Genomic DNA, 57671 nt, shown 5'->3' with positions numbered 1-57671 from the left:
AGCATAAAATAGCGTAGATTTTCAACACCGTAAGCATCTGCAACTTCTTTAGGTGAAACAACATTTCCTTTTGATTTTGACATCTTTTCACCATCACGTGTCCACCAGCCGTGTGCACCAATGTGCTTTGGAAGTGGCAGATCAAGACTCATCAAAAATGCAGGCCAGTAAATCGCATGAAAACGTAAGATATCTTTTCCTACAAAATGTACATCTGCAGGCCAGTAGTCCATTTGTGCTTCATCTGTACCATATCCAAGTGCTGTAACATAGTTCAGAAGGGCATCAAGCCAAACATACATAACATGCTTGTCATCGCCAATACTTTTTGGCATTTTTACACCCCAGCTAAAAGATGTACGAGTAACAGAAAGGTCTCTCAAACCGCCTTTTACAAAGTTTACTACTTCACTAGCACGTGATTTTGGCATGATAAACTCTGGATTGGCCTCATAATGTTCTAGGAGTCTGTCTTCATATTTTGAAAGTTTAAAAAAGTAACTCTCCTCTTTTACAACACTTGTCGTACGACCACAGTCAGGACAGAACTCTCCATCTACCAGTTGTGTTTCAGGAAAGAAAGTCTCACAGCTCACGCAGTAGTGACCTTCATAAAAATCTTTATAGATGTCACCTTTTGCAACCATTACTTCAAAAGCTTTTTGCACGCCTTTCATATGTGCTTCATCCGTTGTACGGATAAATTTGTCATAGCTGATTCCAAATTCATCCCAAAGATTTTTAAATTTTGCGCTTATCTCATCTGCAAACTCTTGCGTTTGTTTACCTGCTTTTACAGCTGACTCTTCAATCTTTTGACCATGTTCGTCAGTCCCTGTTAAAAAGAAAGTATCTTCGCCTTTTAATCTCTCATATCGTGCCATCGTATCTGCAATGAAAGTAGTGTACGCATGACCGATGTGAGCCTCGCCATTTACATAATAGATAGGTGTAGTAATATATTTACTCAATTTTATTGTCCTGTAAAGTATTTATAGTTGCTATTTTATCCAAATAGACTTAGATTTTTCAATTAATATCAAAAAAATATGCATAGCTTCTCTTAATATAAATAATGTTATAAGTTATATTATAAGAAAAATGGAGTTCAACATGTTAAGCGAAGAAAAAAATAATACTTCTTTAAAAAGAGTTATATCTCTTCCTTTACTCATTTTTTATGGACTTGGGAATATCCTCGGAGCTGGTATTTATGTTGTAATAGGCAAGATAGCCGGAATAAGCGGAATATATATGCCTCTATCTTTTTTAATTGCATGTGTTATTGTACTTTTTACAGCATTTTCTTATGCAGAATTGTCCGCAAGATACCCTGTCAGTGCTGGTGAAGCAGTATATCTGTATGAGGGGTTTGGGATCAAAGAGCTCTCTATTGCAATAGGAATTATAATTGCATTGAGTGGAGTGCTATCATCTGCAACAATCATACATGGTTTTTACGGTTATTTAAGTACCTTTGTAGATATTCCTGAGTTTTTGGTCTCTATCTCTTTAATTTTTCTATTAACTCTTATCGCTACTTGGGGAATAGGCAAGTCCGTAAAAGTTACTGTACTTTTTACATTTTTAGAGATTTTTGGACTCTTTCTTGTTATATATGTTGCTCTTCCTTATCTCTCTTTTGATTTGGAGAACTTTGCAAAGATGATACCTCCTGCAGATTTTATTATTTTAAATAACATTATTTTAGGTGCGTTTTTAGCTTTTTATGCTTTTATCGGATTTGAAGATATGGTTAATATTGCTCAGGAAGTTAAAGATCCGACTTCTACAATGCCTAAGGCCATTATTATTACACTTTTTATTGCTACTATACTTTATTTTGCGATTTCTTTTGTTTCTATATCACTCTTATCACCGGATATACTCTCGTCAACTTCTGCACCATTAGCAGCAGTATATGAAAAAGCCACTTCACAAAAGGCTGTAGTACTTAGCTTTATTGGTATGTTTGCTGTAATTAATGGCGTTTTAGTTCAGATTATAATGGTTTCTCGTATTTTTTACGGTATGAGTGCCAAAGGGTGGATGCCTAAGTTTTTAGGCATTGTGAATCCTAAAACTTCTACTCCGGTTTATGCAACGATTATAACATCGTTGATTATACTTGTTTTGTCACTTTTATTACCACTTATAACATTGGCTCAGTCAACAAGTTTTGTGATTTTTATTGTATTTACTCTCGTTAATATGGCATTGATAAAGATAAAGTTGAAAGCTCCACATCCAAAAGGAATTACAATTTTTCCTATCCGGATACCCATAATAGCTATAATTCTCAATTTATTTATGCTTGGAGTTCAAATACTTTCATTTTAGAACTCAAAGCCGCCTGTATCGCCTTTTGACATACTGTTGTAAACGGCTTTGACATATTCGTCTCGAAGCTCGCAACCTATGTAGAGTTCACAGGCAGAGCAGCTTTTGTGTCCTCTGTTGTGTTGACACTCTTGAACTTTTTTTATCATCTCATCGAGATGCAGTTCAAATCTATCCTTTGGTTCATTATGCATTTTTTGCATAAACCTCTTTGACACGTGCTACTTCACTTTTTGAACCAAAAAAGCATGGAGAAGTATCATGAATATGTGCACAGCATAAGTCTAATACTCTCTCTTTACCATCTATTGCTTCACCACCGGCTTTCTCATAAACAAAAGCAAAAGGAAATACTTCAAAAAGACGACGCAGTTTGCCTTCAGGCTTGTCGCTTGTAGCAGGATAAGAAAAAAGACCGCCACCTTTAAGAAGAATCTGATGCAAATCAGGTACCATACCACCAGAATAGCGTAGTCTGTAGCCTTCCGCAAAAAAACCATCTATCATAGCTTTATGATATTTTGGCCAGTTTTGCTGTGTTCCGCCCGGAGCCATAAGTTTACCTTTTTCATTTAAACGAATCTCTTTAACAAATTCGAACTCTCCAGCTTGAAGCAGGTAAAGTTTTACTTTATTTTCTGCAAAAACCATCTCAACACGAGGACCATAAACAACATAACATGCTGCAACCATTTTATCGGATGAGAATCCACCTTCATAGATTCCAAAGATAGAACCGACACTAAGATTTACATCTACTAAAGAGGAACCATCAAGCGGATCATAAGCGATAAAGTATTTTCCATCACTGTGCAGTAGTTCTTCATGCTCTTTTTCTTCACTTGCTACTGTATGGACAGATGCAATACGTGAGAACTCCTCTTCAATAATCATATCACATTGAATATCAAGCTCAAGTTGTGTCTCTCCTGAAGAGTTTTCTTGCTGTGAATAGCCTATGTCTTTTGTATCGATGGCAATTTTAATTCTTTTTGCACTTTTTTGTATTGCGTCAAATATATCTCTCAAATTTTATCCTTTTTTATACTTCTTTAGCATTGTTTTGAATCCATGTAATAACTTCATTGGCATCATTTAGATCTAAAATATCAACATCTGTTGGTAAATTATATTTTGAAACGTCGATACTGTCATCTATTGCCAAAGCATTCATGTATGGAAAATAATCTTTATCTATGGAGTCTCTAAAAACACTGATACGTGGAAGAGGGAGGTTTTTTAGTCCCTCAACAAGTAAAATATCAAACTTATCGAAGAGCCTTATCATATCTTCAAGTTCAGAATGTCGGTTAGAAAAGTATGTCGTACGGTTTGGAGAAGTAACGATTACCTCTGCACCAGTATCACTGAATTTATAACTGTCTTTTCCCTCGACATCAAAACGGGCTTTATCTTTTGGGTCGTGTTTTATAATCGCAACTTCCAACTTATGCTCATGAATGAGTTTACGTGCTACTTTTAATATCAAAGTAGTTTTACCACTGTTGGATGGCCCTGTAAATGCAACTGCTAATCTTTTACTCAATGTTCAACTTTGCTTTAAATTTTAAGTTATTATACAAAAGAAGAGTTTAATAAGATATAATTTCATCTAAAATTTAAGGTATATAATGAGAACTTTTTTAGCAACTGTACTATTTATTCTACTATTTATTGGATGTGCTCAAAAAAATGCATTTGAAAAATTTCACTTTACTTCAGTAAAAGAGCTGAGTGAAGACAGTATTCAAACGCTTAAAATTAAAAAGGGCACAAAAGTAGAGGGTGTCATCAATGTTATCCATCTTAATAAAGTACTGCCTGAGATGTATAATCAAAACGAGTATTTTTATGTTTATTATTACATAAAAGATAAAAACGATACCGTTACATTCACGCTTAATGGCAAACCATCTCTGTTACAAGAAGAGCTTGAATCAGAGAATGAATTCTCTTATCTAACATCATTTACTGCACCATGGAGCAAGTACTGTCTGCTTGGATTTCAAAAAGAGGGAAATGTGTTAAATCTGAAAATAGAAACGTCTAAGGCAGTAAATGCTACCTTGCAGTTTGTTAAAGATAAATAATCTAGAGACTTCTTAAAATAGAAGAGAGAATAACAATAAGCACCTGCAGTGCTATGATTATAATAAGTGGTGCAAAATCAAGCCCATTCAAATTTGTTGGAATAAACCTTCTGACAAATGCATAGGCAGGATTAGTCACTCTGTATAAAAACTGGACAATAGGATTAAAAGGGTCCGGATTTACAAAGCTTAGCAGTGCAGCAATAATTATAACCCAAATATATACATTAATCAGTGAGATCACAATCCCACCAATTCCTTGAATAATATCTACTATCATTTTATAATCTCCCTTATATAATTTTTAAGATACTTATAGATATCTGCGATATCTGGACCATCTTCTGCATTAGTAAGTAATATACGAAGTGGTGTAACGAAATTTTTACCTGTAAGTCCGGTCTTTTTTGTGATGTGTTCTTTAAAATCATCATATTCCTCAAAATGAGGTGCTTTTATAATTGCTTCTTTCATAATAGCACCCTGCTTACTAAAAGCTTCTGGTACATCTCTTGGTGTGAATATAGGTGCGATTTTCTCTTTGAGCTCACGTGTCGTTCCCGCTTCTTCCAGGTAGATACGAGCAAGCTCACCAATATCTGCATCAGCAAAACCGACATAGCGTGAAAGCTCTGTAGCATCCATGATCTTCATATGTTCTTTGTTTATATGCTTCAACATATCCATATCAAAGCGAGCAGGGAAGTTTGAAATAGTATCAAGCGTGAACCACTTTTTCGCTTCTTCAAGTGTAAATATCTCACGTGGAGGCTTATTGCCTGTTAATATTAAATAATTTAAAATGGCTTCCGGTAGATATCCTTGTTCTAGTAGCTCTTTCACACTAACTGTATCTTCATCTATTATGGCAGGTAGGTGTGCATACTCTATCTCTTTCTCATAGCCAAGCTGATTTCTAATATGTACCTGTTTTGGAGTATTGTTCATATGGTCTTCACTGCGAATAACCATAGAGACATCACTGAGCATATCATCCACTGCACAGGCAAAGTTATATGTAGGTGTTTTATCTTGATTCATAATGATAAAACTGTCAACTGCATCCGGATCAAAACTTATATCACCTTTTATCTTGTCATGAATGACAATAGGCTCATCCGGACGGGCAATTCTTACAGTAAAAGGGGCAGTATTGTCTATTACAAGCTCAGCAGGAAGATTGCGACAAGCATCATCATATCTATATGCCTGTTTTGCTTTCTTTGCCTCTTCACGTTTTTTCTCAAGCCACTCATCAGAACAGAAACATGAGAAAGCTTTTTTTTCATGAAGAAGCTGCAGAGCCATAGCAGAGTGAAAACGAAAATTTTGGCTTTGGTATATTACCTGTGAATACTCAATACCAAAAAGTCCAAGAAGATCTAAAATTTCCTGATCTTTTCCTTCGATATTACTCTTTTTATCAGTATCTTCAATACGGATAACTAAATCTTCTTGACGTTGTTTTGCAATAAGGTAGTTAAATAGGGCAACACGTAAGTCACCAATGTGCATATCAGCAGTAGGACTGGATGCAAATCTAAGCATAAAAATTCCTAAATATTTTTTTGTGATTTTAGCGTATTTTTGATTAATCTAAAGTGTTTGTTTGGATTGTTTTTTAAGAAAAAGTGGTGACCCCTAGGAGACTCGAACTCCTGTAACATGGATGAAAACCATGGATCCTAACCGCTAGACGAAGGGGCCACTTTTATGTGAAAGCTCAACAGTTTTGTTGAGCCGAAATTATATAGATTTTACTCTTAAATAAAGCTAAAATCTATATAAAAATGTGATTATTCGTAAAAACTACGAAGTGCTCTGATGATTACAGCATTTTTAGAGATACTTTCAGCTTTTGCATTGTCGTTTACAGTTTCGTAAAGGTCCAATGGTAAAGAGATAGAGAAAGTTTTTGTCTCTACTTTTTTCTTTTTAGCAATCATTGAAACAACATTATTTAAAAGTTCAATGATTTTCTTTGTGTCGATAGGTTTTTGGATGAAGCTGTTTACACCAACTTCGATTGATTCAGAAATTTTCTCCATATCGTTACTTGCTGAAATTACAATAATAATCTGTGCAGGATTGATCTCACGAATTTTACGTGCTAATTCGATACCATCCATACCGCTCATGATAATATCAACAAAAACAACATCAGGTTTTTTCTCTTCATATATTTTTAAAGCAGTTTCACCGTCAAAGCATGAATCTACATCTGAAAAGAAGTTTTTAAATGTAGAGCTTAAAAGTTCATTTGTCACTTTTTCATCTTCTACAACCATTGCTGTAAGTTTTTTCGTTTGTTCAGTAAGCTGGATTAAATCTACATTGCTACTCATTGTGTTATCCTCTTATTTTAATTTGTGAAATTATACATTATTAATAGTAAATAACGATAACAAAATGAAACAATGATTTATTTTGTTTTAAATTTTTCTAACCATTCTGTATCAGCTTCTCTGTTTTCCTCTTTTTGATTCAATAGAGAGTCTATTATATTTATAAGCGTCTCTTCATCCATGAACTCCAATAAGTTTGGATTTATTGAGGTAGGGCGTACACCATTATAACTGTTAAGAAGGTCTTGGATATCTTTAATTAATTGCTGCTTTCTTTCCATATTGATTTATTCCTTATTCTAAAGTATAGGGTAAGATACATTAAGAGTGGATACGCTTTTTCGTATAGTACATTCATGTTATAAATTCTTATTGGTTAACATAATGTAAATTCTCTTGAAAAAATTATCTTGCTCCTCTGCCAATAATAATAAGTTGCGGACTCCATTTAGTTCTTATATATTTAGAGAGCTCTTTTTGATTACTATTGTTTTGTTTGTGAGTATTTTCAAGAACTTTTATAATTTGATTTACAGGCATAGGATAAGCCGAGTTTTGTATTGATAGCATTAATCTACTGCATATTTTACAATATGCCTCTAGCAAAGCAATAGCACTGTAAGACGCTAACCATCTGCTTCTTGCTGCCATGTTGGGTTTACAAGCTCTCTGTGTTGCCACAAAGACTGGTGGTCTCTTACACCACCGTTTCACCTTTACTACTTTTTTCCTGAAAAGTCAGAGAAAAAGCAGAAGTCTCGTTTCTGTTGCACTTTCCCTCGTATTGCTACGGCCATTCGTTAAATGGAACATTGTCTTACGGCAGCTCGGACTTTCCTCTTGAGAAGTTACCCTCAAGTCACTATCTCCTATACCTAAATGAAATTATACAGAATAAATCATTTAATTAAAAACAGAATACAGAACAGTCGTTCATATAGAGAAATAAGAAAAAGAACAACTGTTCATTTTTGCTTAAGAAAGTATTAACAAGTGTTCATATATAATATTCTGCAAATTAACAAATGTTCATACAAAAAGGAGCGAGAAATGCCACAAAATAGGGAACAAGGAAAGGGTAATAAGACAAAAGAGAAGATCTTGAAAGTAGCAACTACCCTCTTTTCGCAGCTAGGCTATCGAGGTGCAAGTGTAAGAAAGATAGCAAAGGAAGTTGGTATAAGAGAGAGTGCTTTATATAACCATTTCACAAATAAAGAGGAGATATTTTTAGAGGTAGCAAAAGGGATTTTTTCTTCGCCCTTCTCTCTTTCATCGCAAGAGATTACAGAATTGGCTCTTCGTGGAAAGCCTTTTTTACAAAAATTTACAATGCAGTATAAGATGCTTACTTTTGATAAGAGTAACGAGAACATGTTTCGCTTACTAATGATAGAGCTTATGCAAAACAGAGAGCTTAGAGAGCAGTTTATGAGTGAATTTCATGATAAAAACATAAAAGTTCTTTCTGAAGGCTTTTTTACAATGATGCAAAACGGTCTTATTCGTTCTGGTGATCCGATGTTGAGCTCATATGAGTTTATTAGCACCCTATTCTACATTAGATTACAAGTTACACTGCTGCGGTTTGATTCACAGTCAACAAATGCTTTGTCTACACAGTTTGAAAAGCATGTGGATTTCTTCTGGGAAAGTATAAAAGTATAGATATTATTTAATATTAACTATGTTTTAAAAAAGAGGGTGGCTATTAGTTTTTTAGCCACCCTTTTTCTTTTATTTAAAGCAAAAAAATAAAGATTAATCCATTGCTTTGAGAGCATATGCTTTACCAAGTGCATAAGCTTTTTTATTTGCTTCATGAACTTTTGCTGGAACCTTTGAAAGCATTGTCTCAACTAAAGATTGTTCAGGAAGAACACCAGTCATTGTGTTTGTAATTGCAAGAGCAACAACAGATTGAGTAATAACATTACCAACCTCTTCTTTTGCAATAGTAATAATTGGAATCTCATGGATAGTCCATTTTTTTCTATCTTCATCAGTTGGATGAACAAGATTTGGATCAACTACGATGATTCCACCTAGTTTTACACCATTTTTAAATTGTTGATATGAAACATCAGCAACTGAAAGCATAAAGTCAATTTCACCTTCATTTGCATATGGGTAACGAATCTCATCATCATCAAGAGTGATATCAACAACTGTTGCACCACCACGAACTTGAGAAGTATAAGTAGCAGTTTTTAGACCAAAGCCACCATTTTTAATCTTACAAGCAGCCATAATCTCACCAGCGAGTAGAACACCCTGTCCACCAACACCAGTAAATCTTAAAGTATGTCTCATTTATAACTCCTTACTTATATTTTTTTCTCAAAGTCATCTTGAGAAATTTTAGCACGTTGTCCCTGTGCAGCTTTTTGAATTTCAGCATACATTTCACAGTACTCTTCTTGTTCAACTTCTCTTAGTACACCAGTTGGGAAAATATTAAGTCTCTCTTCTTCAGAAAGTGCTTCCCATTTTTTAAGAGGTAAAGTAATATTGTCAATCCACGCAAGGTTTTCCATTGCATTAGCCATTTTGTTTTTACGACCAAGGTTGATATGGCAGTTAGAGAAAATATCTAAGAACGAGAAACCTTTGTGAGAAAAGCCTTTAACAAGGATTTTTTCAAGTTTTTTAGGATCTGTCATAGACTCACGAGCAACAAAAGATGCTCCAGCACCGATAGCAAGTTGACAAGCATCAAAAGTTGGGTCAATATTACCGTTCTTTTGAGAAACTGTCCACATACCACGTGGTGTAGTAGGAGAAGTTTGTGAGTTTGTAAGACCATAGATGAAGTTATTGATTAAAATAAAGTTTAAATCAATATTTCTTCTACAACCGTGAATAGTGTGGTTACCACCGATAGCAAGACCATCACCGTCACCTGCAACAACAATTACATGTGCATGTGGTTTTGCAAGTTTGATACCAGTCGCATATGCAACTGTACGACCGTGTGTAGTATGAACAGTGTTACAGTCAATATATGAAGAAAAACGTCCTGAACATCCAATACCAGATACGATACAAACATCTTTCATATCCCATCCCATCTTCTCAATAGCACGGATAGTAGCTTTTAAGATAACTCCATCACCACAACCCCAACACCAAAGTGTCGGCATTTTGTTTACACGTAAATACTTATCATAATTAAATGCCATTACATCATCTCCTTAACTTTTGCTACCATTTCAGCAGGTGCGATTGGGCGACCATTTGCTTTTAATAGCGTTGTAAAATCGTTACGTTTAATTACACGCTCAATCTCTTTTGAGTATTGACCCATATTAAGCTCAGTAACCATAATTCTGTTTTCAAATTTTTTTCCAAGCTCTTCTAATCTTTTAATTGGGCTTGGCCATAACATAATTGGTCTAAATAGACCCGCTTTAATACCTTCACTTCTTAGCTTTTTAACAGCTTCGTAAGCACCAAGTGCAATTGAACCGTATGCAATAATACATACATCTGCATCATCTAAATCAATCTCTTCATAATCTGGAAGATCATCAAGTCCACCATTTTCTAAGTGAACAGTATTGATTTTACCAACTAAACGCTCGATGTTGAATTCACACTGCTCTGCATCTTCAGTTGGGAAACCTTCATCACCATGGTGAAGACCAGTAATATGATACTTGTAACCTTCAAACATTGGGTTAAGTACTGCTGGTTTGTTCATCTCAGCTCTGTATGGTTTATAGTCTGATGGATCTCCATGAAATTTTTCACGATCTACGATAGATGCTTCTATCTCTTCGATATCTGGAAGATCTGCTTTACCATGCATATGGCCGATAGTTTCATCTAAAAGCATGAAAACTGGAGTCATATACTTTTCAGCCAAGTTAAATGCACGTACAGTTTGCGTATAACACTCAGTTAGAGAACCTGCACATAAAGTAATCGAAGCATAGTCACCATGAGTTGGATACTGAGCTTGACCGATATCTGCCTGAGATACACGAGTTGGAAGACCAGTTGAAGGACCACCACGCATAACATTGATAATTACCAATGGAATTTCAGCGATGAACCCAAGTCCGATTTGTTCTGCTTTTAGTGAGATACCAGGACCTGATGTTGCAGTATAAGACTTTACACCTGTCATTGAAGCACCAAGTGCAGCTGAAATACCAGCAATTTCATCTTCCATTTGAATACAAACACCACCTACTTTTGGTAGAAGGTCTGAAGACTCGTGCATTACTTCTGAAGATGGAGTAATTGGATACCCACCAAAGAATCTCGCCCCTGCTTCTACTGCAGCTTTTGCAGCTAATTCATTACCTGTTGAGATTACTTCTCTCATTATTTAGCTCCTTTTTGTTTCAGCGACATATAGTTGTTTGCAATAATTGCAGCTTGACGCTCTTTTGCTTCATCAGTTAATTTTGCAAAGCTTTTTCCAGCTGCTTTTAGCTCTTTTCTATCTGCAACATAGATAGCAAAGTCTGGACATGTAAGCTCACACTCGTTACAACCGATACATGCATCTGGATAATCGATAGAGATCATCGCACCAAGAGTTGATGTTGGATCGTAAATCATTCCAAGTACACCTGAAGGACATACTGATACACAGATATCACATGCTTTACAGTTGTTTGTGTTCACCCATACAGGTTGATCACCTGGGTTTTCAGTTTTAAAAGTTCCCATTTATTCTCCTATTTTTAAGATGTAAATTTAAAATTTACATACTACTCTTTATTTTTAAAGAGTATCTTAGTTTCTATAATTCTATTCTAAAATGTGCTATTAACGCCTCATAAAATAACAAGAATGTTACTTTATGAGGCTCACACAAGCTAAAAAACTATTTTTTAGCCAGAACTTCCGCTACAGCTTTACCGATTTCAGCAGGTGAAACTACAACTTTAACACCTGCAGCTTCTAATGCTTCCATTTTCTCTTTGGCTGTACCAGCGCTTCCAGAAATGATTGCTCCAGCGTGACCCATACGTTTCCCTTTTGGTGCAGTTTGACCTGCAATGAAAGCAACAACAGGTTTAGTGATCTGCTCTTTAATCAATTTTGCCGCTTGAATCTCAAGATCCCCACCGATTTCACCAATCATTACGATTGCCTCAGTCTCTGGATCTGCTTCAAACATTGGTAAGATTTGCTTGTATGAAAGACCGATAATCGGGTCTCCACCAATACCAACAGCAGTAGTAATTCCATAACCCTCTTTTACAACTTGGTTTGCACCTTCATAAGTAAGTGTACCAGATTTAGAGATAAGACCAACATTACCTTTTTTGAAAATCATACCAGGCATAATTCCGATTTTACACTCTTCTGCAGTGATGATACCAGGACAGTTTGGCCCAATTGTTTTCATATTATGTTTTGTAGCATACTGTTTTGCATACATCATATCACGTACAGGAGCACCTTCCGTGATGATTACTGCAAGCTCGATTCCAGCATCTGCAGCTTCCATTACAGCATCCGCAACGAATGCAGGTGGAACGAAAATCATAGAAACAGTTGCACCAGTTGTATCAACAGCTTCTTTAACAGTATTGAAAACCGGCTTACCTAAGTGTTCTTGACCACCCTTATTTGGTGTAACACCACCAACGATATTTGTACCATAATCAAGACATTGCTCAGCGTGGAAAGAACCCTCTTTACCTGTAAAGCCTTGAACGATTACTTTTGTATCTTTATTTACTAAAATAGACATCTCTTATAACTCTCCTTTCGCTGCAGCTACTGCTTTTGCAGCACCATCTGCTAAATCTGTTGCAGGAATAACATTTTTAATATTTGCATTTTTAAGAATCTCTGCTGCCTCTGGTGCATTTGTACCATCAAGACGAACGATAACAGGAACATGAACATCTACAAGTTTTGTAGCTTCTAAAATTCCGTTAGCGATACGATCACAACGAACGATTCCACCAAAGATATTTACAAAGATAGCTTTTACATTTGGATTCTTAAGAATAATCTCAAAACCTTTTGCAACAGTCTCTGCATTTGCACTTCCACCAACATCAAGGAAGTTTGCAGGTGTACCACCCATGTAGTTAATTGTATCCATAGTACCCATTGCAAGCCCTGCACCATTTACCATACAACCGATTTCACCATCAAGTGCAATGTATGAAAGACCATATTTACCAGCTTCTCGCTCATCTGGATCTTCTTCACTTAAGTCTCTCATCGCTTCGATATCCGGGTGACGTCCAAGAGCTGAATCATCAAATCCCATTTTACCGTCAAGTGCGATAAATTCACCCTCACCTGTTCTGATAAGTGGATTGATTTCAATCATCTCTGCATCATTTTCCATATATAGTGTATAAAGTTTTTTAGCAAAGTCAATCATATTCTTTTGTTGTACTTTGTCTGTGATTCCAAGACCAAATACTAATTCGCGACCATGGAAACCTTGAAAACCAATTGACGGATCCACTTGAACTTTGATAATTTTCTCTGGAGTCTTCTCAGCAACAGTCTCAATATCCATACCACCCTCTGTAGAAGCCATGATAATTGGCATCTCAGCAGCACGGTCAAGAACAACTGAAAGATAAAGCTCATCTTGGATGTCCGCACCATCTTCAATGTAAACTTTTTGTACAAGTTTACCTTCTGGTCCTGTTTGGTGTGTGATAAGTGTCATTCCAAGAATCTCATCTGCAAGCTCTCTTACTTCATCTAAAGATTTAGCAAGCTTAACACCACCACCAAGTCCACGACCACCTGCGTGAATCTGTGCTTTAACAACCCAAATAGGACCACCTAACTCTTTTGCGTTCTCTACAGCTTCTTCAACTGTATGAGCAATTTTACCCTTTGGTGTAGGCACACCATACTTAGCAAAAATCTGTTTTGCCTGATACTCATGTATATTCATCTATTCTCCTTATTTTAAGTTGGGTGGTTACGCTTTTGGCGCAATCATCTCTTCTGGTTTAACATACTCATCAAACTGCTCAGCAGTTAAAAGACCAAGCTCAATAGCCGTCTCTTTGAGTGTTGAGTTGTTTGCATGTGCTGTTTTTGCAATTTTTGCAGCATTTTCATATCCAATGTATGGATTCAATGCAGTTACAAGCATTAATGAATTATGTAAGAAATAATCAATTTTTTCTTCAACCGGCTTAATACCAACTGCAGCATGATCATTAAATGAAACAATCGAATCACTTAACAGTCTTACTGATTGTAAAAAGTTATATGCGATAACCGGTTTAAATACATTTAGTTCGAAGTTACCCTGTGATGCTGCAAAACCGATAGTCGCATCATTTCCCATAACTTGACATGCAACCATAGTTACAGCTTCAGATTGTGTAGGGTTTACTTTTCCTGGCATAATTGAAGAACCCGGCTCATTTGCAGGAATCTCAATCTCCCCTATTCCACAACGTGGACCTGATGCCAACCATCTTACATCATTAGCTATTTTCATCATATCTGCTGCAAGTGCTTTGAGTGCTCCGTGAGCATATACAAGAGCATCATGAGAAGTGAGTGCGTGAAATTTATTTGGAGCAGTGATAAAATCATGTCCTGTGAGTTCACTCAATTTTTTCGCAACTCTTTCGCCAAGTTCTGGGTGAGCATTAAGTCCTGTTCCAACAGCTGTACCACCAAGAGCAAGCTCACGCACAGCCTCAAGTGAATCTTTTGCCATCTTCTCAGATTTGTTTAGCATTTCAACCCAACCAGAAATTTCTTGACCAAGTGTAAGAGGTGTTGCATCTTGAAGGTGCGTACGACCAATCTTTACAATGTGTGCGAACTCTTCACTTTTTGCTTGTAGTGTAGCTTTAAGTTTTGCGATTGCAGGAAGAAGTTGTTCTTCAACAGCAATAACAGCTGCAACATGAAGTGCAGTCGGGTATGTGTCATTTGAAGATTGGGATTTGTTTACATCATCATTAGGGTGAACAAGTTTCTCTTTTCTAAAGTCACCACCAAGAATCTCAGTAGCACGGTTTGCAAGAACTTCATTGTTGTTCATATTTGACTGTGTACCTGAACCTGTCTGCCAAACAACAAGTGGGTAGTTGCCGTCAAGTTTGCCAGCTAACATATCATCAGCAGCTTGTGCAATGGCATCTGCTTTTGCAGCATCAAGTTTTCCAAGGTCTTTGTTTACAAGTGCTACTGCTTTTTTTAGGTAAGAAAATGCGCGAGTAATCTCATATGGCATTTTTTCTTCACCGATTTTGAAGTTTTGGATACTTCTTTGCGTTTGCGCAGCCCAGTAAACATCAACAGGAACTTCAATCTCTCCCATAGTATCTTTTTCTATACGAGTTTTCATCAATTACTTTCCTTCAAAAAAATTGTTTTTGTTTAATGTATCAATCAATGTTTGAACAGATCCACATGATTGTGCGAACATTGCTTTTTCTTTTTCATCTAGTGTTACTTCGATGATCTTCTCTGCCCCTTTTGCTCCAAGCATAACCGGAACACCAGAAACAACATCATTGTAACCGTACTCACCTTCTAAACAAACAGCACACGGATGAATCTGTTTTGTATCTTTTAAAATCGCATCTACCATAATTGCAGTTGATTTTGCCGGTGCATAATATGCTGAACCAGTTTTTAGATATCCTACAATCTCAGCACCACCATGACGTGTTCTATCCACTATTTCATCGATTTCATCTTGCGTGAGAACGTCTGAAAGTGGAACACCTGCAACCGTAGAATATCTTGGAAGTGGAACCATGTCATCACCATGACCACCCATAACAGAAGCACGAATTTGACCTCCACCATATCCAAGTTTTTCCTGGATAAATGCAGCCATACGTGAGCTGTCTAATATACCAGCCATTCCAATTACACGACTTCTGTCAAATCCACTCTCTTTTAGCGCTACATATGTCATGGCATCAAGAGGATTTGAAACCATAATTACAATTGCATTTGGAGAATATTTTGCGATTCCTTGAATAACCTCTTTTGTGATTTTTGCATTAATCATTAAAAGATCGTCTCTACTCATACCTGGAAGTCTTGGGCTTCCTGCAGTGACCACAACAACATCACAGTCAACAAGATCACTCATCTCTTCTGCTACACTTACAACAGTATGGCTTCTTACAGCTGATGCAGCCTGACTCATATCAAGTGCTTTTCCTTTTGCTACATCTATTTTGTTATCACGAAGAATAATTTCATGACAAGATCCGAGCATCGCAAGAGAGTAAGCTACTGTTGCACCAACATTACCAGCACCTACTATCCCTACTCTTTTTCCTTGACTCATACACACTCCTTCATATTAAATACTATGATACCTATTTTAGATACACTTAAACAGTATGTGCGAACACATAACACTTAAGTATACTAAGCATCATTTTAAGGTGAGAATACATTTCACCTTTTATATAGTTTACTATATAGTAATCCATATAGAAAGTGAGGCTATGCACCTAAAAAAGGTACATAGGTATTAAAGACTATATAGTGTCAATAATAGCGTTTAGTGTTGCAGATGGACGCATAGCTTTTTCAGCTTTTGCATCATCTGGATGGAAATATCCACCAATATCTTGAGGTTTACCTTCTGCTGCTAAAAGTTCAGAGATGATTTTCTCTTCATTTTTAATAAGTTCTTCTGCAACTGGAGTGAATTTTTCAGAAAGTGCACTGTCTGCAGTTTGTGTACTAAGAGCTTCAGCCCAGTAACGTGCTACCCAGTAATGCGACGCTTTATTATCAGCTTCACCACATTTTCTACTTGGAGCTTTATCGTTATCTAGGTAACCTTCATTTGCTTTATCAAGACCTTCTGTTAATGCACCAATTTTAGAATCTTCAGTTTTTTGATAGATCATTCTCAGTGACTCAGCAAGTGCCAAGAATTCACCAAGTGAATCCCATCTAAGGTGACCACACTCTAAGAATTGATCAACGTGTTTTGGAGCAGAACCGCCGGCACCAGTTTCAAAAAGACCACCACCAGCTAAAAGTGGAACGATTGAAAGCATTTTTGCAGATGTTCCAAGCTCTAAGATTGGGTACATATCAGTTAGGTGATCACGAAGCACGTTACCAGTTACAGAGATAGTGTCTTTACCAGCTCTGACTCTCTCATTAGTATATCTTGTAGCAGATGCAACATCCATGATTTTAATATCAAGACCTGTTGTATCATGATCTTTAAGGTATTTGTTTACTTTTTTAATCATCTCAGCATCGTGTGCACGATTTTCATCTAACCAGAAAACAGCAGGATTACCTGTAAGTTTTGCACGCTCTACTGCTAAACGAACCCAGTCTTTGATTGGGATATCTTTAGCGCGGCTCATTCTCCAGATATCACCTTTTTCACACTCAAAACTCATAAGTACTGTACCGTCTTCAGCAGTAACAGTTACAGTTCCAGCTTCAGCAAGTTCAAAAGTCGTTGGGTGAGAACCATATTCTTCAGCTTTTTGAGCCATAAGACCAACGTTTGAAACGTTACCCATAGTAGTTACATCAAATTGACCGTTTTTAACACAATCAGCCACCATCTCCTGGTGGAACATTCCATAAGTTGAGTCTGGAATAACAGCAACACACTCATCAGCAGCACCAGTTCTATCCCACTGCTTACCACCCTCACGTACAACAACTGGCATTGAAGCATCAATGATAACATCATTTGAAGCGTTAAAGTTTGTTGTACCTTTGTCAGAATCAACCATAGCAATTCTTGGTGCATCAGCATCAACTACTGCTTGGAAAGCTGCTTTGATTTCAGCTTCTTTAGCATGACCAGCGATTTTTTTCTCTAAATCACTCATACCAAGGTTTGGATTTACACCTAACTCAGCAAACAGATCTGCATATTTGTCAAATACTTCTTTGAAAAACACTTCAAATGCATGACCGAACATAATAGGGTCAGAAATTTTCATCATCGTAGCTTTAAGGTGGATCGACCAAATAACACCTTTTTCTTTCGCTTCATCAATAGTTTTTTGAATAAAACTTCTTAATTTGCTTGCAGACATAAATGTACCATCAAGAATTTCGCCTTCAAGTGCATCGATAGTTTTTAATTCTTTACCATTTAAAGCGATTGTAACTTTTTGTGCTTTATCCATAGTAACTGATTTTTCATTACCATAAAAATCACCATCACCAGCCATGTGAGCCACATATGCTTTTGAGTTTTCAGCAAAAGGCTTTAATCTGTGTGGATGATTCTGTGCGTATTTTTTAACAGCATGTGCAGCACGTCTGTCTGAGTTACCTTCACGAAGTACTGGATTAACTGCAGAACCCAAACACACACTATATTTAGCTTGAATCTCTTTTTCTGCATCATTTGCCGGATTCTCAGGATAATTTGGAATATCATAACCTTGAGATTGAAGTTCAGCAATACAGTCTTTTAATTGACCAACAGAAGCTGAAATGTTCGGAAGCTTAATAATGTTAGCTTCAGGTTTTAAAACCAACTCACCTAACTTAGATAATTCATCTTCAGCTAAGCCCATTGCACCTAAAACTCTACCTGCTAGTGAGATATCACTAGTAACTACTTCTACACCTGCTTCTTTAGTAAAAGCGTTTACAATTGGTAAAAGTGAATACGTTGCCAAAGCCGGAGCTTCATCAATTTTTGACCAAATAATTTTTGACATTGTGTGTCCTCGTGAATAATATTTTTTTCATGATACTTTCAAGTTCATGAAATTTACAAAATTAATCATAACACTAAGATAGGTAATATTTGCTAAGCTTGTCAAAAGATTGGCTTATATTTATTATATGTTTCATTTTGTAGCATGCTTTATATTGCGCAAATGTGTAGAATAGTTACATGTGAAATCATGTGTTCCGTTTTTGGACTTCATAAAATAGAGATAATTTGTTTTTGCCGGAAAGATTGCTGCCATTACAGCCTCTTGTGAGACGTTACATATTGCAACAGTAGGAAGACCACTATATATATAGGTATTATAGATTGATTTATCTTGCTTGATTCTTTTTGATGTAACTTTTGTGTGAGAATATTTCCCATAATTAAGTGTACCGTCCATCTGTAATTTCATACCATTTTTAAGTCGGTTATAGATAACAGAGCTAACAAGTGGCATCTCTTTGTTGTTTGCCGACTCTTTTTGAATAATAGAAGCGATAACAATATATCGAAACCATTTTTTTTCATTATAAGAACCAAAAATTTTTATCGATATTGCCTTCATTTTTTTAAGTGATATTTTCAATAAAAGTGAGATCAACTCTTTTTCTGAGATGCCGACAGGTATTTTATAGGTATTGGGAACAAACACCCCTTCTTTTACAGGGGATTGTTTTTCGAACTCTTCTTGAAGCTTTACTCTATCTAAACCTAAGTTTTTAGCTAATTGATCTAAAAAGACATATGTCGTCTCTCCTGGTATAATTGTAATATCATGCAGTGCCGCTTTTGCAGTGGTGAGTTTATATAAAAAATCAGCTTTGGTATTGAGCTCTTTTGTCATATTTATCCAGCCGCTTTGGGGACTTCCGACAAATCGTAAAATAAATGCATCAAGTTTACAAACATCGTAATTTTTATCTTGTAATTGTGATATAATTTGATTTATCGAACCCTTGGGAATATAGAGTACTTTAGGGGTTTTAATAGGTTGAACTAGGTAGTATATGAAAGATAAAAGAGTTATTAGTATAATTTCAACAACATATGTCACAATTGTTAGTTTTTTATCTTTCATTTTCCTATCACTTATTGCAGCTTTTATAATTCTTCAACACGGATTATATCTAGATAATGTTTCTTTTTCCAACATTACAATAAAAAACATCTATATCAAATGGAATGAAAAACTCAATATATCCATTGAAGAGCTTGATATTCAGAAGTCTAAAAACTCAAACAGTAGAGTTGGTATGAAAGATATCAGCAAATACCTGAAGTTAACCTCTCGCTTTTTTCTTCTGACTGAGTCTGTTGTTATTGAAAAATTTCAATATGCTGATTTAAAACTCTCTTTGAAACACAATAATAAGGAAAAGGGGTTTCTTATCGCAAACTCCCCTTCTTTGCATTTTGATTCACACTTTAAATTTCACAAACACTATCTGCTTTTTACCATTGATAAGTTCTCAGCACTTGATAACAAAGTCTCTATGCATGGAGATCTGATTTTAGATACTGAAGCAAAGAAAATCTTCTCTAAACTGCATCTACTAATGAATAATGATGCAGATTTAACACTCTATGCAGTCGCTGATAAAAAACGACTGGACTATACCATTCAATCACATAAGGATATTGAACATATTAAAGAGATAGTCTCGTTGTTTCCTCTTCCAAAAGAGGTAAAATTTTGGGCAATAGATGCAATAGCTGCACCAAGTTTGACTATTCATAAATTTAAAGGCTTTCTAGAGTACAATGACCTTCCTGCAGCATACAAGCATATATATGTTAAAGCAACAGCAAATAAATTAAACTATACCTACAATACAAAACTTGATGCTGTTCATACACAAAGAACAGAGTTGGAGTTTGTAAACGGTACACTTTTTATTCGACCAAAAGAAGCCTATTCTTATGGCATGTATCTTCATAAAAGCTGGCTAAAAATCGACTTTACCAAGCCACAGGAGCTACTGACACTACATCTTCTCTTTGATGGTATGCTCAACAAAGATATGCTTTATATCTTAAGTAGTTATGGTATTGATCTGCCATTTTTACAGCATAGCGGCAAAGTGCAGACAGACTTGACAATAGCTGTCAATCTTAGAACGATAAAAGTCGATGCACAAGGTAGTTTCTTTACCAAAAAAGCAAATTTTGATTACTTAGGGATCAATATTGACATATCTGACACATTTATAAAACTCAATAACTACGATATAGATATAACAAGTATGAAAGCCCACTACAGAGAGATTGCAGATGCAGATGTTACTGTTCGATACAATGCAAAAAAAGCACTCGGTGATATTAATTTCAAATTCACAAAAATTGCTTTGGATAAAAATCAACATCTTGATACAAAACAAAAGCCTCTGTATGCAACCTATAAAATCGCACCTACTGGAGATAAGATAGTTGTAGAAAAGTCCCAATGGTATATCAATGGACTGCATATGACACTAGATCCTCTAGAGCTTCCATTTGATTTAAATACACTGCAGTTGACAATTCCAACCTCTTACTTTACCATAGAAGATATTTCAGATGGTTTCATAACAGGAGAGGCAAACCTCAAAAGAGTCCAGGCAGATTTAAAAGTTGACCTGCTTAAACTAAAATATCAAGGTATTAAACTTAGTCAGTCAAACACGGAATTGAATCTACATTATGATAAGCACCTCTATCTCACTTCACACAATGACATCTTTTTAAGTGTAAATGGTTCTCAATACAAGATTAAAAATTTAGCCTTGCAGATGAATAAAAAAAATATTATGCTCAATCATGCTGTTTTAGATATTGGGAAATACATTAAAACTGATCTCAGTGCAGATTTCGATATAAAAAAGAAACAAGCTACTGTCAAGCTTGACAATTTCATCCTTATAAATCCAAAAAACAAAAAGATTTTATACTATACAAATAAAGCAACACTTGCTTTAGATATTAAAAAAGAAAAAGAAAAAATAAAAATAACCTCTAAGGAGTTAAATGCAGACTTTCTTCTTAAAAAAGACAGATGGGTACTCAACCTAAACTCTATTGATATCATTGCAAAAAATTCACAATTTTTGAAAAAGTACAACATTACAAATGGTAAAATCAGTTTTTACAAACAAAATGAAGACAAATATACAAAGTTTAAAGGAACAATTAACTACCCATACAAACTGCTAACCAATAAAGAAAAAGCTATCAGTAGCTACAAGATAGAAGGCTATCTTACAAAAAAACAAAATCTTTACTTGAAAATAAACAAGAGTGTCAATATTAAAATTTCTAACACCATCAAAATAAATATGAACAACAGTGGTATCAATATAGAGGAGTTACTTAAATTTATTGCATTAATTACTGAGCAAAATAAAACAAAACAGTTGCAAAAACCTTTGGATGTCTTTTTTGAGGCAGAAAACTCTTATTTATATGTTGGCAATAACAGATATGTTATCTCAGACAGAATGAACCTGCAATATTATCAGGGTATATTGACAGCTCAACTGATTCATGCAAATGGAAAAGCCGGATTTAAACTTGATGGAGAAAAGTTTCATCTTTATGGAAATAATTTTAATGATAAGTTTATGGAAAAGCTCCTTTCTCTCTCCAAGTTTAAAGGTGGTAGTCTGGATTTCTCTATGAGTGGAACATTTAATGATTATATAGGGACTTTCTATATAAATAACACTACAATTCAGGACTATGTTATTCTCAATAATATACTAGCCTTCATTAACACAGTACCATCCTTGGCGACCTTCTCCCTTCCGGGATACAGTAAAAAAGGACTTCATATTGACAACGCTTATATGAAGTTCCACTCAAAAAATCATATTTTTGATATATCAGATATCTATATAGGTTCTAAAGAGATTAAAATTTTAGGAAAAGGGACAGCAAGTGTTAAGTATGATAATATTGACTTAACACTCAATCTTAAAACCGATCTTGGCAGCAACCTCTCAAAAGTCCCTGTAGTAGGTTATATTATCTTCGATGGAGAGAGTATCTCAACAACATTGAAGGTTACAGGAAAGTTAACAGATCCAAATGTAAAAACAATGCTCGCACGTGATATTGCCGTTGCACCGTTAAATATCATTTTACGAACATTAACCCTACCATATAAGATTATGAAGGATATCGATGATTATAACAGTTCAAAAGACAAGAGAAAATAGAACTGTTGTTACTCATTTCTAAGAACAGTTAGAATATCTACTTCGCTTGCTTTTTTAGCTGGATAATAGGCAGAGGCTACAACAATTAAAAATGCACCGCTGACTATCATAAAAAAGTCTTGAATACTTAAGTCAAGTGGCAGTGTTGATGTTGGGTAAACATCTTTTGGCAAGTGTATGATATCAAAAGTCCCAAGAACCCAGATACCACCAAGTCCAAATACAATTCCTGCTAAGATACCACTGATACCTATGACAATACCAAGATATAAAAATACTTTTTTGATCTCTTTTGTCGTTGCACCAAGAGAGAGAAGCAGCGCTATTTCCCCTCTTCTGTTCATTACAGTCATAAGTAGTGATGAGATGATGTTAATAGCGGCAATAAGAATAATAAGCATCAGAACAATAAAAAGTGATGCTTTTTCCATCTCTAATGCTGCAAAAAAGTTTACATTATCTTCCCACCAACCACGAACAACAGTAGTCATTGGTAACTCTTTTTGAATGCGTCTGATATCTTTACGAGGATCACTTGAATAGATATGTATTCCATCATATTGATTGCTTGGCATATGTAAAATTCGCTGTAGTGACTCCATCGTTGTATAACTATAGGCTTTATCATAAGCGGAAAGTCCTGAATCAAAAACAGAACGCACTTTAAATCGTTTTATTTTTGGTGTAACCGAAAGACCACCCGGTTCCACACTTGTAAAAATATACATCAGTTTTTCATTAAGAGCCAAATCAAACTCATCTTTAAGACTTTTCCCTACTAAAACATCAAACTTCTTAAACTTTACATCTTTAATGGCCTTAGCCAAAATCTCGTTGACACCGGCTTCATCTTTAAAGTTAACACCAAAAAGATAACCACCTTCAAGATTTGAACCACTCTTTACCATGACGGATGATTGAACATAAGGACTGAATTTAAGATTTGGGAATTTTGATTCTAACTCTATGAGCAGATCCTCGTTAACAGAGCCATAAAATTTTGGAATAATAGTAAGAGGATAGTTCATAACGGTCAGCTTCTTCTTAAACTCATTATCAAAACCGTTCATAAGTGCCATGGCAATAAGAAGAACCGTTACGCCAATAGAAATACCAAGAAATGCTAAAAGTGCTGAGATAAAGATAAAAGGTTGATCTTTATCAAAGCGAAGGAATCTTTTTACAAGATAAGGGACTATATTCTTTTTCAAGAGGCAAAAACACCTTTTTTAGGACCGCTTTTTCCACAGCACTGTTTATATTTTTTACCACTGCCACATGGGCAAGGATCATTTCTTGCCGGCTTTTTCCTTGTTGTTCCTGCAATTCTATCTTCAGAATCTTCATCACTCATATTGAGACGCATTAAAGCCTCTTGAGCACGTTTTTCATCTTCAAGCTGTTTTGCAATTCTAGCAGCTTCTTCTTCTGCTGTCTCCATCTTAAACTGGATAATTTGCAGTGTTCTGATCGTATTGAACTTGATATCATTGATTAGCTCGCTAAAGAGGTTAAAACTCTCTTTTTTATACTCAACAAGTGGGTCTTTTTGATTATATGCACGTAGACGGATACCTGTTTTCATATTGTCCATAGCATAAAGGTGCTCACGCCATGCATCATCAAGCTCTTTAAGGTAGAACTCTTTTTCTATGTCTTGGCGGATTTTCTCATCAAGTACACTCATTTTTTCATCATAAGCTGTTTTTAACAGTTCTACAACTTTCGTATAAAGCTCTTCATACTCTAAGCCTTCTAGATCTGTCGTATCAAGATCGAAATTAAGCTCTTCTTTTAGAAGTTCTGCTAATTTTTTAAGATTATAGTCTTCTGGATCTGCACCTTCAAAAATATCAGAGAGTGCCAAGAGATGCGCAACATACTCTTCTCTAATCTCATCAATTTTAGCATCAATATCATAATCATCGCTAAGCAGTTGATTTCTGAATTTGTAGACGATCTTTCTCTGCTCATTGGCAACATCATCATACTCTACAATCTGTTTACGCCCTTCATAGTGCATGTTCTCAACTTTCTTCTGAGCTTTCTCTACTGCACGAGTAACCATTTTAGACTCGATATATTCGCCATCTTCAACGCCTAAACGTTCCATAATATTTTTAATCTTGTCTGAACCAAAAATACGAAGCAGATTATCTTCAAGTGAGAGATAAAACTGTGTCGTACCCGGATCACCCTGACGACCGGAACGTCCACGAAGCTGATTATCGATACGACGGTTCTCATGACGCTCTGTACCGATAATATAAAGTCCACCCAAAGCTTTTACTTCATCATCAACTTTAATGTCAACACCACGTCCTGCCATATTCGTAGCAATTGTTACAGCGCCTTTAGCACCGGCATGCTTAATGATTTCACCCTCTTGAGCATGATTTTTGGCATTAAGAACTGTATGGGCAATCTTTTCACGCTTGAGTATTTCATGTAGTACTTCTGATTTTTCAATAGAAGCTGTACCAATGAGGACTGGTTGTCCTTTTTTGCTCAGCTCTTTTATAGTATCGATAACTGCATCAAACTTCTCAGCTTCTGTTTTATAGATAAGATCATTAAGATCTTTTCTTGCAATAGGGATATTTGTAGGTATTGAGACAACATCAAGACCGTAAATCTGTGCAAATTCTGTTGCTTCAGTCTCTGCAGTACCTGTCATACCTGCTAGTTTATCATACATTCTAAAGTAGTTCTGGAAAGTAATATCTGCAAGTGTCTGTGTTTCTTCTTTAATTTCTACACCCTCTTTAGCCTCTAATGCCTGGTGCAGTCCTTCTGAAAAACGACGTCCTTCACTGAGACGACCTGTAAACTCATCAACGATAACAACTTCACCGTCATTAACAACATAATCAACATCTTTTTCAAAAAGATAGTTTGCTTTGAGTGCCTGGTCAAGTGCGTGAGGGAGTGAAGAGTTTTCCGCACTGTAGAGGTTTTCTACACCAAAAAGTTTTTCAGCTTTAGTGATTCCCTCTTCTGTAATAAGAATTACTTTGTCTTTTTCATCAACTGTAAAATCTTTCTCTTTTTCAAGCTGCAGGGCAATTGCATTGGCACGCAGATAATCCTGCATATTACGATTTGTAGGACCAGAGATGATAAGTGGTGTTCTTGCCTCATCGATTAAAATAGAGTCAACTTCATCAACAATAACAAAGTTGTGCCCACGTTGGACCATATTCTCTTTTGAGTAGCTCATATTATCACGCAGATAATCAAAACCAAACTCATTATTTGTTCCATAAGTGATATCTGCTGCATAAGCTGCTTTTTTCTCTTCTGGGTCATGCATATCTTCTAAAATTGTTCCAACTGTATAACCTAAGAACTCATATAATGGTCCCATCTCTTTTGCATCACGAGAAGCGAGGTAATCATTTACTGTTACTAAATGAACACCCTTACCTGTCATAGCATTGAGTGTAATTGCCAGTGTTGCTACAAGTGTCTTACCCTCACCTGTTTTCATCTCTGCGATACGTCCATCATGAAGAACCATACCACCGATAAGCTGTACATCAAAGTGACGCATGCCGAGTATACGCTTTGAAGCTTCACGTGTTATTGCAAAAGAGTCAAAAAGTACATCATCAAGAGTTTTTTCACCACTGTTAACACTATCTTTGAGCTCTAAAAATGAAGCTTTAAGTTCATCATCACTGAAAGACTCATATTTACTCTCAAGAGCATTGATTTTTTCTACTTTTTTTAAATATTTTTTTAATTCACGGTCATTTGCTGTACCAAATACCTTACCCATTAATGCTTGTAGCATTTGCAACCTTATTGTTAAAATCGCGCCCATTTTATCACATTAATTCTAATAAAAAGTATAAATCATCTGTTTGTTATAAATTTGCTATAATTTCTCTCATAAGGATAAATATGAAAGAAAAATTATTACTTCTGTTTTTAGCAACAGCCTCTTTTGCAAATATAGAAAATATAAACTCATTTGAAGCTGATTTCATACAGAATATTGTTGATGACAAGAACAAAACCATTCTCTATTATGGCCATATAAAAGCGATAAAACCGCAGTATGCACTTTGGAATTACACAAAACCGATTCAAAAAAGTGTCTATATCCTAGAAGGTCAGGCAATTATAGTTGAACCGGAGCTCGAACAGGCAATCATTAAAAGGATAGGAAATAATTTTGATTTTTTCAAATTAATAAAAAATGCGAAAAAACTCTCAGATGATAAATATCTTGCACGATACAACAACACAACTTTTATTATTCGGACAAAAAACGGCATCATTGCATCCATTGCTTACAAAGATGAATTTGAAAACAGTGTAACAATAACTTTTACAAATCAAGTGGAAAACAGAGAGATAGATAAAAAAGAGTTTATGCCAAATATTCCTGAAGATTATGACATTATAAGAGATTAAAAAAGAGTAGAAATTTAGTTCAGCTTGGCCAAAACGGGTTTAGCCCGTTTTGACCCTGCGCATTTAGTTTAACTTATAATCTTCGATAAGGTTGAAGTTAAGATATTTATAGATATTTTCTTCTTTTCCTTGAATTTTCTTCGTAAGATTTAAATACTCTTCTTTTGTTGGAATACGTCCAAGAAGTGAACATACTGCTGCAAGCTCTGCAGAACCAAGATAAACCTGAGCACCTTTACCAAGACGGTTATCAAAGTTACGTGTTGAAGTTGAGAATACAATCGCATTATCAGCAACACGTGCCTGGTTACCCATACATAAAGAACATCCAGGAATCTCAGTACGAGCACCTGCTGCACCAAATAATGCATAGTAACCCTCTTCAGTAAGCTGCTTTTCATCCATTTTTGTTGGAGGACAAACCCATAAACGAGTTGGAACTGCACCTTCACCTTTAAGAACTTCACCAAGTGCGCGGTAGTGACCAATATTTGTCATACAAGAACCAACAAATACTTCATCAATTTTTGTAGGTCTGTCAGATGCAAGTACCTCTGAAAGTGTTGCAACATCATCCGGATCATTTGGACATGCTAAAATTGGCTCAGTGATTTCATTAAGATCAATCTCAATTACTGCTGCGTACTCTGCATCAGTATCTGGTTCCATTAACTCTGGATTTTTAATCCACTCTTCCATTTTTGTAATACGGCGAGCAAGAGTTCTGTGATCTTCATAACCAGCTTCAATCATAGACTCTAAAAGAACGATATTTGATTTTAGGTACTCAATTACAGGCTCTTTATTAAGTTTTACAGTACACGCTGCAGCTGAACGCTCAGCAGATGCATCAGAAAGCTCAAATGCTTGTTCCGCTTTAAGATCTGGTAAACCTTCAATCTCTAAGATACGACCAGCGAAGATATTTTTCTTACCTTTTTTCTCAACTGTAAGAAGTCCCTCTTTAATCGCTTGGTATGGAATAGCATTTACAAGATCACGAAGTGTGATACCCGGTTGCATTTCACCTTTGAATCTTACAAGAACAGACTCTGGCATAGTAAGTGGCATAGAACCAGTTACTGCAGCAAATGCAACGATTCCAGAACCACCAGGGAAAGAGATACCAATAGGGAAACGTGTATGGCTATCTGCACCTGTACCAACAGTATCTGGAAGAACCATTCTGTTTAACCAAGAGTGAATAACACCGTCCCCTGGACGAAGTGCAACACCAGAACGGTTAGCTATAAAGTCAGGAAGTGTATGGTGCATCTTCACATCACTTGGTTTTGGATATGCAGCAGTGTGACAGAAAGATTGAAGTACAAGGTCAGCATTGAATCCAAGTGCAGCAAGCTCTTTAATCTCATCACGAGTCATTGGACCAGTTGTATCTTGAGAACCAACAGTTGACATTTCTGGTTCACAGTACATACCTGGACGAACACCCTCTAAACCACAAGCCTTACCAACCATTTTTTGAGCTAAAGTATACCCTTTACCTGTATCTGCTGGTTGATCAGCTGTTAAGAAGATATCAGTTGAACCCATACCTAAAACTCCGCGTGCTTTAGAAGTAAGACCACGACCAATGATTAATGGAATACGTCCACCTGCACGAACTTCATCTGTGATAGTGTTAGGACGAAGGCTGAATGTTGCAATACACTCACCGTTTTTATGCGCTTCACCTTTGTATGGATAGATGTCGATTACATCACCCATCTCCATTTTTGTAACATCAAGTTCCAATGGAAGTGCACCTGAATCCTCTGCAGTTGCGAAGAAGATAGGAGCAATGATTCCACCAAGAACAACACCACCAGTACGTTTGTTTGGAACACCAGGAATATCTTCACCCATATGCCATTGTACAGAGTTGATACCAGATTTTCTTGATGAACCAGTACCTACTACATCACCAACATATGCAACAGGATGACCTTTTTCTTTAAGCTTTTTGATAGTACCGATTGGGTCATCCATCTTAGCAGTAAGCATAGAGTTTGCATGAAGTGGAATATCTGAACGAGTAAATGCTTCTGATGCCGGTGAAAGGTCATCAGTATTTGTTTCACCTGGAACCTTAAATACAGTAACAGTGATTTTTTCAGCTAACTCTGGTTTATTTAGGAACCACTCAGCATTTGCCCATGAAGTAAGTACAGCTGTAGCTGCTTTGTTACCAGCTTTGTGTAACTCTTCAACATCATTGAATGCATCATATACTAGCAATGTATCTGAAAGTGCTTTGATTGCAGCTTCTACAACTTTTTCATTTTTAGAACTTAATGCGTTAACAAGTGGCTTAACATTGTAACCACCAAGCATCATTCCAAGCATTCTTACAGCTTCTTCTGGAGAGATAGCAGCTACGTGATGCTCTTCAGAAGCAACTTCGTTTAAAAATGCAGCTTTAACATAAGCAGCGTCATCAACACCCGGAGATACGCGGTTTTCTAGAAGATCTAACATCTCTTCTACAAATTCACCTGTTTTAATAAATTCAATAACTTCTACAGTTTGCTCTGCAGTAAGTGGTAATGGAGGAACACCTAGTGCTTCTCTTTCAGCTACGTGAGCTGCGTATTCTTCTCTAAATCCCATAATTATTCCTGTTTGGTTAAATTTGGGATATTATATCTAAAGAAATGCTATCATTTTTCACTGTGTTACATTAAGAAACAGTAATATTTTATTTTATTTCAAAGATGTGCAAAATAGTAACAATTATAAGTTTCGATTTTTGATTTCTTCTTCTATAAAAGCTTTTTCTCTACCCATATAGTTGTTTTTAAGCCATAATAGATAGGAATCAGGCAGTTCATCATAATAGACCCCTTTATACTGTCCGAACCCTACTCTTGGCTTTATTTCAAGCTCTAGAGACTTGTTTTCAAGACTAACATCTAATCCACTCTGCTCTACTAACTTTTGAAACTCTTCATACTCCAAACGTTTTTGCAGAACAAAGCTATAAGAAGTAAAGTCAAAATATCCTTTACGCTTTGTTACAAAAGCTTCAATAGCTTGAATATCTGGAATACTGAGTTTTTCTAGATTTGGGATATGTACACGAAAAGAATTTTGAAATTTTGTAAAAACAAAGTGAGGCTTTGGCATTAGAGTATCTCTCTAATACCTTTTGCATTTGGAGCTGAGAGGACTCCTTCATGTTCAAGTTGTTCAATAACACGCGCAGAGCGATTGTAGCCGATTTGCAGTTTTCTCTGTAGGTAAGAGATAGATGTTTTTCTATCAGTAAGAACTACGTTTTTAGCCTCTTCATAGAGTGAATCTAATTCTTCATAGGTCTCATTTGAATTAGAACCAGCACTATTTTCACTCTCTTCAACTAAAAAACTTTTGTCATAGTTTGGTTCACGCTGTACCTTAATAAACTCTACAATCTTCTCTATCTCATCTTCTGTAGCCCAAGGAGCATGTAAGCGTACAAGAGCAGGAGCTCCCGGAGGTGTAAAGAGCATATCTCCACGACCAAGAAGTGATTCAGCACCCATTTGGTCTAAGATGATCTTAGAATCAACCTTTTGCCCTACTCTATATGAGATTCGAGATGGTAAGTTTGCTTTAATAAGTCCTGTAACAACATCAACAGAAGGTCTTTGTGTTGCTACAATCAAGTGAATACCGCAGGCACGTGATTTTTGTGCAAGTCTGGCAATGGAAATCTCAACATCTTTTCCACTTGTCATCATGAGGTCTGCTAGTTCATCAATAACCACAACAATGTAAGGAAAATGTTCCCCACCCTCACGTTTGACCTTCTCATTGTAGTTTTCGATATTTTTTGTTCTGCTCTCTGCCATCAACTCATAACGACGTTCCATCTCTGCGACCATGTTATTAAGCGCAACAATAGCCTGCTTTGGTTTTGTAATAACAGGAGTAAGCAGATGCGGAATATCATTATATATAGAGAACTCCAGCATCTTAGGATCAATCATCAACAGGCGTAACTGGTCGGGTGAGTTTTTATAAAGAAGTGAAAGTATCATAGCATTGATACCAACACTCTTTCCACTTCCTGTTGTTCCTGCAATAAGCAGGTGCGGAAGCTTTTTAAGATCGGTCACAAAAGGTTTGCCGACGATATCTTTTCCAAGTGCGATAGTAAGTGGAGAAGCGGCATTTTTAAAAAGTTTATCATCTAAGAGCTCACGCAGATAGATTGTCTCAACACTCTCGTTTGGTATCTCAATTCCTACTACATCTTTTCCGGGAATCGGTGCCTGAATACGGATAGTCTCAGCTGAAAGTGCCATAGCAAGGTCATCTTGAAGGTTTAGAATCTTACTCACCTTAACATTTGCAGCAGGTTTAAATTCAAAAGTAGAAACAACTGGTCCCGCATAGGTACGCACAACATCACCGTCAATTTTAAAGTGAGCAAGTTTTTCTATAAGATACTTTATCTTGTCATCAAGCTCATTTTCATCTATGCTGCGTGAGGTCTTTGGCGGTTTTTGTAAAAAGTCTAAGGGTGGAAGCTTGAAGTTTTTCGGTTTTGCAACTTTACCCTGTTCTAAAGTATCTAACAGTTTTTTATTCTCTTCTAACTCTTCTACAATTACAGTGTTTTTGTGCGCTTTTAGCTCTTTTGCCACATCTAAAATATTTTTTGGTTTTTCTTCTTTGGACTCTTCTTTGCTCTCTTGTATTGCAGGAGCAACTTTTTTAATTGTAAACTCTTCTTGTTTCTCTTCTTTTCGTAAATATGCAGGCTTGTCTATCTCACTGACTATGTCTTCATCATCCGCCTCATCACTACTTTCCTGCTTCGCTTCTTCTAAATCAAGAGAAAGTATTTGATTCTCTGCTTTTTCTACTGTACTTTGTGGAGCAGTTTTTCCCTTTTTTTGAATTTTTTTAATACCTTTAAATAGATGATGAATGATTTCAGCACTGCTTTTATCCAATAAGATAACAGCAGCCACAAGAGTGATAATAGTCCAAAACACCCATAAGCCAAAAAGTCCGATGTATGGTGAGAGAAAATCCACAAAATCAGCACCAAACTTCCCTCTATACTCATTTTCTATAAGCAAACCTTGGGCAAGTAAAAAAGAGAAAAAAAGTAAAAACGATGCAATGAGAACCTCTGCTTCTCGAAACTCAAATTTTGTATATTTGTAGAGATGGTACAAAGGAAATAAAAGTACAAAAAGATAAACAAATGAAATATATCCGAAATATTCTCTATTATAAAGGGCAAAACTAGCCCCATAACTTCCTATAAGTCCCGTTTCGCCAAAAATAGTAGAAAATCCCAAATATATAATTACGCCAATAACAATAATAAAAATTGTCTCTTTCAAATAAAAAGCCTTTAATGATTTCAATCTCAATATAGTTGTGAAAGTGTAGCCAAAAACGTTCCAAAAGAACATTTATATGGCAAAATGAAAGATATATTATATATTATAAGTAGTTAACCAAACTCAACTGAGATACCTTACCTACAGTAGAAAGCATCGCTTCATAATTCACTGTAAGTTGTTGTAAAGTTAAAGAGGCTTCAGCCAAATCTGTATCTAAAACAGATGATCGAAGACTCATTGTACTGATTTTTAGTATCTCTGTTCTCTCAAGCGACATATTCAGTGTATTGGACTGCGCACCAATTTTAGAGTGCATTCTAAAAACATGGTCTTGCAGGTCATCCATCTTTTGTATAGCATTTTCAATCCCAACATTACGTATATTTCCACTACTTGAGTCAGGATAGAGTTTATGATCTTCTACAGCTGTGATCATCTCATCTATTGTTTTAAAAAAATCAGTTTTAGGGTCACTGATTGTTAAGGCATTATTTGTATTGAATGTCATAATCGAAGATGCTGCACCTGCTGCAAAATCATCACTGTTTGGATCATACAAAGAGATGCTTGCAAGAGTACCATTTGCATCTGTACCCTGCAAATCATGAAAACTTAGTTTTCCATCATAGCTAAGATATGTATCACCTTTGAGTTGAGCACTTTTAATAGCATTATCATAATCCGTTGCCGTATTAGCTGCAGGGTATGTATCTGTTACGACCATATTAACAACGTCTAAAAGCTGTTGATATGTCATATCATCTGCATTTACAGCTGTTCTTGCTGGATCCATATTAAAGATATCATAGGTATTTCCACTAATATTATCTGTAAATGTTGAACCACCGTTTGCTGTATTGAAAAAATTTATCGTCACATCATACGCAGTACCATTGACATCTATTCCCACAAGACTGAGTGATGAACCGTCCAGTGTACCTGGATTGCCTTGCGTGAGGTCTGCCACTTCTGAAATCTTTGTTGATGGAGAAGCAAAAGCATTGTTACTTTTTACAACTTGTGCTGTACTTGAAGCGAGATAAAACCCATCTTTTGAAAACTCTGTTCTATCATATAACAAGCCCTGTATATTAGTTGCAGCACCATTTGCAGGAGTTAAACCTGATTGCATAAACTCTTTTACATACAAATCACCTGTAGGAGGATAAACTGTCTCTCCAGCATCTAAATTATCAATATCATTGACATTTGCTGTACCAGCACCACTGTAATCAACGGCACCGACAAGATGAAAGTCAAGTTTTGAAGAGCCTTTTATCTTGTCTTTTACAACAATTTGTCCATTGCTGTTCATGCTTACATCAACAACATCAACAGTACCAGTATTCCCATATGCTGTTCCTATTCTGTTTAGCAATGTATCTATTGTTGCTGTATCATTTAAAACAATCTTTTCTTTGATAGCAGTCCCATCACTTTTAGTACCACGTAGATAAAAATAGTCCGTATTTACAGTTGCCGGGTTATTGTCTTTGTCTCCCATTAGCTCACGCAGGGTACTTGAAGAAGAGAGTGGCTCACCTGAAACAAGTAGATTTCCATGGACTACATTCGAAGTTACTTCTCGGTTTCTTAAAACTTCCTCACCAAGAAACAGATCAGAACCACTAAGATTGTATTGTTGTAAATTGTTCGAGCCGACAAAAGAATTCATAGCATCATCATTTCCTTGATACGTTCCATCATCAGCAATAGGTTTTGTATCTACTGCTGAACCAGAAAAAAGAAATTGACCATTAATAGAAGTATTTGCCAAACCTTTTAAGTTTTTCTCAATTCCTCGTAGTTCATCAGCAATGGAATCCAAAGATGTATCATCATTTGTATCATTGGCTGCTTGTACCAAAAGTGTTCTCATTCTATTGAGTGAAGTATTAAACTCATTCATGATTTCATCTGTTTGATTTGCTACTTTATAACCACTCTCTGTACTTTGTTTTATTTGGTCTAAAACTGTCACTTCATTATCAAGTCGCATCGTTTCCGTAAAAGTTCTTACACCATCTTTTGCATATTGGATTTTAAGACCTGAGGCAATTTGCTTGTTAACATCAAAAAGTTCTTTGTTGAGTTTTGAGTTATTTGATCCATAAATGCTGTCATAGTACATACTCATAGTAACACGCATATCAAGGCCTCCATTTTTAAAATATAAACAGTATATTCTTCTATTGACTAAATTATAGCAATTAAAGTTCCATTTAGAGCCAAATCGGCAAAAAGTTATTTACTTTTAAGTAAGATATGACTATTATTTCAACTCCAACAACTATGCCAGCGTGGTGGAATGGTAGACACGACGGATTCAAAATCCGTTGGCTTCGGCTGTGGGGGTTCAAGTCCCCCCGCTGGTACCACTTAACTCAAAAAATCCTTTTACATATCTTTTGCATCATTTTCTTTAACACTCCAGATAAATATCAATGGAATAAAAAGCAGTGTTAAAAATGTTCCAACAATCAGACCACCGATTGCAACAGTCCCAAGCGGTGCAAGACGCTCGAGTCCAATAGCTGAGCCCATTGCAACAGGGAGCATACCTGCAGATGTTGCAAACGCAGTCATAAGAACAGGTCTTGTTCTGATTTTAATACTCTCAAGCATTGCTTCTGCTTTTGTTTTACCCTCTTGCATCTTCTCTAATGCAAAATGAATAAGCAAGATAGCATTGTTTACAATAATTCCAGAAAGTAATATAAACCCCATCATAGCAGGCATTGAAGTGTGATAATGCATACCAAGCATCATCCAAGAAGCTCCGATTATCGTTAATGGAATGGATACAATAATCATTAATGATATTTTGATTGAGTTAAAAAGTGCAATAAGCGTAAAAAAGATGAGTACAACGGCAAAACCAATAGCACCAACCATACGCCCAGCAGAACTTTTAAACTGTTTGATATCTCCTGTTTGCTCCATTGTAACACCTTCAGGAAGTTGTGTCCCTTTAAATGCTGCATCAAAATTACTCATTATATGTGATATTGCTGCCTTTTCTCTAAAACCATAAACATTGAGTGTGTATTGTAATCCTTCCCGCGTAATGAGTGACGGTTCTGAAATTTGTTTTACATTTGCTACTGCGATCAAAGGTATTTTACCTTTTGGAGTAGTAAGCAAAAAGGAGTTAATATCTTCTAGTGAGTCTCTTTTTGACTCCTCACTCCATACCCGGATTCCAAAATCTACACTGTTTTGCAGATAAAAAGATGCTGCTTTTGCTCCTCTTGTAAATATTTGAAGCTGTTTTGATATCTCAGCATTTGTAAGCCCGTAAAGAGCTGCTTTTTTATCATCTACCTCTATCTCAAAAACCTTTTTATTATTGGCCCATGTTTTTGAAATAGACACTATGCCACCCGTCTTTTTCATAGCTTTTTCTACCATATCTCCAGCAATTTGCAGTTTTTGCAGATCTGCACTGTAGAGTGTCACATCAAGATTTGCACGAATACTTGCAAGTGCTGTTGCACCATAATCAACAACATCAACACTATAGACATTTTTTATCTTATTAAGCTCATTGCGCAGTTTTCTCTCTATCTCCCAGATACTCTCTTTTCTATGATATCTGTCAACATAGGTTGCAGTGATGGCAATATGGTCAATCCCACTTCCACTACCGATGCTAAGTACCCCTGCTTCACTACCGATAGCACTCGAGAGATACAGAAGTTCACCCTGTTTTTTTATAATCTCATTTGCCTGTTTTACAATTTTCTGACTTGCTTCAATCGGTAGATTTGGATCGACCGTAATAGATATCTTAGTCGCACCCGTATCCATTGGAGGCATCAGCTCCTGTCCAACGGTCGGCATAACACCCTTTACACTTGTTATAAATAAGAGAAGTAAAGCAATGATATATCCTGTTGCCACACCTTTGTTATTTATTGCAGCTTTTACAGCCCCAGAGAAGAAAGACGAAATGCCTCTTGAAAAACTTCCTGTAATCTTTTCAAAAAAGGCTTCACTTTTCATAATAAGAGGATGCTTGAGAGTTAAAATCTTCAATGAAAGAAGTGGTACTGCTGTAATGGAGATAGCATAAGAAGCTGCAAGTGCCAAAAGCAGCGTTCCAACAAGCGGTTGAAAAACCGTTTGTGGATAGCCACCAACAAAAAGCATTGGTGAGAGCGCTATCATCGTAGTAATGGTTCCAGAGAGGTCCGCAAACATTATCTCTTTTGTCCCACTGTATACTGCTTCATGTATCTCATCATGGAGCTCTCGGTAATGCCTCTCAATATTCTCCATAACAACAACTGCATCATCAAGTAACAGTCCAAGGGCTAAGATAATAGCTGTCAATGTTACAACATTAAACTCGATTCCAACTATCCACATCAAGGCAATCGTTGTTGCATACACAAGAGGAATCGTTACAAGAACAACAAGAACCTGTCTAAAGCTGGCAAGAAAGAAAAAGACAACTATCGTTGACATCACAATAGCATCACGAAGTGATTCAAACATATTCGTTGTACTTTGCACAATAGTATCTTTTTGTGTATCGGTAACTTCAAAAGAGATATTTTTATACTTGTTTTTCAGTTCTTCTATCTCTTTTTCTACCAATTCAATACTTTTAATTACATCTGCATTTTCTGCACGCTGCACAGCAATAGCAATAGCTTGCTTACCATTACCAAAATACTCAGCAGAGTTTTCATAGTGCCCAAAATAGATTTTTGCAATATCACCAAGTGTAATATCTTTATTGATTCCTATACCCTTAAGAGTATTGATTTTATCCCTTTTACCTTTTGATTTTAAAAGATATCTACTCTTTTGACTTGTAATAAAACCTATCGCAAAATCATCATCATTTGCACGAAGTGCTGCGATAACACGCGTAATATCAAGATTGTATCTGTCGAGTTTGTCTTTATCAACGATAACCTGAATCTCTTTTTCATAACCACCAAAAACATCTACATCTGCGATTCCCTTTAGCTTGATTATATGGTGTTTTATATCGGTTTTTGCAAGCTGTCTGATGTCCTCTAATGGAATTGAGCCATCTTTGGAACGTACTGCATAGGTAATTATTGGAGCAGTCGCTGCTGTTATCTGAATAATTTTAGGAGCTAAAATAGAATCTGGCAGCTCTGACTTTATCTTATCAAGTGCATTACTGACATCACTCGTCGCGGCATCAATTCCTTTTGCATATTCAAACTCGGCACTGATAACACTCACTTCATCAATCGTAGTTGAGTATACACGACGAACCTTATCAAGCGTATAGAGTTCTTCTTCAACAGGAATACTGACATTTGTAGCAATACTTTTTGCAGATGCACCCGGTTCTACAATAACAACAGCAACTGTCGGGTAGTTTGAATCAGGAAAAAGTTTTCTGTCTATCTTTTGATATCCGACAACACCCAAAAAGAGAAAAAGTGTTAAAAAAGAGAATATAAAATAAGGTCGATGTAAGAGTACATCGACAATGGAAGATCTTTTTTTCATTTTTTATCTGTCCTCATTTACAACTACTTGACCATAGCTTGGAAGTAAAGAGAGTTTTGCTTCTGATGCAGTAGCAACCGGCTCTTCAATACACTCGGATATAATTGCTTCACGGTCATTTTGAAGTAACACATCTACTTTTTTTGCAGTGAACTTTTTATCTTTATAGAGCATTGCATACACACCGTCTGTTTTATGAAGGAGAGCATTAAGTGGCAGTGTACAGCCCTCAGCACTGTCAACAACAACTGAAATCGTTTTGAAAGATTTGTTTGCATACGGCAATGCTTTAAAAGGCTTCACTTCTGCGACCAAAAGTGCATTCTTTGCATCATCATATCGTTTTGTAACTTTTCCTATAAGCTTGTTGTTCAAATAAACTTTTTGCCCCTCTAAGATAGGCTTTGTTGTATCTACGAAAGAGAAGAGTAATTTCTGGTCATCAGAATTAAGTGTTAAAAGTGCTTTTCCAGGAAGTGCCAAAGAGCCATCATTTGCAAGTTTTGAACCGACTCTACCGTTAAAAGGAGCTCGAATATTGAGGTATTTGAGTTGTGATTTTGTCTGTTTTATCTTTTCATCGACTGATTTTAAAGCTGAAAGCTTGTTTTTATAAACAACATTGGATGTATCATATGCTTCTTGCGATATTGCAGCAATTGCAAAGAGCTTTTTGTTTCTCTCTAAGATATTTTTAGCATTGTCTAAATCTGCTTCAAGAGCTACTTTTTGCTGACGCAGAGATGCCAATGTCGCTTTTATCTCTGAATCATCAAGTGCGATAAGCAGTGCACCTTTTTTGACTACATCATTCTCATTGACATAGATCTTTTTGATATTTGCGCTGAACTTTGATGCAATGTAGGCACTGTTAGTTGCTACAATCTCTGCTAGAAATACTCTACTCTCTTCTACTCTTTTATTCTGCGCATGCACTACATCTACATTGTGTGTATACATTTTAGGTGTTTGCAAATGCGCAACAGCATCTTTTTGTTTTTTTAGAAAAATCCCTGCACCCACAACAACAACTGCAACAATAACTAATGCTATAATCTTTTTCATCTACTTCTTTTCTCCTCTTTCTAACAGATAATCTATGTAATATTTTGCTTTTTGAAACTCATACTTTGCGTTAATCATTTTGGCATAGGCAAGTTCAGCTTTTGCTCGTGAATCAAGCAGATCTGTCAATGTCACAGCACTGTTTTCATACTTAACTGCTTCAACTTTTGCAATCTCATGCAGGAGTTCATATTGTGAAAGTGCAGCATTGTACTCTGACTTTGCAAGGGTCAGTTTACTACGTGCTACTTTTAGATTTTTATCGATTTCAAGCTTGATATCTTCTTCTTCAAGTCTAGTGCTCATAAGTGCGAGTTTCTCTTTTTGAACCTGAGATGATTTCGAGCCAAAATCATAAAGATTCCATTTCAAGTGCAATCCTACCTGCCAGATTGTCTCATTGTTAAAGTCACCCTTGTTGATATATGTCGTATTGGTTAAGGGAGAGGTGTTTGTCGTTGCATTAGGTCCCATGCTGTACCCATAGTAAGAACTAAAATCAATTTTTGGATAGTAACTTGCATAAGCACTCTCGACCTTTTTTGCTGCTAGATCACTCTTAAGTGCATAGAGTCTGTATCTGCTGAGATTTTCTATACTACTTGGCGCAGCATCTTCTTTATATTCGATATTTATATTGAGAGGCTCCTCATTTGCAAACTCTTCTCCACCGATAAGTGTCGTGAGTGTAGCTCGCAGTATCTCAATATTTGAGCGGATTTTATCTTCATTGGAACGACTTGCTTCATAGGAGTTCTTTGCTTTTAATGTATCAAGTTTTGACTTACTTCCCAGTTTATAGGCTGCTGCAATCTTTTCATAGAGTTGAAACTGTGATGCTGTGTATGACTCTTGCGCTTGAAGTTGTTCATCTAATGCGAGTAAAGAGAGATAAAGTGTTCTCACATTATAAATCAACTCTTCATGTCCAAGCTTTGATTTTATAATAGAATTTTTATATAAAATATCTGATATTTTATAAGAGTTCTGTTGTGCAAAACCATTAAAAAGTACTACATTGTAAGCAATTCCTGCAGTTGTCAAATCATTCGTTGTTGGAATCTTATATGCACCATCCACTCCACTAACAATATCCATAGGTGTAAGTGGTGCAAGTGTTCGTGAATTGTTATAGTGATCATAATTAGCAATCAGATTAATACGACCAAAGTTCTGTGCTTTTTTAGATGCTCTGTTGGCTTTTGACTGTTCAACTTCTAAAGATATTTTCTTTAGAGAGTTGTTATGCTGTAGTGCTTTTTGAATTGTCTCATCCAGACTCATAGCATGCAAAGATGCGTAAACAAAAAGAGGTAAAAAAAGTTTTTTATTCATTCTCTGTTGATCCTTTAAAAGGAAATATAGTTGTGTTATATTACTTGTTTAATATTAGCATATCGTTAAGATTAAGTATTTTCATGCTAAAATCCGCACAAACAAGGGTTGAAATATGCATATTTTCACAAAAGCACTCTTTATTCTTTCACTGCTGTTTTTAACACTGCAAGCAAATCAAGAACTGCAACATGAATACAGTGTAACAGGTAAAGATATAATGCTCTCAGATATTGTAAACAGTCCAAAAGAAGATGCACGCTTATTTCAAATATCTCCATCAAGACACTCCAAACGAGTAAAAAGCAAAGAACTTCTGAGATTACTTAAAGAGTATGGTTACAAAAACTTTCAAGCAAAACATGCCTATGTGCAATTCAGTCAAAAAAGCCCTATAAATACAGATAAAATAAAAAATAGTCTCATTGAGTATTACCAAGAAAAGTACAAAGATATAAAGATAGAAAAAGTGGACCTGCTTCCAAGTAAATATATGACACACCTACCAAAAGAGTATAAAGTAGGCTTTTCAAGAAATGCCTATCTCTCACGCAAAGGCGTTTTATATATCAAAACACCGGACAATAAAAAAATCTTTTTCAACTATAATATGTACGCAAGATTAAATGTTTATGAAACAAAAAAGAAGATAGAAAAAGGCGAAGAGTTATCAGAGTTAAATTGTAAAAAAAAGAGTATAATACTGGAAAAATTTAGAGCTATGCCTCTTATGGATCTACCAAGAGCACGCTATGAAGCAAAACACAGACTTAAAAAGTTCTCACTGCTTACACAAAGAGATGTAGTCGGACTTTTTTTAATCAAAAGAGGCTCGCATGTCAATGTTTATCTTCAAGATGAAGGTGTCTATATCACTTTTGGTGCAAAGGCATTGCAAAGTGGTCGATATGGAGACACTATCACTGTAGTAAATCAAAACAAGAAAAAAATCCATGTGAGAGTCATAGGTAAAAACAGAGCAGAAGTTAGATGAAAAAAAGAAAAATAATTATTGCAACAAGTGGTGCAAGTGGAGTAAACCTTGGGTTAAAGGCTCTCTCTCTACTACCAGAAGAGATTGAAAAGCACTTTATAATGTCTGAGCACTCAGAAGTCGTGCTGCAAAAAGAGATGCAAAATGTTATAACACACAAAAATGAAGATATTTCTGCCTCAATAGCATCTGGATCTTTTGGTGTGGAAGCGATGCTTGTTGCACCCTGTTCTATGAATACTTTGGCAAAAATTGCCTGTGGTATAGCAGATAATCTGGTCACTCGTGCAGCTGCAGTTATGTTAAAAGAGCACAAAAAGCTCATACTTGCTCCACGTGAGATGCCATTTTCAGCTATAGCTTTAGAAAATATGCATAAATTGGCCTCTTTAGGTGTCATCATAGCACCTCCTGTTATGGCTTACTATTCAGAGCAGCAAAAACTTGACGAGATGGAAAACTTCATCATAGGAAAATGGTTTGACTTACTTGATATTGAAAATGATTTATATAAAAGGTGGAACTAAATGAGCGATCGTAAAATTGCCCTCTATCCAGGTACATTTGACCCTATTACAAACGGTCATTTTGACATTATTGAACGTGCCCGTAATCTTTTTGATGAGGTTATCGTCGCTGTTGCAGAGTCAAAAGATAAAAAACCGATGTTTACGCTTGAAGAGCGTATTCATATGGCAAATGTAGCTGTCAAAGAGATAGATGGCGTTCGTGTTGTTGGATTTGACAATCTTACAGTTGAACTTGCACATGAGCACGATGCAGGTGTGCTTATACGCGGGCTTCGAGCAGTCAGTGATTTTGAGTATGAGCTGCAACTTGGTTATCTGAACAACTCTCTTGATGAGAGCATTGAGACAGTATATCTGATGCCAAAGCTCAACCATGCTTTTATCAGCTCTTCCATAGTAAGAAACCTTCTAAAGTTCAATGGCAAAACAGAACATCTTTTGCCACGTGAGGTACAACTAATCATAGGGAGTATGAATTCATGTACATTGCAATAGAAGGAATAGATACTGCCGGCAAGAGTACACAGATAGCAGCGCTTCAAAATGCCTACCCTGATGCTATCATTACAAAAGAGCCAGGTGGAACTGCCATTGGAGCCCAAATCCGTTCTTTGGTTCTCAGTGCAAAAGCACAAAGCAAAAAAGCAGAGTTTTTACTTTTTTTGGCAGACCGTGCTGAGCACATAAAAGAGGTCATAAAACCAAATCTTGACAAGATGATTATCTCTGATCGTTCAGCTGTCAGTGGTGTTGCCTATGCTCTCACGCAAGGTGAAATTGGTGAAACTGCCCTAGTGCATTTTAATAGATTTGCAACAGATGGCATCTATCCGCAAAAAGTATTTCTGCTCAAACTGACAAAAGAAGAGCTAGAGTACCGTCTCTCACAAAAAGAGCTTGATGGAATTGAACTACGTGGCAGTGAGTACCTTTTAGCTATTCAAGATGCTATTATAGAGGCTGCTAAACTCCTTGATATCGAGCTTGTAGAGATTGATGCTACAAAAAAAATAGAAGATATAACAAAAGAGATATTAAATAATATCAACTCCTAAACTCCTTACAAGAGAAAAAATGATATTATTGTACTACTAAGATTACATTACAATTTTCAAAGGAAACAGATGATTAAATCACTCAGAGGGATGAATGATATTCTCAGTAAAGAGGAGTCCCAGAGATTTACATATTTTATAGACACTGCTACAAAAGTAGCCCTTAGATATGGATTTCATTATATTGAAACACCTCTTTTGGAAGAGACTGCCCTCTTTAAGCGTTCAGTCGGAGAGTCGAGTGATATTGTCGGTAAAGAGATGTATCAGTTCGAGGACAAAGGCGGTAATGATGTCTGTCTTCGCCCAGAGGGTACTGCAGGTGTGGTACGTGCCTTTATTCAAAATAAGCTTGACCGTGCAGGCGGAACGCACCGCTTTTTCTATCATGGACCTATGTTTCGTTATGAGCGGCCACAAAAAGGTCGTCTGCGTGAATTTCATCAGTTTGGTGTAGAGAGCTTTGGGGTTGAGAGTGTTTATGAAGATGCTATTATGATTATGATGGTTGCAGATATTTTAGGTGAACTTGGCATTGGATACCGCTTACAGCTTAACTCTCTTGGGTGTAAAGAGTGTATGCCTCCTTATCGTGACAATCTAGTCAGTTTTATAGAGAGTGTTGAGCGTGATATCTGTGAAGATTGTCAAAGAAGAAAGTCAACAAACCCTATCCGCGTGCTTGATTGTAAAAATGAAAAGTGTCAATTTCTATATGAGACTGCTCCAAAACTCATGAGTTCACTCTGTGAGAGCTGTGAAAGTGATTTTAACAAACTCAAAACTATTTTGGATGCAAACAACATCGCGTATGAGATAGATACAAATCTCGTGCGTGGGCTTGACTACTACTCAAAGACTGCTTTTGAGTTTGTCAGTGACAACATCGGAAGTCAGAGTGCAATTGCCGGTGGCGGACGCTACGATCGCCTTGTAGAATTTTTAGATGGACGCCCTACTCCTGCTGTCGGTTTTGCTATGGGAATCGAGCGTCTGTTAGAGCTTATTGAAATGCCTGAGGGCTCACGTGAAGGCTATTTTCTTGGTGCTATGGATGATGAAGCCGTTGAACTTATCATTTCACTCACACAGAAAAAAAGAAAAACAGATAAAGCGAGCTGTGATTATCGTGCAAGAAATCTCAAAAACCATCTTAAATCTGCAGACAAAGTTAATGCCCGATACTGCTGTGTAATCGGTTCAAATGAACTTGAAAATGGCACAATTTGGGTAAAAGACTTAGAAAATAAAACAGAACAAGCTCTAAATATAGAAGATTTATAATGATTGCAGCAGACAACTATGTAGATACTCTTTGGCACCTTTTTCTAGAATTTTTAGAATTTTTCATCTTAGGACTACTAGTTGTTGTCACTGTTTTATACTTTTATGACAAATATGTACAAAGAAAACACGCACTTTTAATTAACTACCCGGTAATTGGGCGTTTTCGCTATTTTTTTGAAGCACTGCGTGAGCCACTGCGCCAGTACTTTGCAGAAGAGACTTTTTATGAATCAAAAGACAAAGTTGACTGGGTCTACAAAGCTGCTAAAGATAGACCAAACTATCAATCTTTTTCAGTAAATCAACCATTTTCCGGTTCACGATTTATTATTAAGCATGCTTCAAGTGTTTTAAATGAAGGTGAAGTAAGTGATGATACAAGTGTTGTATTCGGTCAAAACAGAGAGCATCCTTTCATCTCACCCACCCCTATTATCCGTTCTGCTATGAGTGATGGTGCACTCTCTCCTGAAGCTGTTCGTGCTTTCAGTATTGCAGGGCGAGATTCAAACCTTACTATAAACATCGGCGAAGGCTCTTTGACATCCAACCACCTCTTTACACTCAAGCCCAATCCAGAAAAAGATAAATATCTTGAGATAGTCAAAAGTACACCCTATGCAGAATTTTTTTTTAAAATGGGTGATTTTTTCTTTAACAGAAAAATAGCACTTAAATGGTATCGAAATGCACTTCTGAATAAAAAAACACAAAACACCTACATCTATGATACTACTTCACATGTACTTTTTCGTGTAAACTGGGATGCACCACTGGAAGCATTTCCAAAAGAGGTGCCACAAGAGATACCAAATATGATTTTTCAGATGAGTTCAGATCTTTACGGTGTTCGAGATAAAGATGGTAATTTTGATGACGAAAAATACCAAAAAGTGATGAAGTTCTGCCGTATGACAGAAATAAAGATTGCCCAAGGTGCAAAACAGATCGGTGGAAAACTTGCAGGGAAAAAAGTTACTGCTGACATCGCTTATTATCGGGGAGTACCAGAGGGCAAAGATATCTTCTCACCAAACAGGTTTCCCTATGCAGACACAACAGAACAGCTTTTAGACTTTATTTCAAGATTACAAAAGATCTCAAAAAAACCGGTAGGCTTTAAAATTGTTATCTCTGATGCAGCTTCTGTTGAAGAATTGGCACGTGCAATACAAAAACATAAAGAGGCCGGTAAAACAATTCCTGACTTTATTACCGTAGACAGTGGTGAAGGTGGAAGTGCAACTGCTCCACTAGAACTCATGGAGTCTGTTGGACTAACAACAAACAATGCACTCTACATCTTAGATACTATTTTAAAACAATACAATCTCCGTCAAGAGATTAAAATCATTGCCAGTGGTAAAATTCTTACACCAGATGATGCTATTATTACCCTATGTATGGGGGCAGATGCCATTGGAATAGCTCGTGGATTTATGATGAGTGGTGGTTGTATCAGGGCCCGTATGTGTTCTGGTTTTGGCCCACACGTCTGTCCTGTTGGTATGGCAACGCAAGATGAGAAAAAACGGGCTTCATATCTTGTTGTAAAAGAGGGGCGTGAGATTGGAAACTATCATAAAAATCTTATTAAGAGTATGAAAGTAGTACTGGCTGTTATGGGTATAAAACATTTGAAAGATCTCAATAAAAAACGTCTGACATTCAAAAATAGAAATGGCGAAATCTATTTTGATATTGATCAGTACTTTCATCATAAACTACATGTATAGGTAAAGATTTTGAAGAACTTTGGTTTAGATATATGGGCAAATAAAAACTTTATTATCGAAGAAGGTGAGGTCCGACTCAATTACAAATCAATGCCCTCACTTTTTGAAATAACAAAATCGATCAGAGAAGAAGGTACACGTGGTCCTTTACTGCTTCGATTTCCACATTTGATAAAAAAACAGATACGCAGTCTTTATTCCCACTTTGACAGTGCTATAAAAGAAAACAACTATCAAGGTAGTTTCAATGCTGTTTTTCCTCTAAAAGTAAATCAGTTTCCTCACGCAGTCCATGCTGTTGTCAATGAAGGAAAAGAGTATAACTATGGTCTTGAAGCCGGTAGTAAAGCTGAGCTTATTCTTGCTATGGCAAAGACACCAAAAGGTGCAAATATTACAGTAAACGGTTTTAAAGACAAAGAGATGATTACACTTGGCTTTATTGCAGCACAAAGCGGACATAATATTACCTTGACCATTGAAGGACTTGGAGAGTTAGAAACTATTATCGAAGTAGCTCAAGAATCGAATCTAAAAGTACCACATATAGGTATTCGCGTGAGGCTGCATTCTACAGGAAGCGGTGTCTGGGCAAAAAGTGGTGGAATGGATGCAAAATTTGGACTCACTTCAACAGAAATTTTAGAAGCAATAACACTTTTAAAAGCTGCGAACCTACTTGAAAATTTAAGCATGATTCATTTTCATATCGGTTCACAAATGGTTGATATCGCTCCTATTAAAAGAGCTTTGCGTGAGGCTGGGAACTTCTATGCCGAGTTAAAGAAGATGGGAGCAGATGCACTTCAAAACATCAATATCGGTGGTGGACTTGCCGTTGAGTATGACCAGCACTCTCACGCAAAGAGTCATAACTACTCCATTGAAGAGTTCTCAAGCTCAGTTGTTTTTCTCCTTGGGGAGATCATGGATGCAAAAGGGGTTGAACACCCAAATATTTTTACCGAATCAGGTAGATTTATCGTTGCTTCTCACGCAGTACTTATCACCCCTGTCTTAGAGCTTTTTACACAAGACTATCATGAAAAGCTTTTAAAGTTTAAAGAGAACAATCCTCCGCTTATTGAGGAGTTGCGTGAGCTCAATCGACTGCTGAACACTAAAAACTGTATTGAGTACCTCCATGATGCACTGGATCATATAGAATCTCTTTTAACACTTTTTGATCTAGGTTATATTGACCTGCAAGACCGATCAAATGCTGAAATTTTGGTGCACAATATCATTAAAAAATCACTCTACCTTACAGCATCATACAAAACAGATGAACTCAAACAGCTTCAAGTCAATCTTCAAGAACGTTACCTTATCAATGCATCGGTTTTTCAAAGCCTGCCAGATTACTGGGGACTCCAGCAACACTTTCCTATTATGCCCATTCATCATCTTAATGCTGACCCTCTTCGAGCAGCTTCTTTATGGGATATTACCTGCGACAGTGATGGAGAGATTGGTTTTAACCCGAACAAACCTCTCTACCTGCACGATATTAATCTTGATGAAGAGGAGTATTTTCTGGCTTTTTTTAATATTGGTGCCTATCAAGAGACTTTAGGCATGCAGCATAATCTTTTTACCCATCCTAGTGAATATACTATTACCATAAATGACACTGGTTATACGATAGAAAATTGTGTAGAGTCAAAAAGCATACTTGATATTCTTACATCTATCGGTTATGATGAAGAAGAAATCTTAAAAAAAATTAAAAGTGACCTAACAGCAAGTGACTTTATCACAGAAAAAGAAAAAAGTGATACACTTACAAAGCTAGAAACTTTTATCTATCAAAATGGATATCTAAGAACTACAAACTAAGGAATTTTATGGGAATTTTTACAGAGATTAAAGAAGATTTTTCAAATGCATATAAGAATGATCCAGCTTTAAACTCAAGATTGGATTTCCTGTTTAACTACCCTGGTGTATGGGCTGTAGCATGGCATAGAGTTGCACACAGACTCTACAATGCGAACTTTAAACGTTTGGCTAGAATCCTTATGGGAATCACGCAGATTTTAACAAACATAGATATCCACCCTGCCGCTAAAATTGGAAAACGTGTATTTATTGATCATGGAACCGGTGTTGTCATTGGTGAAACTGCTGTTATCGAAGATGATGTCATTATCTATCAAGGTGTGACACTTGGTGGTGTTTCACTGACACACGGTAAAAGACACCCGACTATCAAACAAGGTGTAGTTATTGGTGCCGGTGCAAAAGTACTTGGAAACATTGAGATAGGTGAGCATGCGAAAATCGGTGCAAACTCTGTTGTTGTTAAACCTGTACCTGATTGTTCAACAGCCATCGGTATTCCTGCCCATGTGATTGAAAAAGGAAGATGTAAGGATCCGTTTATGCACAATATGCTTCCAGATATCAATAAAGAGATGTTTGAGTACCTTTTAAAAAGAGTTGCTGTCTTAGAGCATATACTCGTAAAAGACAACAGAGAGGTTCTTGAACAAGACTTAGAACTTGAACATATCTATGAATCTTTCATCAAATCAATGAAAAATTAAAAAGTTTTTCCTCTTCTCAACTTAACTACATCATATTTTTAGTATAATTTCTTCAATATTTCACCTAAAGGGTTTTTATGCTTACAAAACGCATTAATACACTATCTGAATCGATTACTATCGCGGTATCTACGCTTGCACAAGAGTTAAAAGCTGAAGGAAAAGATATTCTCAGTTTTTCTGCCGGTGAGCCTGATTTTGACACACCACAGGTTATTAAAGATGCAGCTATTGCTGCTATTAACAGTGGTTTTACAAAATATACCGCAGTGGATGGTATTCCAACTCTTAAAGAGGCTATTGCTAAAAAACTCAAATGTGATAACAGTTTAGAATATGCACCAAACCAAATCATCGTAAACAATGGTGCAAAACATTCACTTTTTAATCTTTTTTCTGCAACTATTGAAGATGGAGACGAAGTTATCATCCCTGCACCATACTGGGTTACTTACCCTGAACTTGTAAAGTACTGTGGTGGTAAACCTGTAACAATAGCAACAGATGACTCAAGTGGATTCAAAATCACTCCAGAGCAGCTTAAAAGTGCTATCACTCCAAAAACAAAGATGCTTATCTTGACAACACCTTCAAATCCAACAGGAGCAGTTTACTCTAAAGAAGAGCTCACAGCGCTTGGTGAAGTGCTTAAAGGAACAAATATTCTTATTGCAAGTGATGAGATGTATGAAAAGCTTACATATGATGGTGAATTTGTTTCTACTGCATCTATCAGTGAAGATATGTTTAAACGTACGATTACGATTAACGGCCTCTCTAAATCTGTTGCTATGACAGGATGGAGATTTGGTTATATGGCTGCATATGACACAGAACTTATCAAAGCAACAAAAAAGCTTCAGTCTCAAAGTACATCGAATATCAATTCCATCACACAGTATGCTGCGATTTCTGGACTTGACGGTAGTGCGGATGATGATATCGCTATGATGAAAAAAGAGTTTGTAAAGCGTCGCGATGAAGCTGTAAAACTTTTCAATGAAGTAGATGGTCTTAGCGTACTTAAACCTGATGGTGCTTTTTATCTTTTTGTAAATATCAAAGAAATCAGCAACGATTCACTTACATTCTCACAAGAACTTCTAAAAAGTAAAGGTGTAGCAGTTGTTCCAGGTGTTGGTTTTGGTAGTGAAGGTTATTTTAGATTTTCATTTGCAACAGGTATTGCAACGATTCGTGAAGGAATCAAAAGAATTGATGAATTCGTCCAGGAGTTCAAAACAAAGTAGGTTTTTCAACCTACTTTAGCTCCTGAAGTGCTTTTATCACTTCATCTAAGTTTTCAAGTGGAATATGTACCTTCCACTCCGGATTATTAGCATCTCCACTTAAAGAGATTCCGATACTTGCCACTGTACCACTTCCCTCTCCATACGGATTCTCTAGTTTTGTTACAGAGATAACGCCATTTTGTGTTCCACTAAGTGCAATTGTCTTACTCATAAAAACTCCTTATATTTTATTTGATAAGTCTAGCAAGTTTTCCCTGAATTTTAAGCCATGCTTTGTGTTCCATAAATGGGAAGCCTGCAAATGTTTTTCCACTCTCTTTTACACTTTTTGTTACACCACTACGTGCTGCAAAAGTATTAAAAGGTGCGATCTCCAAGTGTCCTGCTGCACCTGACTGTGCACCAAACACATTGTTTTGGCCAATGATTGTTGAACCTGCAAAACCTGATTGTGCAGCTGCAACACTTCCTTTTCCAAAGACACAATTATGTGCTATTTGAATCAAGTTGTCTAGACGTGCACCTTTTTCTATAAGTGTAGAGCCAAATACTGCTCTGTCTATTGACGTGTTTGAACCAATTTCCACATCATCTTCAATAACAACATTACCTATATGGTATATCTTTTTATGCTCTCCGAGTCTGTTAGAAGCAAAACCAAAACCATCACTTCCAACTACTGTTCCGGCATGAATGATACAATCATTTCCAACCTTACAGTCACGGTAAATGACAACATTCGGATAAAGTATAGTATTGTCCCCTACTTCAGTACTTGAACCGACATAGACACCTGCCATAATAGTTGTGTTTTTCCCTATCTTCGCACCGGGTGCAAGTGTAGCTGTAGGAGCAACACTGCTGCCCTCTCCAACAAGAGCTTTGGGAGCATCACTATCTTCTAAAGGTGGTGCAAAATACTTTGAAAGTGTTGCCATCTGCCAGTATGTATCTTCAACGACAAGTGCCACTGAATGCATAGGGACATACTCTCTTGTAGCTTCTGTTACTAAAATAGCACCTGCTTTAGATGTTGGAATCTCTTTTACATATTTGGGATTTGCTACAAATGAGAGCTCACTCTCATTTGCATCTTTAAGGGTATTTAAGGAAAGGATTTCTTTATCATCACCATGAAACTCTGCACCGACTATCTTTGCAATTTCACTTAGCTTCATAATGCTATCTCTCGAGTGCTACAGCACCGCTTCGTACAATCTCTTTTGGATTGTATCGTTTGATGGCATTGAGGTAATTATCAACACGTTTTGGCTCATCTGCAACCATTGCGATAACGATATTGTCACCGACATTGACGATTTTACCGTTGTATGCTTCACTGATAGCATTAATATCGCTTAAATTCTCTGTGATAGGAAACTTAACCATTGCCATCTCTTTTTCTACCATATCTTCATGTTCATAAACACGAAGTACAGGGATGAGTTTATGCAGTTGCTTCGTGATTTGCTCCATTACACGCACAGACCCTGATGTTACAATCGTCAAACGAGAGTATTTTGAATCTGGGATCGGTGCAACTGTGAGTGATGTAATGTTATAACCACGCCCAGAAAAAAGGTCTGTAACACGAGACAAAACACTTGCTTCATTTACTACGATAACTGAGATTACTCTTCTTGCATTCTCACTCATTATTTACTCTCCTTTTTCTCTAATAGCATCATGTTAAAGAGGCTTCCACCTGCTGGGACCATCGGCATAACATTTTCAAATCTCTCAACTAAAACTTCAATAAAAGCAACAACACCCTTTTCCACAGCATCTTTGAGTGCTGCATCAAACTCCTCTTTTGTACGGACTCTGTATCCTATTCCACCGAATGCTTCTGAGAGTTTTACAAAGTCTGGCTGTACGCTTAAATCTGTCTCAGAGTGACGTTTGTCATAAAAGAGTGTCTGCCACTGACGTACCATTCCAAGGAAGTTATTATTTAAGATGATGTTGATAACCGGCAGTTTTTTCTCAACTGCTGTCATTAACTCTTGACAGTTCATTAGTATTGAGCCATCACCCGTAAAGTTTATACTTATCTTATCTGGAGAAGCCGCACGTACACCAAGTGCTGCAGGAAAACCAAACCCCATAGTACCAAGTCCACCTGAACTTATAAATTGACGCGGTCTGCTAAATGGATAGAACTGTGCTGTCCACATCTGGTGCTGTCCAACATCTGTAGAGATATTTGCATCATCACCAAGAAGCTCACCAACTCGCTCAATTACCCACTGCGGTTTAAGTCTCTCACTGTCCTCGTGATATGTAAGTGGATGCAGCTCATCAAAGTTATTGATAGTTTCTCTCCATGACTCATATCTCTCAGCATCGATTTTATCAACTTGCTCAAGCATCTCTAAAACAACGTTTTTAACATCTCCAACGATTGGAAAGTCTGCATTAACAAGCTTAGAGATAGAAGCAGGGTCAATATCTACATGAATAACTTCTGCATTCTTTGCAAATTCAGAAAGCTTCCCTGTTACACGGTCATCAAAACGTGCACCAAGAGCAATGATCAGATCTGTTTCACTCATTGCCATATTCGCAGCGTAAGACCCATGCATTCCAAGCATTCCAATAAGTAGATCATCATCATGTGCAAGCGTTCCACGTGCCATAAATGTCTCAACAGCAGGAATACCGGTTTTATGAACAAAATCTCTTACATCATATGCTGCATTTGCATTGATAATACCACCACCTAGATAAAAAAGCGGGCGCTTCGCTTTAGCGATTGCTTCCATCGCTTTTTTAATCTGACGAGGATTTCCTTTGACATGAGGCTTATATGTCTCAAGATTGAGATCGATATCATAATTAAACTCTGCGATCTGTGCTGTCACATCTTTAGGGATATCAACATGAACAGGACCCGGACGCCCAGAAGATGCAATATAAAATGCCTCTTTAAGTATGCGTGGAAGGTCTGCTGCATCAGTTACAAGATAGTTGTGCTTTGTACAAGAGCGTGAAATCCCTACTGCATCAATCTCTTGGAATGCATCTGTACCGATAAGGCTCATAGGTACCTGACCAGAGATAACAACTAAAGGAATAGAATCCATATAAGCATCTGCCAAACCAGTGACCGCATTTGTAAAACCAGGACCAGAGGTAATCATTGCAACACCTACTTTGCCACTTGCTTTTGCATATCCTTCTGCTGCGTGGACTGCTGCTTGCTCGTGACGATTTAAAATGTGTTGGAATTTGTCTTGTTTGTATATCTCATCATAGACATTCATTATTGCTCCACCAGGGTAGCCAAAAACTGTGTCTACACCTTCTGCAATAAGTGCTTCAATGACCATCTGTGCGCCACTAATTTGCATGAAAAGTCTCCTCTAATTGTTTATATATTAAAAATTTGCTCATTATATTAAAAAATAACTATATTAGAGGTTAAAAGGGGATGTAATTTCGAGACAAAAAGCTAATCTAAGATTGAATCGACTATCATTGATGGTCGCCACATTGTAAACGAACCTTTTTTCAAGAATTCAAGGTTCAATTTAGTCTCAGGGTACATATCTTGAAAAAGATTGAAAAATGCCTCTATTTGTTCTGAAACACCAAAGTTCACTACATAGTTTTTGATACTGTTTTCTATCTTTGGACGCTCTACTCCACGCTGCAAGGCATCTTCAAGCTGCACCATATATGCAAAAGCAAAAACAGTCGCAAGTGCTGCATACTTCGAACTTGTTCTCATATATTTCTGCATCACTGCTTTTACTCCGTTAATATTGCCAAATGCAGCAGCTGCATTTGCCGTATGCAGATCTTTATTCCACATCTGTTGCAGTTTTACGCCATCTTTTGTCTGCATCAGATCTTCAGAAACTGCCATCATATCATACGCTGTCTCCATATCATTGTCACGTACAGCATTGAAAAACTTTGCTTTTGATTCAAGATCTATCATAAAATTACGTGCTTCATCTTTAAAGCCTTCAAAATCCTGGAGTATACGCAGTATCTTAATAGCAGAATGAAGCTCCCCTTCTTGCATAAACTTTTGTGACTTTATATACAGACCATCAGCATACTTCATTAAACTCTCATACTCCGGCAACTCTCGCAAAAAAGGGTTCTGTTTTATAAGTTCTGAACAGATTGTAAACTCTTTTTTTGAAATCGCATTACGAAAACGCTTGTAGATTTCAGCCTTACTGAGTACTTCTTGAATAAATTTTGTTTTTTCACTCATACCTCGATATGGTGCCAATATCTCTTTTGCAAGCGGTGCTGTCTTTGGATCAAGTACATATTGTTGTGCTTGAAAAAATGCTTTTTTCCATCGCTTTTCAAGCGCTTTATATGTTGCAGACTCCTTATAGACAGGAAATCTGTTCGCAAGTCCGTAAGCAAGAGCAAGCTTGCCTTCTTTTGCAAACTGAACAAACTTCGGAAAGTCTGTATAGTCTCGAATGAGCTTTTGAATGATTTTATTTTTGCTTGGCATATGTTTAAACTGCCCAAAAATAAGCATCGCTTTTGCTCTGTCACCTTTTTGCAGTGCAATTTTTGCCTTTTGTAAAGAGTTTTCCCAAAAATTTGCAATCAGTGAATATATCTGTGTATAGACTAAAAGAGGATTGATATCAATGACTTTTTGAACCAATCCAAACTCTTTTTCCTGAAGTAACTTTTTTAAAGTATCAGTTCCCTCAAAAATATCATAGTAGATTACAAAACCATCTGCCGTCCCGATGATTAGAAAATCATTATCCTTATCAAATGCCAAACTTGTTACCGGTGAGGTTATCTTAATATATTTTGCAGAAATAAGTTTATAGGTTTTCAGATCAAAAACAATGATATAGCCAAGCTGTGTTCCTAAAAACAGGAACCTTTCTTCTCCATCGAGAACCAAGGCTGTCACTTCGTCATGAATTCCCTGCAGACGATTCAGTACTTTTCCACTGTAAATATTCCAGATAATTGCAGATGATTTTTTATCAATACTTATCAGTTTGTTTCTATGGAAAAACTTCAAATGCATAACAGGTGCAGAATGTGATTTCAACTTATTTTTTGGCGTCATGGTTACAAGAGAAAAAAGAGAGATTTTTCTGTCATAACTAGCAGTTGCAACCCAGTTTCCATTACCTGAAAATGCTATATCATTGATAGTATCTGCGTGAGGAGGCAGTGTAAAAACAAGTTTGCCACTCTCTATATCAAAAGCAAAACTTTTTCCGTCATCTCCACATGAAAACATATAGCGAGAAAGCGGATCAATAGCGACACAAGAGACTTCGCCATGGTGACGGTCCACTTTTGTTATCATCTTCTTTGTCTGTGTGCTAAATAATCTTGACTCTTTGAGATCTAAGGACAAAAGAGCAAAGTAGTTACCATCATTCGAAAAAGCAACTACAGGGGTTTTATAGCGTTTGTACGTAACCCCAACTTTAAAGCCGTTTTGTAGTTCAAGGTTCTCTTTATTAAAATAACGCACAGCCGTCTCTGCATCAACAACCAAAAGAGTATTGTCATCAAGAATTTTCATCAATATAACCGGTTTTACAACACTCTTACTCTGTACTATTTCCATAATAGACTCAATCCCTTAAATAACCCTCTTTTTTGAGAGCTGCGTGAATCTCATCTTGATGCTCTTTACCTTTTGTCTCCATATGTACCGTTACGTTTGCATCACCATAATCGAGTGATGTAGATGTTCTGTCATAAGCAATATGAACGATATTTGCATTGAGCTCTTGAAGTATCTCTGTAAAACGCATCAGTGATCCAGGTTTATCAACAAGCGTTACTGTAACTTTCATTTTACGATGCGATTTTAAAAGACCCTTTTCAATGATAACAGAGAGCAGTGTTACATCCATGTTTCCACCACTGAGTACTACAGCTACATTTTTTCCTTTGAGCTCATCGAGTTTATGATGAAGCAGTGCAGCCACGCCAACAGCACCAGCACCCTCAACGACAAGTTTTTGTTTCTCTAAAAGATACAAAATAGCACTTGCGATCTCTTCATCATCAACACTGAGTACTTTATCAACATTTTTAAGTGCATACTCAAGCGTTATAGGCGATGTATCACGTACAGCAATTCCATCAGCAATTGTTCTTACACTTGTTGAATCAATCGGTTTTTTATTTTCATATGACTCTTTAAAAGCAGGTGCACCGCTTGCACTCACACCTATTACTTTCACATCTGGGTTTGTCTCTTTAATTGCGGTAGATATACCTGCAATCAATCCACCTCCACCAATAGGTACAATAACAGCATCAAGTTCTTGGCATTTATCCAGTATCTCAAGTCCGATTGTTCCCTGTCCTGCGATAACATCTTCATCTTCAAAAGGGTGGACAAAAGTAAGATTGTTCTCTTTACCATATTGCAACGCATATTCATACGCTTCATCATAATTACTACCGGCAAGAATGACCTCGGCACCATAATGCTTCACACCATTTATCTTGGTAAGCGGTGTTGACTCCGGCATGATGATAACGGCTTTGATATCAAAAAGGTTTGCTGAAAGTGCAACTCCTTGCGCATGATTACCTGCACTTGCAGCCACTACACCATATTCACGTTCTTCTTGCGTAAGAGAGGCAATTTTATTGTATGCTCCACGGATTTTAAATGCACCGGTAATTTGCAGGTTCTCTTTTTTAAGATAGATATTTATACCTGTTATTTCTGAAAAATAAGGAGCATAAGCAAGAGGTGTCTGGGCTACAACCCCTTCGATTCGTTTTTTGGCTTCTTGGATTTTTTCTAAATGTAACAACTAAATAACCTATGCATAAATGTTTCTATGGTCAACCATAGCACACTGATTTTGGACAACTTTCATACCTGCATCTTGCGCTTTTTGCGCTGCTTCATTATTTACTATCCCCTGCTGTGCCCAGAAGACTTTTATATCACCACGTTCAATACAGGCATCTGCTACAGCATCAAGAGCGGCAGGCTTTCTAAAGATATTTACCATATCTACTTCAAAAGGGATCTCAGCTAATGAAATATAAACCTTTTCACCTAAAATTGTCTCACCTTTTGGATATACCGGTACTATCTTGTATCCATGCTCTTGCAAATATTTTGCAACTCTGTGACTTGCTTTACTCTCATCAGGAGAAAGTCCCAATACTGCAATAGTTTTTACACTGTCAAAAATCTCTTTAATCTCATCCATATTTGAATTTACTGTCGGAAATTCGCACTCCATTTCTGTCCTTTTTTATATTTTATCATTTCTCGTCAAATCGCTTAAATTTCCCTATTTAAGGGGTGTTCAAGCATTTTCTATGTTATCATACCTTTGCAAAAAAAGTCCAATTTACTCATATCATTTGGACTATTTTGGGACTCAAATCAATCAAGGAACCAGCTATGAAAACACTTTTAAAACGCATTCCTACCAACACAGCAGGGGTTTTTTATAAGGAAATTGTATCGAAAAATAATAAAATAATAGATAAAATCTTTTTAATCCGCTATACCGATGCAAATAACAAACAAAGGCTAAAAACTATAGGAAAAAAATCTGATGGCATTTCAGAGGCGTATTGTAAAGCAAAACTGAGCGAAATCACTACTCGTATCAAACATGGAGAAGATCTACCCCATATTGCAAGACAAAAATCCAAACTTACTTTTGATGATTTGGCAAATAAATATTTTGAGGATAAAGCATACACCACGAAAGAAGCTCAAAAAGAAAAAGCTCGATACTTAAACCATATTAAAAAGGATATAGGACACTATTACCCTGAGAATATTTCTTCAGATCAACTCTTAAAAATGCAATCCAATTTTAGAAAAAAATTCTCACCAAGAACTACAAACCATCTTATCTTTTGACTTAATTAAAAAAACGGGTGCTTAAAACACCTCTTAAAGTATGGTATATTGGGAGTAAACAAAGGTTTATTTACAAATGATTGTAAAAAAGCTCTAAAATATGTATAAATTGTCAATCT

The 57671-nt window shown here is 36.5% G+C and carries 49 protein-coding genes, 2 tRNA genes and 1 other RNA gene (1 of these 52 running past the window's edge); 16 read left to right on the top strand and 36 right to left on the bottom strand.

Annotated elements, in window-relative coordinates:
- A protein-coding gene (gene metG, locus MNY27_RS05580) for a methionine--tRNA ligase (protein WP_346391963.1) crosses the window boundary here: on the bottom strand, positions 1 to 971 show its 5' portion. 961 nt of this gene lie to the left of the window's left edge; the window shows 971 of its 1932 coding nt (coding positions 1-971); it begins with the start codon at positions 969 to 971; the stop codon falls past the left edge of the window.
- Between the two features lie 142 nt (positions 972 to 1113).
- On the opposite strand from metG, the gene MNY27_RS05575 reads away from it, so the two are divergent.
- On the top strand, positions 1114 to 2340 hold the full coding sequence (locus tag MNY27_RS05575) for an amino acid permease (protein WP_346391962.1): 1227 nt from the start codon (positions 1114 to 1116) through the stop codon (positions 2338 to 2340).
- Here MNY27_RS05575 and MNY27_RS05570 read toward each other — a convergent pair.
- From MNY27_RS05570 to mobB, 3 genes are read right to left on the bottom strand one after another with little or no spacing between them, the layout of a single operon-like run.
- The gene (locus tag MNY27_RS05570) at positions 2337 to 2543 is read right to left on the bottom strand and encodes a hypothetical protein (protein ID WP_188109401.1); all 207 of its coding nucleotides are present in this window, start codon (positions 2541 to 2543) and stop codon (positions 2337 to 2339) included. The genes MNY27_RS05575 and MNY27_RS05570 overlap by 4 nt on opposite strands.
- Positions 2527 to 3369, bottom strand: a complete 843-nt coding sequence (locus MNY27_RS05565) for a class 1 fructose-bisphosphatase (protein ID WP_152182888.1) — start codon at positions 3367 to 3369, stop codon at positions 2527 to 2529. Before MNY27_RS05565 ends, MNY27_RS05570 begins: the two co-directional genes overlap by 17 nt.
- Before the next feature lie 13 nt (positions 3370 to 3382).
- Positions 3383 to 3886 carry a molybdopterin-guanine dinucleotide biosynthesis protein B gene (gene mobB, locus MNY27_RS05560; protein ID WP_152182887.1) on the bottom strand — a complete coding sequence of 168 codons (504 nt, stop codon included), beginning with the start codon at positions 3884 to 3886 and terminating at the stop codon, positions 3383 to 3385.
- A gap of 85 nt (positions 3887 to 3971) precedes the next feature.
- On the opposite strand from mobB, the gene MNY27_RS05555 reads away from it, so the two are divergent.
- Entirely contained in the window at positions 3972 to 4430 is a 459-nt protein-coding gene (locus MNY27_RS05555) for a hypothetical protein (protein ID WP_346391961.1), read from the top strand.
- 1 nt (position 4431) lies between these two features.
- Here the strand turns inward: MNY27_RS05555 and MNY27_RS05550 are convergent, their stop codons facing one another.
- The 6 genes from MNY27_RS05550 to rnpB all read right to left on the bottom strand — a co-directional run bounded on the left by MNY27_RS05550 (position 4432) and on the right by rnpB (position 7653).
- The gene (locus tag MNY27_RS05550) at positions 4432 to 4710 is read right to left on the bottom strand and encodes a YggT family protein (protein WP_152182885.1); all 279 of its coding nucleotides are present in this window, start codon (positions 4708 to 4710) and stop codon (positions 4432 to 4434) included.
- The gene (gltX, locus tag MNY27_RS05545) at positions 4707 to 5978 is read right to left on the bottom strand and encodes a glutamate--tRNA ligase (RefSeq protein WP_152182884.1); all 1272 of its coding nucleotides are present in this window, start codon (positions 5976 to 5978) and stop codon (positions 4707 to 4709) included. Before gltX ends, MNY27_RS05550 begins: the two co-directional genes overlap by 4 nt.
- Positions 5979 to 6062: 84 nt before the next feature.
- Positions 6063 to 6137: transfer RNA gene (locus tag MNY27_RS05540), tRNA-Glu, on the bottom strand.
- An 89-nt stretch (positions 6138 to 6226) separates the two neighbouring features.
- Complete coding sequence (locus tag MNY27_RS05535; RefSeq protein ID WP_152182883.1) at positions 6227 to 6775, bottom strand: response regulator; 549 nt, start codon at positions 6773 to 6775, stop codon at positions 6227 to 6229.
- Positions 6776 to 6852: 77 nt separating this feature from the next.
- Positions 6853 to 7056, bottom strand: coding sequence for a hypothetical protein (locus tag MNY27_RS05530; RefSeq protein ID WP_152182882.1), 204 nt, complete (start codon positions 7054 to 7056; stop codon positions 6853 to 6855).
- Between the two features lie 248 nt (positions 7057 to 7304).
- Positions 7305 to 7653: RNase P RNA component class A (gene rnpB / locus MNY27_RS05525), an RNA gene on the bottom strand.
- A 172-nt stretch (positions 7654 to 7825) separates the two neighbouring features.
- Here rnpB and MNY27_RS05520 point away from each other — a divergent pair.
- A complete protein-coding gene (locus MNY27_RS05520; RefSeq protein ID WP_152184692.1) occupies positions 7826 to 8443 on the top strand; it encodes a TetR/AcrR family transcriptional regulator in 618 nt (205 codons plus the stop codon).
- 93 nt (positions 8444 to 8536) lie between these two features.
- Here MNY27_RS05520 and MNY27_RS05515 read toward each other — a convergent pair whose 3' ends face one another.
- From MNY27_RS05515 to mltG, 10 genes are all read right to left on the bottom strand, one after another.
- Positions 8537 to 9088 carry a 2-oxoacid:acceptor oxidoreductase family protein gene (locus tag MNY27_RS05515; protein ID WP_152184693.1) on the bottom strand — a complete coding sequence of 184 codons (552 nt, stop codon included), beginning with the start codon at positions 9086 to 9088 and terminating at the stop codon, positions 8537 to 8539.
- 14 nt (positions 9089 to 9102) lie between these two features.
- Positions 9103 to 9957 carry a 2-oxoglutarate ferredoxin oxidoreductase subunit beta gene (locus tag MNY27_RS05510; protein ID WP_152184694.1) on the bottom strand — a complete coding sequence of 285 codons (855 nt, stop codon included), beginning with the start codon at positions 9955 to 9957 and terminating at the stop codon, positions 9103 to 9105.
- A complete protein-coding gene (locus MNY27_RS05505; RefSeq protein WP_152184695.1) occupies positions 9957 to 11111 on the bottom strand; it encodes a 2-oxoglutarate synthase subunit alpha in 1155 nt (384 codons plus the stop codon). Before MNY27_RS05505 ends, MNY27_RS05510 begins: the two co-directional genes overlap by 1 nt.
- Positions 11108 to 11458 carry a 4Fe-4S binding protein gene (locus MNY27_RS05500; RefSeq protein WP_152184696.1) on the bottom strand — a complete coding sequence of 117 codons (351 nt, stop codon included), beginning with the start codon at positions 11456 to 11458 and terminating at the stop codon, positions 11108 to 11110. Before MNY27_RS05500 ends, MNY27_RS05505 begins: the two co-directional genes overlap by 4 nt.
- 157 nt (positions 11459 to 11615) lie before the next feature.
- Positions 11616 to 12491 carry a succinate--CoA ligase subunit alpha gene (gene sucD / locus MNY27_RS05495; RefSeq protein ID WP_152184697.1) on the bottom strand — a complete coding sequence of 292 codons (876 nt, stop codon included), beginning with the start codon at positions 12489 to 12491 and terminating at the stop codon, positions 11616 to 11618.
- Positions 12492 to 12494: 3 nt separating this feature from the next.
- Positions 12495 to 13670, bottom strand: coding sequence for an ADP-forming succinate--CoA ligase subunit beta (sucC, locus tag MNY27_RS05490; RefSeq protein ID WP_152184698.1), 1176 nt, complete (start codon positions 13668 to 13670; stop codon positions 12495 to 12497).
- Between the two features lie 27 nt (positions 13671 to 13697).
- Complete coding sequence (fumC, locus tag MNY27_RS05485) at positions 13698 to 15089, bottom strand: class II fumarate hydratase (RefSeq protein WP_152184699.1); 1392 nt, start codon at positions 15087 to 15089, stop codon at positions 13698 to 13700.
- Positions 15090 to 15092: 3 nt separating this feature from the next.
- Positions 15093 to 16049, bottom strand: a complete 957-nt coding sequence (gene mdh / locus MNY27_RS05480) for a malate dehydrogenase (protein ID WP_152184700.1) — start codon at positions 16047 to 16049, stop codon at positions 15093 to 15095.
- A 196-nt stretch (positions 16050 to 16245) separates the two neighbouring features.
- A complete protein-coding gene (locus tag MNY27_RS05475; RefSeq protein WP_152184701.1) occupies positions 16246 to 18423 on the bottom strand; it encodes an NADP-dependent isocitrate dehydrogenase in 2178 nt (725 codons plus the stop codon).
- Positions 18424 to 18555: 132 nt separating this feature from the next.
- Entirely contained in the window at positions 18556 to 19500 is a 945-nt protein-coding gene (gene mltG / locus MNY27_RS05470) for an endolytic transglycosylase MltG (RefSeq protein ID WP_152184702.1), read from the bottom strand.
- Here mltG and MNY27_RS05465 point away from each other — a divergent pair.
- A complete protein-coding gene (locus MNY27_RS05465) occupies positions 19430 to 22615 on the top strand; it encodes an AsmA-like C-terminal domain-containing protein (protein WP_346391960.1) in 3186 nt (1061 codons plus the stop codon). The two genes, mltG and MNY27_RS05465, sit on opposite strands and share 71 nt — an antisense overlap.
- 8 nt (positions 22616 to 22623) lie before the next feature.
- On the opposite strand, the gene MNY27_RS05460 is transcribed toward MNY27_RS05465, so the two are convergent.
- Complete coding sequence (locus MNY27_RS05460; RefSeq protein WP_152184704.1) at positions 22624 to 23826, bottom strand: ABC transporter permease; 1203 nt, start codon at positions 23824 to 23826, stop codon at positions 22624 to 22626.
- Positions 23823 to 26411: a preprotein translocase subunit SecA gene (gene secA, locus MNY27_RS05455; RefSeq protein WP_346391959.1), complete on the bottom strand. Its 2589-nt coding sequence runs from the start codon at positions 26409 to 26411 to the stop codon at positions 23823 to 23825. Before secA ends, MNY27_RS05460 begins: the two co-directional genes overlap by 4 nt.
- A gap of 110 nt (positions 26412 to 26521) precedes the next feature.
- Between secA and lolA the strand changes: the two genes are divergently transcribed.
- Positions 26522 to 27037, top strand: a complete 516-nt coding sequence (gene lolA / locus MNY27_RS05450; RefSeq protein WP_152184934.1) for a LolA-like outer membrane lipoprotein chaperone — start codon at positions 26522 to 26524, stop codon at positions 27035 to 27037.
- A gap of 63 nt (positions 27038 to 27100) precedes the next feature.
- On the opposite strand, the gene acnB is transcribed toward lolA, so the two are convergent.
- The 4 genes from acnB to MNY27_RS05430 form a co-directional block, all read right to left on the bottom strand.
- The gene (gene acnB / locus MNY27_RS05445; protein WP_152184933.1) at positions 27101 to 29647 is read right to left on the bottom strand and encodes a bifunctional aconitate hydratase 2/2-methylisocitrate dehydratase; all 2547 of its coding nucleotides are present in this window, start codon (positions 29645 to 29647) and stop codon (positions 27101 to 27103) included.
- Positions 29648 to 29770: 123 nt separating this feature from the next.
- Positions 29771 to 30163: a DUF3820 family protein gene (locus tag MNY27_RS05440; protein WP_152184932.1), complete on the bottom strand. Its 393-nt coding sequence runs from the start codon at positions 30161 to 30163 to the stop codon at positions 29771 to 29773.
- Positions 30163 to 32379, bottom strand: a complete 2217-nt coding sequence (locus tag MNY27_RS05435) for a DNA translocase FtsK 4TM domain-containing protein (protein WP_152184931.1) — start codon at positions 32377 to 32379, stop codon at positions 30163 to 30165. Before MNY27_RS05435 ends, MNY27_RS05440 begins: the two co-directional genes overlap by 1 nt.
- 103 nt (positions 32380 to 32482) lie before the next feature.
- The gene (locus MNY27_RS05430; protein WP_346391958.1) at positions 32483 to 34531 is read right to left on the bottom strand and encodes a flagellar biosynthesis protein FlgL; all 2049 of its coding nucleotides are present in this window, start codon (positions 34529 to 34531) and stop codon (positions 32483 to 32485) included.
- 145 nt (positions 34532 to 34676) lie between these two features.
- On the opposite strand from MNY27_RS05430, the gene MNY27_RS05425 reads away from it, so the two are divergent.
- Positions 34677 to 34760 (top strand) — tRNA-Leu (locus MNY27_RS05425).
- 19 nt (positions 34761 to 34779) lie between these two features.
- Here MNY27_RS05425 and MNY27_RS05420 read toward each other — a convergent pair.
- The 3 genes from MNY27_RS05420 to MNY27_RS05410 are packed head-to-tail and all read right to left on the bottom strand — an operon-like array spanning position 34780 to position 40281.
- Entirely contained in the window at positions 34780 to 37881 is a 3102-nt protein-coding gene (locus MNY27_RS05420; protein ID WP_152184731.1) for an efflux RND transporter permease subunit, read from the bottom strand.
- A gap of 3 nt (positions 37882 to 37884) precedes the next feature.
- Positions 37885 to 38946 carry an efflux RND transporter periplasmic adaptor subunit gene (locus MNY27_RS05415; RefSeq protein ID WP_152184730.1) on the bottom strand — a complete coding sequence of 354 codons (1062 nt, stop codon included), beginning with the start codon at positions 38944 to 38946 and terminating at the stop codon, positions 37885 to 37887.
- Positions 38947 to 40281, bottom strand: coding sequence for a TolC family protein (locus MNY27_RS05410; protein WP_346391957.1), 1335 nt, complete (start codon positions 40279 to 40281; stop codon positions 38947 to 38949).
- A gap of 115 nt (positions 40282 to 40396) precedes the next feature.
- Between MNY27_RS05410 and flgA the strand changes: the two genes are divergently transcribed.
- The 9 genes from flgA to MNY27_RS05365 all read left to right on the top strand — a co-directional run bounded on the left by flgA (position 40397) and on the right by MNY27_RS05365 (position 49682).
- On the top strand, positions 40397 to 41275 hold the full coding sequence (gene flgA / locus MNY27_RS05405) for a flagellar basal body P-ring formation chaperone FlgA (RefSeq protein WP_152184728.1): 879 nt from the start codon (positions 40397 to 40399) through the stop codon (positions 41273 to 41275).
- On the top strand, positions 41272 to 41802 hold the full coding sequence (locus tag MNY27_RS05400; protein WP_152184727.1) for a UbiX family flavin prenyltransferase: 531 nt from the start codon (positions 41272 to 41274) through the stop codon (positions 41800 to 41802). Before flgA ends, MNY27_RS05400 begins: the two co-directional genes overlap by 4 nt.
- Positions 41803 to 42300 carry a pantetheine-phosphate adenylyltransferase gene (gene coaD, locus MNY27_RS05395; protein ID WP_152184726.1) on the top strand — a complete coding sequence of 166 codons (498 nt, stop codon included), beginning with the start codon at positions 41803 to 41805 and terminating at the stop codon, positions 42298 to 42300.
- Positions 42285 to 42860 carry a dTMP kinase gene (gene tmk, locus MNY27_RS05390; RefSeq protein ID WP_152184725.1) on the top strand — a complete coding sequence of 192 codons (576 nt, stop codon included), beginning with the start codon at positions 42285 to 42287 and terminating at the stop codon, positions 42858 to 42860. The genes coaD and tmk overlap by 16 nt, the downstream gene beginning before the upstream one ends.
- 69 nt (positions 42861 to 42929) lie before the next feature.
- Positions 42930 to 44144, top strand: coding sequence for a histidine--tRNA ligase (hisS, locus tag MNY27_RS05385; RefSeq protein WP_152184724.1), 1215 nt, complete (start codon positions 42930 to 42932; stop codon positions 44142 to 44144).
- Positions 44144 to 45883 carry an FMN-binding glutamate synthase family protein gene (locus MNY27_RS05380; protein WP_152184723.1) on the top strand — a complete coding sequence of 580 codons (1740 nt, stop codon included), beginning with the start codon at positions 44144 to 44146 and terminating at the stop codon, positions 45881 to 45883. The genes hisS and MNY27_RS05380 overlap by 1 nt, the downstream gene beginning before the upstream one ends.
- Before the next feature lie 9 nt (positions 45884 to 45892).
- A complete protein-coding gene (speA, locus tag MNY27_RS05375) occupies positions 45893 to 47722 on the top strand; it encodes a biosynthetic arginine decarboxylase (RefSeq protein ID WP_152184722.1) in 1830 nt (609 codons plus the stop codon).
- Between the two features lie 8 nt (positions 47723 to 47730).
- Positions 47731 to 48432, top strand: coding sequence for a serine O-acetyltransferase (gene cysE, locus MNY27_RS05370; protein WP_152184721.1), 702 nt, complete (start codon positions 47731 to 47733; stop codon positions 48430 to 48432).
- 77 nt (positions 48433 to 48509) lie between these two features.
- Positions 48510 to 49682, top strand: a complete 1173-nt coding sequence (locus MNY27_RS05365) for a pyridoxal phosphate-dependent aminotransferase (RefSeq protein WP_152184720.1) — start codon at positions 48510 to 48512, stop codon at positions 49680 to 49682.
- A 10-nt stretch (positions 49683 to 49692) separates the two neighbouring features.
- Here MNY27_RS05365 and MNY27_RS05360 read toward each other — a convergent pair whose 3' ends face one another.
- The 7 genes from MNY27_RS05360 to MNY27_RS05330 all read right to left on the bottom strand — a co-directional run bounded on the left by MNY27_RS05360 (position 49693) and on the right by MNY27_RS05330 (position 56917).
- Positions 49693 to 49896, bottom strand: a complete 204-nt coding sequence (locus MNY27_RS05360; protein ID WP_152184719.1) for a hypothetical protein — start codon at positions 49894 to 49896, stop codon at positions 49693 to 49695.
- Positions 49897 to 49912: 16 nt separating this feature from the next.
- Positions 49913 to 50863: a UDP-3-O-(3-hydroxymyristoyl)glucosamine N-acyltransferase gene (gene lpxD, locus MNY27_RS05355; RefSeq protein WP_152184718.1), complete on the bottom strand. Its 951-nt coding sequence runs from the start codon at positions 50861 to 50863 to the stop codon at positions 49913 to 49915.
- Between the two features lie 4 nt (positions 50864 to 50867).
- Positions 50868 to 51341: an acetolactate synthase small subunit gene (gene ilvN / locus MNY27_RS05350; RefSeq protein WP_188109502.1), complete on the bottom strand. Its 474-nt coding sequence runs from the start codon at positions 51339 to 51341 to the stop codon at positions 50868 to 50870.
- The gene (locus MNY27_RS05345) at positions 51341 to 53038 is read right to left on the bottom strand and encodes an acetolactate synthase large subunit (protein ID WP_152184716.1); all 1698 of its coding nucleotides are present in this window, start codon (positions 53036 to 53038) and stop codon (positions 51341 to 51343) included. Before MNY27_RS05345 ends, ilvN begins: the two co-directional genes overlap by 1 nt.
- Positions 53039 to 53139: 101 nt before the next feature.
- Complete coding sequence (locus tag MNY27_RS05340) at positions 53140 to 55266, bottom strand: WD40 repeat domain-containing protein (RefSeq protein WP_152184715.1); 2127 nt, start codon at positions 55264 to 55266, stop codon at positions 53140 to 53142.
- Between the two features lie 7 nt (positions 55267 to 55273).
- Positions 55274 to 56476, bottom strand: a complete 1203-nt coding sequence (gene ilvA, locus MNY27_RS05335; RefSeq protein ID WP_152184714.1) for a threonine ammonia-lyase — start codon at positions 56474 to 56476, stop codon at positions 55274 to 55276.
- A gap of 9 nt (positions 56477 to 56485) precedes the next feature.
- On the bottom strand, positions 56486 to 56917 hold the full coding sequence (locus tag MNY27_RS05330) for a CoA-binding protein (RefSeq protein WP_152184713.1): 432 nt from the start codon (positions 56915 to 56917) through the stop codon (positions 56486 to 56488).
- Between the two features lie 164 nt (positions 56918 to 57081).
- Between MNY27_RS05330 and MNY27_RS05325 the strand changes: the two genes are divergently transcribed.
- Complete coding sequence (locus MNY27_RS05325) at positions 57082 to 57552, top strand: hypothetical protein (RefSeq protein WP_346391956.1); 471 nt, start codon at positions 57082 to 57084, stop codon at positions 57550 to 57552.
- The last annotated feature ends 119 nt before the right edge of the window (positions 57553 to 57671 follow it).

It is taken from the genome of Sulfurimonas sp. NWX79, from assembly GCF_039667035.1.
In the GTDB taxonomy this organism is placed as follows: domain Bacteria; phylum Campylobacterota; class Campylobacteria; order Campylobacterales; family Sulfurimonadaceae; genus Sulfurimonas; species Sulfurimonas indica.
This window is presented reverse-complemented; position numbering and strand designations above follow the sequence as displayed.

What these genes read in the sequence shown, in the direction of transcription:
- MNY27_RS05575 (WP_346391962.1), top strand. Translation starts at nt 1,114, where the DNA reads ATGTTAAGCGAAGAAAAAAATAATACTTCTTTAAAAAGAGTTATATCT.
- MNY27_RS05570 (WP_188109401.1), bottom strand. Translation starts at nt 2,543, where the DNA reads ATGCAAAAAATGCATAATGAACCAAAGGATAGATTTGAACTGCATCTC.
- MNY27_RS05555 (WP_346391961.1), top strand. Translation starts at nt 3,972, where the DNA reads ATGAGAACTTTTTTAGCAACTGTACTATTTATTCTACTATTTATTGGA.
- MNY27_RS05550 (WP_152182885.1), bottom strand. Translation starts at nt 4,710, where the DNA reads ATGATAGTAGATATTATTCAAGGAATTGGTGGGATTGTGATCTCACTG.
- gltX (WP_152182884.1), bottom strand. Translation starts at nt 5,978, where the DNA reads ATGCTTAGATTTGCATCCAGTCCTACTGCTGATATGCACATTGGTGAC.
- MNY27_RS05535 (WP_152182883.1), bottom strand. Translation starts at nt 6,775, where the DNA reads ATGAGTAGCAATGTAGATTTAATCCAGCTTACTGAACAAACGAAAAAA.
- MNY27_RS05530 (WP_152182882.1), bottom strand. Translation starts at nt 7,056, where the DNA reads ATGGAAAGAAAGCAGCAATTAATTAAAGATATCCAAGACCTTCTTAAC.
- MNY27_RS05520 (WP_152184692.1), top strand. Translation starts at nt 7,826, where the DNA reads ATGCCACAAAATAGGGAACAAGGAAAGGGTAATAAGACAAAAGAGAAG.
- MNY27_RS05515 (WP_152184693.1), bottom strand. Translation starts at nt 9,088, where the DNA reads ATGAGACATACTTTAAGATTTACTGGTGTTGGTGGACAGGGTGTTCTA.
- MNY27_RS05510 (WP_152184694.1), bottom strand. Translation starts at nt 9,957, where the DNA reads ATGGCATTTAATTATGATAAGTATTTACGTGTAAACAAAATGCCGACA.
- MNY27_RS05500 (WP_152184696.1), bottom strand. Translation starts at nt 11,458, where the DNA reads ATGGGAACTTTTAAAACTGAAAACCCAGGTGATCAACCTGTATGGGTG.
- sucD (WP_152184697.1), bottom strand. Translation starts at nt 12,491, where the DNA reads ATGTCTATTTTAGTAAATAAAGATACAAAAGTAATCGTTCAAGGCTTT.
- sucC (WP_152184698.1), bottom strand. Translation starts at nt 13,670, where the DNA reads ATGAATATACATGAGTATCAGGCAAAACAGATTTTTGCTAAGTATGGT.
- fumC (WP_152184699.1), bottom strand. Translation starts at nt 15,089, where the DNA reads ATGAAAACTCGTATAGAAAAAGATACTATGGGAGAGATTGAAGTTCCT.
- mdh (WP_152184700.1), bottom strand. Translation starts at nt 16,049, where the DNA reads ATGAGTCAAGGAAAAAGAGTAGGGATAGTAGGTGCTGGTAATGTTGGT.
- MNY27_RS05475 (WP_152184701.1), bottom strand. Translation starts at nt 18,423, where the DNA reads ATGTCAAAAATTATTTGGTCAAAAATTGATGAAGCTCCGGCTTTGGCA.
- MNY27_RS05465 (WP_346391960.1), top strand. Translation starts at nt 19,430, where the DNA reads ATGAAAGATAAAAGAGTTATTAGTATAATTTCAACAACATATGTCACA.
- mltG (WP_152184702.1), bottom strand. Translation starts at nt 19,500, where the DNA reads ATGAAAGATAAAAAACTAACAATTGTGACATATGTTGTTGAAATTATA.
- secA (WP_346391959.1), bottom strand. Translation starts at nt 26,411, where the DNA reads ATGCTACAAGCATTAATGGGTAAGGTATTTGGTACAGCAAATGACCGT.
- lolA (WP_152184934.1), top strand. Translation starts at nt 26,522, where the DNA reads ATGAAAGAAAAATTATTACTTCTGTTTTTAGCAACAGCCTCTTTTGCA.
- acnB (WP_152184933.1), bottom strand. Translation starts at nt 29,647, where the DNA reads ATGGGATTTAGAGAAGAATACGCAGCTCACGTAGCTGAAAGAGAAGCA.
- MNY27_RS05440 (WP_152184932.1), bottom strand. Translation starts at nt 30,163, where the DNA reads ATGCCAAAGCCTCACTTTGTTTTTACAAAATTTCAAAATTCTTTTCGT.
- MNY27_RS05430 (WP_346391958.1), bottom strand. Translation starts at nt 34,531, where the DNA reads ATGCGTGTTACTATGAGTATGTACTATGACAGCATTTATGGATCAAAT.
- MNY27_RS05420 (WP_152184731.1), bottom strand. Translation starts at nt 37,881, where the DNA reads ATGAAAAAAAGATCTTCCATTGTCGATGTACTCTTACATCGACCTTAT.
- MNY27_RS05415 (WP_152184730.1), bottom strand. Translation starts at nt 38,946, where the DNA reads ATGAAAAAGATTATAGCATTAGTTATTGTTGCAGTTGTTGTTGTGGGT.
- MNY27_RS05410 (WP_346391957.1), bottom strand. Translation starts at nt 40,281, where the DNA reads ATGAATAAAAAACTTTTTTTACCTCTTTTTGTTTACGCATCTTTGCAT.
- flgA (WP_152184728.1), top strand. Translation starts at nt 40,397, where the DNA reads ATGCATATTTTCACAAAAGCACTCTTTATTCTTTCACTGCTGTTTTTA.
- MNY27_RS05400 (WP_152184727.1), top strand. Translation starts at nt 41,272, where the DNA reads ATGAAAAAAAGAAAAATAATTATTGCAACAAGTGGTGCAAGTGGAGTA.
- coaD (WP_152184726.1), top strand. Translation starts at nt 41,803, where the DNA reads ATGAGCGATCGTAAAATTGCCCTCTATCCAGGTACATTTGACCCTATT.
- tmk (WP_152184725.1), top strand. Translation starts at nt 42,285, where the DNA reads ATGTACATTGCAATAGAAGGAATAGATACTGCCGGCAAGAGTACACAG.
- hisS (WP_152184724.1), top strand. Translation starts at nt 42,930, where the DNA reads ATGATTAAATCACTCAGAGGGATGAATGATATTCTCAGTAAAGAGGAG.
- MNY27_RS05380 (WP_152184723.1), top strand. Translation starts at nt 44,144, where the DNA reads ATGATTGCAGCAGACAACTATGTAGATACTCTTTGGCACCTTTTTCTA.
- cysE (WP_152184721.1), top strand. Translation starts at nt 47,731, where the DNA reads ATGGGAATTTTTACAGAGATTAAAGAAGATTTTTCAAATGCATATAAG.
- MNY27_RS05365 (WP_152184720.1), top strand. Translation starts at nt 48,510, where the DNA reads ATGCTTACAAAACGCATTAATACACTATCTGAATCGATTACTATCGCG.
- MNY27_RS05360 (WP_152184719.1), bottom strand. Translation starts at nt 49,896, where the DNA reads ATGAGTAAGACAATTGCACTTAGTGGAACACAAAATGGCGTTATCTCT.
- lpxD (WP_152184718.1), bottom strand. Translation starts at nt 50,863, where the DNA reads ATGAAGCTAAGTGAAATTGCAAAGATAGTCGGTGCAGAGTTTCATGGT.
- ilvN (WP_188109502.1), bottom strand. Translation starts at nt 51,341, where the DNA reads ATGAGTGAGAATGCAAGAAGAGTAATCTCAGTTATCGTAGTAAATGAA.
- MNY27_RS05345 (WP_152184716.1), bottom strand. Translation starts at nt 53,038, where the DNA reads ATGCAAATTAGTGGCGCACAGATGGTCATTGAAGCACTTATTGCAGAA.
- MNY27_RS05340 (WP_152184715.1), bottom strand. Translation starts at nt 55,266, where the DNA reads ATGGAAATAGTACAGAGTAAGAGTGTTGTAAAACCGGTTATATTGATG.
- MNY27_RS05330 (WP_152184713.1), bottom strand. Translation starts at nt 56,917, where the DNA reads ATGGAGTGCGAATTTCCGACAGTAAATTCAAATATGGATGAGATTAAA.
- MNY27_RS05325 (WP_346391956.1), top strand. Translation starts at nt 57,082, where the DNA reads ATGAAAACACTTTTAAAACGCATTCCTACCAACACAGCAGGGGTTTTT.